Source organism: Plebeiibacterium sediminum (assembly GCF_026013605.1).
Taxonomy (GTDB): Bacteria; Bacteroidota; Bacteroidia; order Bacteroidales; family Marinilabiliaceae; genus Saccharicrinis; species Saccharicrinis sediminus.
Map to the genome: position 1 here is coordinate 57672 of NZ_JAPDPJ010000009.1, position 57671 is coordinate 115342.

The window sequence follows — 57671 nt, forward strand, 5'->3', positions numbered from 1 at the left end:
CATTATCAACTTTACTTTGGATAAACTGGAAGAAGAGCTAGATCCATCAATGTTTATAAGAGCAAACAGACAGGCCATTGTTAACATGAATGCAATTCACTCATTGGAAAACTATTTTGGAGGTAAACTAATCGTAAAATTACTTCCTCAATTTGATGAAAAATTTGTGGTGAGCAGAGCTAAAGCATCCATATTTAAAAACTGGCTTGATAGTTAAAAAATAAGCGTATATTGCACCTGATATTTATAACCTCAATGTAAAGTTATGGCAAATCGTAGAGAATTAAAGAAAGATATTAATTATCTGGCTGCAGAGATTCTTAATCAGGCATATATGAAGCTTGCGCTTATGGAAAATGTAAGCGAAAATGACATTCAGCCAATCATGGTGGAAGCAATTGAAATGAGAAATGAGTTTGTTGCAAGAACAAATCATCCGGATGGGAAAGACAATAAAAAAATTGTTAAAGCTTACTACCAAACACTTCGCAAAAATTTAATGGCTAAAACCGTTGAATTATTGGACAGAATTCAGGCTTTAGGTTAATCAAAATCAATGGTTAATTGATAAGGAATTGGATCATCATCTTCATTAATAAGATTGGAAATTGATAATCCCATTAACCGTAATGGTTTTTCAACAACTGCATTATGCAATAAAGTGCTTGCCAATGAGGCAAGCATTTCTTTTTGATCGATATTATAAAGTAAGGTTTTACTATAGGTATGTTGCTTAAAGTCGTTAGACTTTACTTTTAATGTTAAGGTTCTTCCAAACTTATCGGTTTTAACCATTCTTTTCCACAAACCTTCAACCAGCCTTTCCAGTTCAACAATCCTTTCTTCATTGGTTTTAATATCCTGCGAAAAAGTATTTTCAATTCCTACAGATTTTCTGGTACGATTAGGTACAACAGGCCTTTCATCAATACCTCTGCAAATTGAATAAAAGAATTGCCCTGCCTTTCCAAAATTCTTAACCAATCCATTCAAACTCCAGGCCTGCAATTCTTTTCCTGTATAAATACCCAGCTGGTTCATTCTTCCTGCCGTCTTCTTCCCCACTCCGTAAAAATCTTTAACCTGCAACTGCTCTATAAAAGGCAAAACATCATCTGGTTTTATAACGAAAATACCATCTGGTTTATCCTGATCAGATGCAATCTTGGCTAAAAATTTATTTATGCTGATTCCTGCAGATGCAGTTAATTGGGTTTCTTCCTTTATCCTCCTTTTAATATCCTGTGCAATAAGAGTGGCTGAATTCAGATTCTTTTTATTTCTGGTAACATCAACAAATGCCTCATCAATACTTAATGGCTCTATCAAATCGCTATAATCATATAAAATATTCATTATCTGCGACGAAACAGACTTATAAACTTCATATCTGGAATTTTGAAAAATAAGATGCGGGCATTTTTTTAAAGCTAACTGGGATGACATTGCAGAACGAACACCATATTTTCGGGCTTCATAACTGGCTGCAGCAATTACTCCACGCTGCGATGAAGACCCTACAACAACAGGTTTTCCTTTTAATTCAGGAAAGTCGCGCTGTTCTACAGATGCAAAAAACGCATCCATATCAATATGTATAATCTTCCTTACAACCGGATCTACGTCACCAACCATTACTGTTTATGTTTCAAAAATAAACCCCAAAAATAGTAAGTAATTACTTAAATCCAGAATGATCATTTTTGCAAACTCAATCCAACATTAAAAAATAATTTATTGGGAGTAGCTGTAATTTCTTCTTTATTTCCCTTTTTATTTAAAGATGTCAATTCATTAAATACAGTTATTCCTCCTGCCATATTAAAATATAAAGCTTGAAATAATTGTACTTGCATCCTTGGACCAAAATTCACCTTTGAAAAACCAAACTTATCCATATTAATATTTGCAGCTAATTTATCATCAGCATTGTAATAATTCTCAAATAAGCGACCTTCAAATCCAATCTTATATCTTTTAAAACAATAATAAGCACTAAGTTGTAAAGGAAGTAATGCTGATAATTCGTGATGATATTTTTTGAATTGTAAGGTCAACAAAGGCAAATACATTTCGTACTTAAATCTTGTATTAAATGAAAAACCAATTCCATATTCAAAATAGGCATTATAACGTTTTGTTGCTATTGCTGATATGCCAAGCATTAAATCGTCGTTACCAATTGGCTCTTTAAAATCACTTGCTATCGCTGGAGACACTATTGCCAGCAAGCTCCAATGATTTTTTAAACCAGTAATTACTCCCAAATTATAAGTAAGGGACTTATATACATTATTATAATAGCTTTCGGGAATATTATTATTAGTAATGGAGTTAATATAAATATAATCCAGTCCACTATAAAAGTACGATCCTTCATTTTTTAGAGGTAGTGCAATTTGTATCGAAGCTCTTAATGCTTCCATTTTAACATCACTATTTAAATAAGAACTCTTTAAATCACTATTTGAATAATAATACTTATTAAGAGAGGCTATGGTAAATTTTGATAAGCGCGCGTATGAAACTGTATCATTTTGCTGTTGAGCATACTGATCGATACTTAACAACAAAAAAGAAATCAACATTAATATTGGAGGAGAAAATCTATATTTCAACATTAGGTCAATAGCATTAATAACTGTTAAAGTACTAAGTTTGATTTATTCCTTTCATGATACAATAATGTAAATGTATCCAAAAGAATTTACTTTTATCTAAAAATAGATGATATCAGGTATTAAAAAACACCATAATTTAAATTTGCATTAAAGGATTTTACAATAAAGATCGAAACTTTGAATTTAATCATCCTGAACATAAAATATATAAACATCTATCATTCATTCTATTAAACTTTCAAATCATTCTAAATATTTAAATTAAAAAAACTAATCATTAAAAAATCATAAACAGAGTTGAGAAATCATTTTATTTAGTAATTTTGCCAAAATTTTCTAATTCAATAAACCATCAACATATGTCATTTTTAGAAGATAGAATTGTATCAGACGGCTTAACATTCGACGATGTATTATTAATACCGGCGTATTCCCAAGTATTACCACGCGAGGTAAATCTGGCTTCAAAATTTACCAGAAATATTACAATTAATACACCTATCGTTTCAGCAGCCATGGATACGGTTACAGAAGAACGATTAGCAATTGCTATTGCCAGAGAAGGAGGTATTGGAGTAATACACAAAAACATGACCATTGAAGAACAAGCTAAAAAAGTTCAAGTGGTTAAGCGTGCTGAAAACGGGATGATTTTTGATCCTATCACCATTAAAAAAGATAAAAATGTTGGTGACGCATTAGCTATAATGAAGGAATACAAAATTGGGGGTATTCCTGTTGTAGATGATTATGGTTACTTAGTTGGTATTGTTACTAACAGAGATTTAAGATTTCAGGCAGATTTAACTCGTCACATTGAAGAGGTAATGACATCTGAAAACCTGATTACTACTAATCAAAAAACAGATTTAGTTTTAGCTGCTGAAATTCTACAAAAACATAAAATTGAAAAACTACCAGTTGTTGATAAAGACAATAAATTGGTTGGTCTTTTAACATATAAAGATATTACTAAAGCTAAAAACAAACCATTGGCATGTAAAGATGAAATGGGTAGATTAAGAGTTGCTGCAGGTGTTGGAGTAACATTTAATACTTTTGAAAGAATTGAAGCTTTGGTTAAAGCAGGTGTTGATGCTATTGTAATTGATACTGCTCACGGTCACAGTCACGGTGTTATTGAAACACTTAAGCAAACAAAAAAGAAATATCCTAATTTAGAAGTTGTTGTAGGTAATATCGCTACTGCTGAAGCTGCTAAAGACTTAATTGACGCTGGAGCTGACGCATTAAAAGTAGGTATCGGACCAGGTTCTATCTGTACAACTCGCATTATTGCAGGTGTTGGTATGCCTCAACTTTCAGCAATTTATGAAGTTTCTCAAGAAGCTTCTAAACATGGTGTTCCAGTTATTGCTGATGGTGGTATCAGATACTCAGGAGATATTGTTAAAGCTATTGCTGCCGGAGGTAGCTGTATTATGGCTGGTTCTCTATTTGCAGGAGTTGATGAATCTCCAGGTGAAACTGTAATTTACAACGGACGTAAATTCAAAACTTATCGTGGTATGGGATCTGTTGAAGCAATGCAACAAGGTTCAAAAGATCGTTACTTCCAGGATGTTGAAGATGATGTTAGCAAATTAGTTCCAGAAGGTATTTCTGCACGAGTTCCATATAAAGGAACACTTCACGAAGTAATCTATCAGTTAATTGGTGGATTAAGAGCTGGTATGGGATACTGTGGTGCTGACACTATTGAAAAATTACATGGCGCTAAATTTACCAGAATCACAAATGCCGGAGTTCAGGAAAATCACCCTCATGATGTTACAATTACAAGGGAAGCTCCTAACTACACCAGATAATTATTAAAATTACATATTTATAAAGCCCGTAAACTTTTGTTTTTCGGGCTTTTTTATTTTATTTAGCCACCTTAAAACATATCCAAACACAATAATAAATTCTTTTGCGTGTTAGATTAGTGACACTGGAATTAATAGTTTTATAATTAATAAAAAAATGACACGAATTAAATTTCTATTTTCATTTATTGCACTAATAATTACAAGCATTACTTTTTCGCAAAACACACATACATTAGTAACTATTGGAGATCAAAACTACAGTATCGAAGAGTTTGATTTTATCTACAACAAAAACAATAGCTATACTGAAGATCCCAAATCAAAAAAAGAATACGTGGATTTGTTCGTAAACTACAAACTTAAAGTTCACGAAGCAATTGCTCAGGGTTTGGACACAATGCCATCTTTTAAAACGGAATATAATTATTATAAAGATGAATTAGCCAAACCTTATTTATCGGATAAATCCATTACCGAAAATCTTAAAAAAGAAGCTTACGAAAGGCTTAATCAGGAAGTAAATGCAAGTCATATTTTAATCAGATTACCCAAATCGGCCACACCTGAGGATACCCTAAAAGCATATAATAAAATTAAAAGCATTCAGGAAAGAATTAAAAACGGCGAAGATTTTAATAAGCTGGCTCAGGAATTATCAGAAGATCCTTCGGCAAAAAAGAACATGGGGAAACTTGGTTTCTTTAGTGGCTTTATGATGGTTTACCCATTTGAAAATGCAGCGTACAACACTCCCGTAAATCAAGTATCAGATATTGTTAAAACATCTTTTGGATATCACCTGATTAAAGTTCATGATAAAAGAAAAGCAAGAGGTGAACTAAGAACTGCTCACATCATGTTGATGTTTCCTCCCAATGCATCAGCTGATGTAATAGAAGAAAAAAAGGCAAAAATTGATTCTATTTATCAATTGGTATTAAAAGGAGAAGATTTTGGATCACTAGCTCAAAACTTTTCAGAAGATCGAAAAAGTGCCACAAATAACGGAGAATTACCATGGTTCGGCAGCGGAAGAATGATTCCTGAATTTAGTGAGCCTGCATTTAAATTAGATACTGTTGGCGCAATTTCTGAAGTTATTCGAACTCCTTATGGATTTCATATTATTAAACTATTGGAAAAAAGAGGTACTAAAAGCTACGATGAAATGGAAGAAGAAATCACTCAAAAGATTTCAAGAGATGAACGAGCTTTTAAAGGCAAACAAAGTGTAATTAACCGATTAAAGAAGGAATATAACTACACTCAAAATGATTCTATTATAAACGCTATTAAAGAAAACGCAAAATTACCAAACATTTCTGATGCAGATTTCTTTGCCAGCTTAAAAGATCCTCAACTAACGATAGTATCGTTTGACTCAAAAGATATCTCGATTAAAGATCTGACTGAATATTTACAATCTAACAGACAATTTACAAAAAACAGAAAGGCAGCTATAATTGATCAATTGTTAGATACCTATTTAGAAGAGCAAATTCTGGATTTTGAAAAATCTCAGCTTGAAAATAAATACCCAGAGTATAGATTTCTTTTGAATGAATATCATGATGGTTTATTGATTTTTGAAATCTCACAAAAAGAAATCTGGAACAAAGCGAGTGCTGACACCACCGGAATCAAAAATTATTACAACAGTCACAAAGAAGATTACTTTGAGCCAGAAAAATTAGTTGGTAAAGCCTATTTCACTAAAGATAAATCTACTTTAAAATCAATCCAGGCTCAATTACAGGTAACTCCAAATATTACAACAGATTCATTAAAGCAGATTATTCCTGCGACAAACTTTAAATGCATAAACGGAACATTTAGCAAAGGAGAATATGCTGCGATTGACAAAAATATCTGGAACATAAAAAAATCAGAAGGAAAAATTGATACTGACTTCCCATATGTATTTGCAAGTGGCGAAACAGTACCTAAAAAATATAAACAACTAGAAGAAACAAAAGGGCAGGTTATTAGTGATTACCAAAACGAAATTGAAAAACAATGGATTGCCAGATTAAAAGAAAAATACAATCCAATCATTAATATTAAAGCGCTTAAATTCTCAAAAAACAATAAATAAAGAATGAGAACCTTATATTCTATTGGAATTTTAGCAAGTCTTGTATTTAACTCTTGTTCCAATATGCCATCTACAGAATCATCTCCTGCAGTTGCATCTGTCGATGGCAAGGTATTAACCGTTGCGGAGTTACAAAAGGCAATTCCTAAAAATGTAAGTAAGAATGACAGTCTTGCATTTACACAGAACTATATTTCCAGATGGGTAAAATCTTCATTATTACTCCGAAAAGCAGAGCTAAATTTATCTCCGGAGGAAAAAGATGTAAAACAAATACTGGAAGACTACAGAGCATCACTATTAATCCATAAGTACCAACAAAAGTTATTATTAGAAAAACATTCTCCTCTGATAACCAATAAAGAAATTGAGGATTATTACAATAAAATGAGTGAGAACTTCATTTTAAATGAAGATATCATTAAAGGTATTTTTATTAAACTACCTCTTAATGCTCCTAACTTAACTCAATTACAACAATGGTATAAGTCAGATAATCCGGAAGATATGGTGACTTTGGAAGAGTATTGCTATCAAAATGCAACTAATTTTGATATATTTCTGGATAAGTGGGTTACTGTAGATGCTATTTCAGGATTACTCCCTAAACCCATTCCCAACACCCCTAACTTTTTAAAATACAATAAATTTTACGAGGTTACAGATTCAACGTCACATTATTTAGTTTCATTCAGAGATTATCACAAAATCGATGAAATTGCTCCTTTACAATATGTTACAGATAAAATTAAAGCTATCTTATTAAACAAAAAACGTATTGAATTCATTCAAAACTTAGAAGAAGAATTATACCAGGAAGGATTAAAGCAAAAAGTTATAAAATTCTATTAAATTTGCGCAAAACGATTATATATGCATAAAACAATTTATACTCTGATTATTACGCTAACTGCGACATTTCTTTATACCAATATATCTTTGGCTCAAAAAAATGTAATTGATGAAGTTATTGCCGTTGTTGGTGATAATGCCATACTTAAATCTGACATTGAATACCAGTACCAACAAGCAATCATGCAAGGTATGTCGGCAAAAGGTGATCTTAAATGTCAACTTTTTGAACAACAACTTATTCAAAAATTAATGCTAAACCAGGCTGTTCTGGATAGTGTTGAGGTTAACGAAAACTCGGTAATCAATGAAGTTGACCGTAAAATGAATATGTTTATTGATCGCGCAGGTGGTAAAGATAAACTTGAAGAGTGGTTTAAAAAATCAATTATACAGATTAAAAAAGAACAAATGCAGGTTGTTCGTGATCAAATGATGACACAATCCATGCAACAAAATATTACTGAAGGAATTGAACCTACTCCTTCTCAGGTAAGAGCCTATTACAGAAAAACAGATCAGGATAGCTTACCAATGGTTCCTGTTCAGTACGAAATTCAGAAAATTGCTGTTTATCCTAAAATTGAACAAAAAGAAATTGATCGAGTAAAATCTCAACTTCGTGATTTCCAACGTCAGGTTGCAGAAGGCAGAGACTTTGCGACTTTAGCTGTTTTATATTCTGAAGACCCGGGTAGTGCAAGTAGAGGCGGTGATATGGGTTGGGCAACCCGTTCCACTTATGTTCCTGAATTTGCCAACGTAGCTTTTAATATGCAGGAAAAAAATAAGGTTTCTAAAATTGTACAAACAGAATTTGGATATCATATTATTCAATTACTTGACAAAAAAGGCGAAAGAATTCATGTTCGTCATATCCTTATTAAACCCAAAGTTTCTGCCGAAGCAAACAAAGCTGCAATAAGCAGATTAGATTCAATGAAGACTTTAATTGAAAGTGATAGTATTTCTTTTGATGAAGCTGCTTTCCATTGGTCTATGGATAAAGACACCAGAACAAACGGTGGTTTAATGGTGAACCAAAGAACCCAGTCTTCTCAATTTGAACTTGCTGAGCTTTCATCAATGCGTTTACCTCTTTTAGCTAAAGAATTACAAAAATTGGAAGAAGGTGAAATTTCTAAACCATTTGCCATCAAAGATGAAAAAGGACATGATGTTTATGTGATTATTAAGCAAAAAAGAAAGATCGCTCCTCACAAAGCTAATATGAGTAACGATTATCAGCTTATTCAAAACATTATGACTGAAAAAAAGAAAGCTGATGCCATTAATGAATGGATTAAGGAAAAACAACTTGATACTTACATCACAATTCGTGAAGAATGGGAAGGTTGTAATTTTGAGTATAAAAATTGGATAAAGTAGTTTTTTTAACTATTTTGTAGAGGCGTTTTTTGAAGAATGGAGGATGGTTTCTACAGGGATGAAATACACTTGTATTATTTGCGTTTTATTTATCAACTTTTCTTGTATTAGAGAGGCTTACAATATTACTGGCAAAGCCATCATTGTTGACAATGAAACGTTAAATCCTGTATCAGAATCCTCTGTTCAATCAGAATGCTTTTTCCAATTGAATATAGATGAAAGTTCAAGCGATTTTTCAAATTGCAAAACTGATAGTTTAGGCACTTTTGAATTAAATTTTTCTAAAGGGTACAAAGTTAGCATGGTTATTGATGCTGAGGAGTATGTGCAAAATACAATTGTTTTTAACCCTAGAAAAGAAGCTATGCCGGATACAATATACTTAAAAAGGAAAATTCGTTTTGAAACGTCTGCTGCAAATCTAAAAACTGAAGAGTTACAGGAAAATAACTTAAAGTAAACACGCTGGTTTATTAATTCAGTTTTTACAACTATTTTTGATCTCGTAAAATTTTCTTAACAGCAACTTATACAATAATGCGAACTTACAAAAGCATTTTTACAATATTCATATGCTTATTCTTTGGAAGCTTTTATATTACTGCTCAAAAGAAGATCAATGTTAAACATGCTGATTTCCTAAAAGGAAATAAGGTTGTTTATGGTGAAGACATTAATGTCTTGGTTGGTAATGTAAAATTTACTCACGAAACAGCTACCATGTTTTGTGACACTGCATTTCTTAACAAAAAAGAAAACAAACTTAAAGCTGTAGGAAATATTCACATCATTCAAAACGATACACTGCACTTATACGGCCGTCGCTTAAACTACGATGGCAATACCGGATTAGCTGAAGTCAGAGAAGATGTTAAATTGGTGAATAAGGACATTGTTTTAACAACTGACTATCTGGATTTTGATAGAAAAAACAACTTTGCTTATTACTTTAACAATGGTAAAATTGTTAACAAAGACAATACTTTAACTAGTAAATCCGGTTACTATTATCCGGATTCTGATATGGCATTTTACAAAGACAGTGTCGTTGTAAATAACCCAAAGTATACCATGTTTTCTGATACTTTAAAGTATCATACTATAACTAAAGTGGCCACTATTGAAGGTCCTACTTTTATTGTTAGTGAAAAAAATACCATTTATGCCGAATCAGGCTTCTACGACACTCAAAATGACGTTGCCTTACTAAAAGATAATGCATACGTTGATGGAGAGCAACTTTTAAAAGGTGATTCAATCCATTACGACCGTAAAAAAGGCATTGGGGAGGTATTTAACAGCATGGAACTTCACGATACCACCAACAATGTAATTATTACCGGCGACTACGGTTTTTACAATGAAATATCTCAGGATGCATTAACAACAAAGAATGCGGTATTGATGCAAATATATAATGCCGACACACTTTTTCTACATGCTGATACATTGGTTGCTGTTCCATTAGAAAATCCAAACGAAAAATTAATTAAAGCCTATAGAAAGGTTCAATATTATAGAAGCGATTTACAAGGTAGATGCGATTCAATGGTATTTGATTCAAGAGATACAACGAATACATTTTATCACGATCCTATTATGTGGTCATTAGGCAATCAACTAACATCTGATGAAATAAAAATGTACACCAAAGATGAAGTGCTGGATAAAGTTGATTTAATTGACCGTGCATTTATTATTTCAGAGGAAGACACTGGTCGTTATAACCAAATCAAAGGTTCATCAATGACTGGTTTTATTAAGAATAACGAAATATATAAAATTGATGTAAATGGCAATGCTCAATCCATTTACTACCCAATGGATAAAAAGGATGCTATCGGTGTTAACAAGGCAGAATGTAGCAATATGATTATCTATTTAAAGCAACGCATGGTTAGTAAAATTAACATGCAGGTTTCTCCTACCGGAAAAATGTCACCTATTCTACTTGTACCAGATGAAGAACTCAGATTAGCTGGTTTTTATTGGCTGGATATGTTTAGACCTAAACAAAAAGAAGATATTTTTAATTGGAAGGAATTACCTAAAATAGACCGTGGAGAGGACAAATCTGAATACAATTTAGATAACACTTACGAAGATTATAAGAATCAATAAATTCTAACTTTAAGAAATAAAAAAAGCTGTATTGAAAAATACAGCTTTTTTCTCCTTAGCCCTGGCTAGTACTAATATTCATCTTCGTTAAAGAAAAAATCATCCTTACTAGGATAATCAGGCCATATATCTTCAATACTTTCGTAAATATCTCCTTCATCCTCTATCTCCTGAAGATTTTCAATAACTTCCAATGGTGCTCCTGAACGAATCGCAAAATCGATCAATTCATCCTTTGAAGCAGGCCAGGGAGCATCCTCTAATTTTGATGCTAATTCTAGTGTCCAATACATACCCTGAAATTTTAACTGTTATAATTTGTTAATTACTTGTTTGTTATTTTTTGCGAATATAAAAAAAAACTAAACACTTACAACTCGGGAACCCAAGGAATTTCATTTGTATTAAAATGTTTTGACAAATGGCGTGATAATACGAATAAATAATCTGATAAACGATTAATATATCGAACAACCCATGTATTAACATCCATTGTTTCACCCATTTCTAAAATTCTTCTCTCTGCCCTTCTGCAAATTGTTCTTGAAATATGACAATAACTGACACATGGATCTCCTCCTGGTAATACGAAATATTTCAATGGAGGCAAAGCTTCTTCCATTTTATCCATCGCCTCTTCCAAGGTTTCAATTACCGAATCATCATATTGCATTTTATCTCTAAGATCAGCTACATTTGTATCTGTTGCCAGATATGCACCAACCTCAAATAGTCTGTTTTGAATTTCAATTAACTGATTTTTACTTTGCTCATCAATATCATAAGAGCGAATCATCCCAATAAAACTATTCAACTCATCAACGGTACCATAAGCTTCCAGTCTAACATCATTTTTAGGTACGCGGGTACCTCCTATTAAACTTGTTCTACCTCTATCTCCTGTTCTTGTATATACTACGCTTTTCGCCATTTACTCTATATTTTCATATTTCTTTATTGGTCAAGAAACATCTTTAATTCAAAAAAGTTCGGATTTATTTATGCAGTCTGTGTGGTTAAAACATCCTCATTTACCATATCCGACTCTATTTGTCCATCTTTTAATCTAATAATACGATGTGCATGTTGTGCAATATCCTCTTCATGAGTTACCAAAATAATGGTATTCCCCATTGCATGGATATTTTCAAATAAATTCATGATATCTACTGAAGTTTTTGAATCAAGGTTACCAGTAGGTTCATCTGCCAAAATAATTGAAGGATTATTGATTAGAGCTCTTGCTACAGCTACACGCTGTCTTTGTCCTCCGGATAATTCATTGGGCTTGTGCATGGCTCTGTTTTCCAGACCAACTTTTCTAATGGCCTCTTCTCCCCTTTTCAATCGATCTTGTTTTGATACCCCGGCATAAATCAATGGTAACATAGTATTTTCAATAGCTGAATACCTGGGTAACAGGTTAAAGGTTTGAAAAACAAAACCAATTTCTTTATTTCTAATTTCAGCTAAACGATCATCTGTTAAGTGACTCACATCGGTACCATTTAAAATATAAGTTCCTCCGGTTGGTGAATCTAAAGCTCCTATCACATTCATTAATGTGGATTTACCAGAACCTGAAGGCCCCATTATGGCTACATACTCTCCCTTTTTAATTTCTACATCAACACCTCTTAATGCTTTAACCACTTGAGTTCCTACCTGATAAAACTTTGTAATTCCCTTTATTTCAATTACATTTTCAGACATAGTTTACAAATTTGATTTAAACAAAGATAATTTTTTTAGGATGTTTTCATCCATTATACGAAAGTAATATTAGGGCCATTTTACAATATAATGTTGCTTCAGCACATCTTTATTAATAATAGCAATACCAAAACGAAATAAATCGAAGGATACAGAAACTTTATTATTGTCAATAATTTCATTCCACGCTTGCTCCATTCCTTTTGACCAGTGAATATCATCAAAAATAAATAAAGCTGAATCTGAGGCCTTTGCCAAACACATATTAAAATAACTTATCGTAGCATCATAACTATGGTTGCCATCAAAATACACCATATCCACCTGATCCATTTCACTCAGCAGCTTAGGCAATGCATTTTCAAAACTATCATTTAATAAACGAATGTTGGTAGCCTGAGCCTTTTTAAAAGTATTTTCAGCAACAGCTGCAATATTGGAACATCCTTCAACTGTAAAAACCGAGGCTCTAGAATTGGGCATTGCCAGATACAGTGTTCCTAATCCCAATGATGTTCCTAACTCAATAATATTTTGTGGCTTAAAACGTGCAATGAGCCTTGATATTAACTCACCTTGCATTCGAGGAGTTGCATTATACTTAACCAAACTACTAATTCGTCGAAGTTTATTCGAGAACTTTTTTGATCCGGCACCTAAATCATTAACATCAACTTTCCTTCTATCTTCAAGTAGGTCTTTTCTTATCTTATTAATGAGATCAAAATGATAATATGAATCATTCTCATAAAAGTCATGACGGACGATATCAAATGCAAAAGGAGGATGAATTCGATGCCCTTTTTTATACTTAGCTTTTCTACGATAATTTATATAAGCTTTTGCCTGGAACCAGTTCACTTTTTCTTTTTTATGCAAATATAGAAATTACAATGAATCTCATTTGAAATCAAGCAAATTACCTTAGTTAACAAGAACAATAAACGATCCATTGGAAAATTACAATATCTATTAATCAAACAACAAATACCTGTAGAACACTACATATCAATACTTATCATTATTATTTATATTAAAATAGCCAATATCTATTTGATTTATAATACAACTAATAACATCTTTGTAATACAAAATTAAATCAGAAACAATTAAATATATAGACTCATGAAAAATTTAATAGGATTAGACCAGGATAAAGTACAAGTACTAGCACAAAAATTAAACTTATTATTAGCTAACTATCAATTATTTTATCAGAACCTAAGAGGTTTTCACTGGAATATTAAGGGTAAAGATTTTTTTGAATTACATACAAAGTTTGAAGAGTATTACGATGATGCTGTTCTTAAAATAGATGAGATAGCAGAAAGGATTTTAACACTGGAAGCAGAGCCTTTGCACACATTTAGTGACTACCTGAATGCTTCTTCTGTTAAGGAAGCAAAGAGCGTTAACAATGGAGTTGATGCAATTAGTATTATCGTAGAAAACTTTTCTACATTAATTAAAATTGAACGAGAAATTTTATCACTAGCAAGCGATGCTGATGATGAAGGTACTGTTAGCTTAATGAGTGATTATATTTCAGAAACAGAAAAAACGCTATGGATGTTAAATTCTTATCTTAAATAAAATAATATATCCAATTGTCTTTGTTTGCCCGAATCAATTAAAACGATTCGGGCTTTTTTGGTTACAATAATAAAGTTATTTTTGTGCCTTTAAATTATTCAATATTAGTTAGTTTATGTAAACGATTATAATATCACCTAATTATATCTTTACTTATCTAGCTATCAAACAATTCACCAATTTACAATGAACACTGTATCAAACACATCTATTGGCACACCTTTGTCACCAACAGCTACTAAGGTAATTATGCTAGGTTCGGGAGAGTTAGGAAAAGAAGTAGTTATTGAATTTCAGCGCTATGGCATTGAAGTGATTGCTATTGATAAATACGAAAATGCACCGGCAATGCAGGTTGCCCACAAAAGCTATATTGTTTCAATGCTTGATGGAGCATCGCTTGCAAAGATTATTCGTGAAGAAAAACCTGATTATATCATACCTGAAGTCGAAGCTATAGCTACAGACACGTTAATTGAGCTTGAAAAAGAAGGCTTTAATGTGATTCCTACAGCAAATGCCACAAAGCTTACCATGAACCGTGAAGGCATCAGAACTTTAGCTGCTGAAGAATTAGGTTTAAAAACTTCGCCTTATAAATTTGCAGGAACAAAAGAAGAGTTTGTGGCTGCTATTAAAGAAGTTGGTTGCCCTTGTGTTGTTAAGCCAATTATGAGCTCGTCTGGTAAAGGACAAAGTGTTGTAAAAAGTGATGCAGACATTGATTATGCATGGAATTATGCTTTAGAAGGTGCCAGAGGAAACAGCGACAGAGTTATTGTTGAAGGATTTGTTGATTTTGATTACGAAATTACTCTACTAACAATCAGTCATGTTGATGGCGTTTCATTTTGTGCTCCTATTGGTCACCGCCAAGAAGGTGGTGATTATCAGGAATCGTGGCAACCTCAGGCCATGAGCCCAAAAGCACTAAAAGATGCTGAATACATTGCTGAAAAAGTTGTAAAAGCACTTGGTGGAAGAGGTTTATTTGGTGTTGAGTTCTTTATTAAAGGTGATACCGTTTACTTTAGCGAACTATCTCCTCGCCCACACGATACAGGTATGGTAACTATGATTTCGCAAGATCTGAGTGAATTTGCTTTACACGTTAGAGCGATTCTTGGATTACCAATTCCAAACATTGTTCAGCACGGTGCTGCAGCAAGTAGTGTAATTATGGTAAAAGGAGATTCTAAACAGGTTTCTTTTAGTGGCTTAGAACAAGCCTTAGCAGATCCTGATACGCAATTACGTTTATTCGGAAAACCTGAAGTTCAGGGAGAAAGACGAATGGGAGTTTGCCTGGCCAGAGCAAACACAGTTGAAGAAGCCAGAGAAAAGGCTAACAAAGCAAGCGCAGCAATTACTGTTAAGTTATAGTACCCAATAGATCGTTAGAATTTAGTTAGAGGCAATTTGACGCAACTGTTTACTAAAAAAGTGCATCATAAAAAAATAACACTATAATAAAGGTAAATATGAAAACCCTAAATTTATTTTTTGGATTCACATTTCTTTGTACACTTTTTATGGGGTGTACAAAAGATGAAAATGATAAGGAAAAAATTGTTGAAATAACAATTTATCCAGAGACAGGATATGGTGCAAGCATGATGAGTGACATTTGGACTCAACCATTACTTTTTTCCGACAATGATGAAAATCAAGTAAAATTATTAGTTGATATAATAACAGATGGTTTTGATTTTGACTATGAAAGAGGCTATGAGTATAAATTCAGAGCAAAAAAAGTATGGATGCAAGAACCTCCACAAGATGTATTTTCAATTAAATATGAGTTTATAGAACTTCTTTCAAAGGAGAGAGTAATTATAAATGATAGTGAAGAAAATATAAATCTTTTTGTGTCATCAAAAACAGTCAAGTTTACCCCTGACTATCCGTCTGAATACGTGGATGAAGAAAATATAACTCCAAAAATTTATGACGCATTAAACGTCAAAAACACAGATTCCGATAATTGGATGGCTTTAACTAAAATTGAAGGATTTAATTATGAAACGGGCTATGAGTATGTATTAAAAGTGAAGAAAATAACCCAAGCTGAACCTTATTCTGTTAAATATGTGCTTCTTGAAACCATTTCGAAAGAAAATAAAAATTAAAAAAATAAAAGCGCATAACAGCAAATGATAATTAAGGGCTGGTCTGAAATTATTGGGAGTTTTATATCCCGCATCAATTTTTGTATATACAGGAAAGATTGAAATCTGCATTCCAGCTCCGTAACTATGTTTTTAACGATATGAGACATTCGACCAATTTATACGGAGTTTAAATCAATAAAATTTTAACGAAGTATTAAGTATCCAATACATTACAATATTTAAAAAGTTCCAATAGCAATTATGCTACTGGAACTTTTTTTATTCTACACTACAAGACCCCCATCATTTAAATCACAAACAAAGGAAAAGCGTTTTTAATTACAGAAAATCAACAACTAACGTAAGCGAAATACACATGTTTTAAAGCGAAATTATTAAATTAGTGAGCGAAATAGGCAAATTAATAAGCGAAATACTATTTTAGTTAGCGAAACACTCATCGTAGTGAGCGAAATGCTCAACTTAGTTAGCGAAATACTCAATTTAGTAGACGAAAAGGATGAATTAGTGAGCGAAATACACAATTTTTACTAATTGATACATTTCGTTGCAAAAAAATTGGTTTCGCCTTGTACAATGACCATTTCGCTGTAACAATGAACCTTTTCGCTCACTTTTGAAGTAGTTTGCTATAAAAATCAAACAGTTCGCTCTAAAATTTATGGTTTCAGGATAGTATCTGATCATATTTACTAATGTTATATCCATTTAAATGAACAAATCTAAATTAACCGTACCTGATTTTATACTTCAGAGTTCAATCAGAATCAACAATTCTCTTAACGATGATAGTATTTTTAGCAAAGTTTCCGAATTCGGTTATAATGCTGAAAAAATTGAAACCGGAAAAGCACTACTGAACGAAGTCATTACTCTTTCGGCAAGTTGCAATAAGAAACACAACGATGTTACAATTGCATATATAAACAAGAAGAACGCCCGGAACGATGCACATCAATTCATATCAAAATATCGAAGTCTGGCTAAAATAGCATTCAAAAACAACACTTCAGCCAAAACATCATTACAATTATCAGGTATTTATCCTCTAAATTATTCAGGATGGCTTAACCAAAGCAAAAGTTTTTTAAGAAACATACTCGCCAATAATGAATGGCTAAGTATTATGGCCGGGTATGGAATAGATGCTGTAAAGCTTAATGATTGTTTACAAAAAATTGACAATGTAGATGCCTTACATCAGGCTATACTAAAAGCAAAAGGTGAAGCTCAAAATGCAACACTTCAACGCAATAAAAAAATAGATGAACTAGCAGATTGGATTAATGATTACGAAGCAGTGGCTAAAATTGCCTTAATGGAAACACCCCAATTACTCGAAAAAATAGGAATAATAGTAAAAAATTAAGTCAGAATATTTTTATACACACTTACTTTATTGACTTACCAATAAAAGGAATAAGTATTGATGAATAAATTTATATTGCAACATTACTTTCATTCTACTATTTTTGAACCTCTATTTTAGTGATGTCAGAATTAGCAACAAGAGATATAACGTATTTACCGGGTGTTGGTCCTAAAAAGGCCGACTTACTGCGAAATGAATTAAAAATTCAGTCGTATGAGGATTTGTTATACCATTTTCCATACAAATACATCGACCGCAGCAGAACTTATAAAATCAGAGAAATTAACAACACAGCTTCTCACATTCAGTTAAAAGGTAAAATTGTTGGTTTAAATACAGTAGGTGCAGGAAGAACACAAAGACTTGTAGCTAAATTTGCTGATGACTCAGGAGTTATTGAATTGGTTTGGTTTAAGTTTATCAAACAAATAAAAACAGGCTTAGATCCCAATGTTGAGTATATTATATTTGGTAAACCTTCTGAATTCAATCATACCTATAATATTGTACATCCAGAAATGGAAAAGGTAGATCCTAACAAACCTAAAATTGTTTCGGGATTACAGGCCTTTTACCATACTACAGAAAAGATGAAAAATAATTATTTAAGTTCAAAAGCCATCCAAAAGATGCAACAGAACATTTTTCTATCTTTTCAGGGATCTATATCCGAAACATTGCCTTCCTATATCATTCAGCAATATAAGTTAATGATATTGGATCAGGCACTGCGTACGGTTCATTTCCCAAGAAACAGTCAGGAGTTACAACAAGCTCAATTCAGGTTAAAATTCGAAGAGCTATTTTATATACAACTAAATATCCTTCGTTTAAAAACACAACGAACAAGAAGTATAAAAGGACATATATTTTCTACCGTAGGAGATTATTTTAATCATTTCTTTTTTCATAACCTTCCATTTGAACTCACCAATGCTCAAAAAAGAGTTATTAAAGAAATTAGAAATGATGTTGGTTCTGGCAGACAATTAAATCGTCTTTTGCAAGGTGATGTTGGTAGTGGAAAAACCATGGTTGCCTTAATGGTGATGTTAATTGCTTTAGATAATAATTACCAGGCTTGCCTGATGGCTCCAACTGAAATATTGGCTACTCAACACTTTGAATCCATCATGGAATTATTAAATGGTATGGATTTAAATGTGAAACTATTAACCGGCTCCACAAAAAAGAAGGAACGCGAAGTTATTCACTCAGGACTGCAGTCTGGTGAAATTCAAATATTAATAGGTACACATGCCCTACTCGAAGATGTAGTTCAATTTAAAAACCTGGGAATGGTTATTATTGATGAACAACACCGTTTTGGAGTGGCTCAACGTGCTAAACTGTGGAAGAAAAATGACATTCCACCTCATGTACTGGTTATGACAGCCACACCAATTCCACGTACTCTGGCTATGACAGTATATGGCGATTTGGATGTATCAGTTATTGATGAACTCCCACCAGGTAGAAAACCCATTGAAACCAAACACTATTTTCATAACCGCAGGAACAACCTGAATAAATTCATTAAAGCAGAGATAGAAAAAGGTCGTCAGATTTATGTGGTTTATCCTTTGATTGAGGAATCAGAAAAAATGGATTTTAAAAATCTGGCCGAAGGGTATGAATATATGCAAAGTGCTTTTCCTGAATACAAAACCACTATGGTTCATGGAAAGATGAAACCATCAGAAAAGGATGCTGCCATGCAGGAGTTTGCTTCTGGCAAGGCGCAAATTTTGGTTGCTACTACTGTTATAGAGGTTGGTGTTAATGTTCCCAATGCTTCGGTAATGATTATTGAAAGTGCAGAACGCTTTGGACTTTCGCAGTTACACCAGCTAAGAGGACGGGTTGGCAGAGGTGCCGAGCAAAGCTATTGTATTTTAATGACCGGCCACAAACTTGGTGAAGACACTAAGAAGCGAATGAACATTATGGTGGATTCGAATGATGGTTTTGAAATTGCCGAGGCTGACATGAAATTAAGAGGACCTGGTGATTTAGAAGGTACACAACAAAGTGGATTGCCTTTTGAGCTTAAAATAGCCAATATAACCAGAGACTCTCAACTGCTGCAACATGCACGTAATGTGGCAAATGCCATACTCGAAAAAGATGCAAATCTTGAAAGCCCGGAAAATCAGGTACTAAACCGCCAACTCACAAAGTTAGCGCGTCAAAAGATGAACTGGAGTATGATTAGTTAGTCATACGAATTAATACAGATTCATTTTTCTACTACATTATTATCTTTCCTTAACAAATATCTTTTTCTGCATTTAAATAATTGCACTATCTTTTGCTGCATAAGAACACATATTTAATATGATATTTGCAGCCGTACATATAGACCCATTATTTTCGAAATTTGTAATACTATCGTGTATCGTTATAGTAATTGGATTTTTATTAAGATTACTCAAACAACCCTATATGATAGCCTATATTATTGTAGGTATAATAGTTGGGCCTTATGGAGTTGGTTTTGTTAGTGACGAAGAACTGATATCCAATCTGGGATCATTAGGTTTGGTACTACTGTTATTTTTTATTGGTATGGAGATCCGGCTCCCTCAGCTCCTCAACAACTGGAAAGTGTCTATTATTGGTACATTGATGCAGGTATTTGCAAGTTTGTTAATCATTTGGTTGCTTAGTTTTTACTTTAACTGGAGTACGAGTCAGGTAGTTATGTTTGGTTTTGTGATTAGCTTAAGCAGTACAGCTGTAATTGTTAAAATACTTCAGGAAAGAGATGAAATCAATAGCAAGGCTGGTCAGTATGCTTTAGGGATTCTTATTGCACAGGACATACTGATTGTACCTATGTTGATACTCTTAGGCTATTTAGGTGGTCACAGACCCGATAAAAGCGAACTGATTAAGCAAATAATTGGTGGTATACTCATTATTGGCATGATCATTTTTTTAGTTAGAAAGAAAGAAATTAAACTTCCATTTCAAAAATACATTCAAAAAGATCATGAGATGCAGGTTTTTATTGCTTTTTCATTATGCTTTGGGTTTTCAACAATATCTGCCTTCTTTCAGTTATCTGCCGCACTGGGAGCATTTATAGCTGGCATTTTAATATCTGCCACAAGATCAACAGAATGGGTGCACAACAGCCTTTCTGCATTTAAAATTTTGTTTGTAGCACTGTTTTTTATATCAATAGGAATGATTATCGACCTAAACTTTTTAAAAGATAATCTATACACAATAGTTACTTTACTTATTGTAGTTTTTATTTTAAATAGTATCATTAATATTTCTATGATCCGGTTCTTCTGTAAGGATTGGAAAATTACTCTGTATGTAAGTGCACTCTTATCACAAATAGGAGAATTTAGTTTTATTTTGGCAGCTACCGGATATCAATCTGGTATTATTAAGGAATATTCCTACCAAATAACCATAAGTACAATCGCTCTCACCTTACTTTTTAGTCCATTATGGATTAATTTAACTAAAAAGGTAACAAATCAATTTCATGTGTTCGCACACAAAAATAAAACAGCCTAAATTAGAGCACTTTTAATTAAAGAAATATTTCTTTATAACAACCAAACTATCAACACATAACATGATTTATTTCACTTTTTTTAAGTTTTAGAATTTTTTTTTTGACTAACTTTTTAAAATTGCAATCTCTACTTTACACTATCCATCAAGGTTTTGCAATGTCCAAGTAGCAATTCTATTTATTTATACCAATTCCAAATAGAGAAATACACTTTCACATACTACCTTATTAATTACATTTGTCCAGAATTTTCCCTGAAAAATCATGTCGGAAGTAAGATTAGTAGAGCATACAGGATACGTTGAGGAAATCAACTCAAACCAGGTTAAAGTTCGCATTATCAGCGAATCAGCCTGTGCTTCATGTCACGCAAAAGGTGCATGCACCGCTGCAGATATGAAAGAAAAACTTGTTGATGTATACACTAACCAAAGCTCCCTTTATAAACCAGGTCAAAAAGTAACTATTCAAGGTGAAAAATCTCTAGGCTTGAAAGCTTCACTACTGGCTTATATATTCCCGTTTATTTTAGTATTTGTTGTTTTGTTCGTTAGTTACGGACTAACAAAAAGTGAAGGAATTGCAGGTATTACCTCGCTGATTATTCTTATTCCTTATTTCATTGTAATTAAATACATATCCCCTCAATTACAAAAAACCTTTACGTTTAAAATAAAAGAGTAGAATTAAATCATATAACATGAATGTAGTTATTATAACAGTTTTAACACTTGCTATTTTGGGTACTGTAGCTGCCCTCGTGCTCTATTTTGTAGCACAAAAATTTAAGGTGTTTGAAGACCCAAGAATTGATCAGGTGGAGGAAGTTTTACCTGCAGCTAACTGTGGAGGCTGTGGTTTCCCCGGCTGTAGAGCTTTTGCTGAAGCATTGGTAAAAAGCGATGACATATCGGATTTAAATTGTCCGGTGGGGGGCGCTGAAACCATGAAAACTGCAGCAGGAATTTTAGGTAAAGAAGTTGCTGCATCAGATCCAATGATTGCCGTTGTTAAATGTAACGGAACATGTGAAAACCGCCCAAGAACAAATAAATACGACGGAGCTACCTCTTGTGCTGTTGCGGCTTCCCTATATGGAGGAGAAACGGGTTGTAGTTACGGTTGTTTAGGTTGTGGTGATTGTGTTGAGGCTTGTACTTTTGATGCTATTCACATGGATGAAAAAACTGGTTTACCGGTGGTTAATGATAAATGTGTGGCTTGCGGAGCCTGTGTGGACGCTTGTCCTAAAAACATCATTGAACTTAGAAAAGCCGGTCCTAAAGGACGACGAGTTTTTGTATCATGCATTAACCAGGACAAAGGTGGAGTTGCTAAAAAAGCTTGTTCAGTAGCTTGTATTGGCTGTAAAAAATGTCAAAAAGAATGTCCTTTTGATGCCATTACTGTTGAAAATAACATCGCATACATTGATTACAACAAATGTAAACTTTGTCGCAAGTGTGTTGCCGTTTGCCCAACAGGAGCCATTCACGAGGTGAATTTCCCTCCTAAAAAGGCTAAGCCAGCTACAGAAAAACCAGCTGCGCCAGCAAAAACAGAAGCTACATCAAATGAAAACAAAACATCTTCGGATATAAAAAATAAGGAGGAATAAATCGTGCTTAAAACATTTTCGCTTGGAGGAATCCATCCTCCTGAAAACAAATTTTCGGCAGGTAAAAAAATTGAAGCATTGCCGATTCCTACGCAAGTAGCTATTCCTATTGCTCAACATATTGGTGCTCCTGCAAAACCTATTGTAAAAAAAGGGGATCAGGTTAAAGTTGGTACATTAATAGCAGAATCTGCTGGTTTTGTTTCAGCAAACATACACTCATCTGTTTCTGGAACAGTTGCAAAGATTGACGATATCGTTGATGCAAGCGGATATAAAAAACCTGCTATTATCATTGATGTAGAAGGAGACGAATGGGAAGAAACCATTAATAAATCAGCTGATTTAATTAAAGAAATATCTGCTGCTCCAGAAGAGATTATTAAAAAAATTGCAGCAGCTGGAATTGTTGGATTGGGTGGTGCTACTTTCCCATCGCATGTAAAATTATCTGTTCCTCCGGGAAAAACATGTGATGTATTAATTTTGAATGCTGTTGAGTGTGAACCTTATCTTACTGCCGATCATCAGTTAATGATGGAAAAAGGTGAAGAGATTATGGTTGGAACTCAAATTTTAATGAAGGCTTTAAATGTTGACAAAGCAATCATTGGAATTGAAAACAATAAAAAAGATGCCATTGCTCATTTAACAAAACTTGCAACTTCTTATCCCGGAATTACTATTGAACCACTTAAAGTTCAGTATCCACAAGGAGGTGAAAAGCAGTTAATTGATGCTTGTATCAAACGTCAGATTCCTTCAGGAAAACTTCCTATAGAAGTGGGAGCTGTTGTACAAAACGTTGGTACTACAGTAGCTGTATATGAAGCGGTACAGAAAAACAAACCTCTATTTGAAAGAGTAGTTACTGTTACTGGTAAATCAGTTTCTAAACCATCGAACTTCTTAACCAGAATAGGAACTTCAATCAATACTTTAATTGAGGCTGCTGGTGGATTACCTGAGGATACTGGTAAAATTGTTGGCGGTGGCCCTATGATGGGTAAAGCTTTAACAACAACTGAAATTCCGGTTACTAAAGGTAGCTCTGGTGTATTGATCATTAAAAATGAAGAGGCTAAACGTAAAAAAATGCAAAACTGCATTAAATGTGGCAAATGTATTTCAGCATGTGCAATGGGACTTGAGCCTTACTTATTAATGACTGTTTCTCAGAAAGGTGTATGGGATAGAGCTGAACAAGAAAAAATCATGGATTGTATTGAATGTGGTTCATGTAGTTATACTTGTCCATCTCAACGACCATTACTTGATTACATCCGTTTAGGAAAAGGAAAAGTAGGTCAGATTATGCGTAGCCGTACAAAATAATTTAAGTAAAAGAACTTAGACAAATAATAAGATATGAGCACATTAACTATTTCACCTTCACCGCACGTTCACAGTGGCGATAGCGTGAAAAAAAATATGTATGGAGTAGTAATTGCCATGATTCCGGCTTTACTTTTCTCTGTATACAACTTTGGAATTGGATCTCTGTCTGTAGTCATCACATCTGTTTTAGCTTGTGTTATTTTTGAATATGTTATTCAGAAATATTTGTTAAAAGGAGATGTAACCATAACAGATGGATCAGCTGTTATTACAGGATTACTATTAGCATTTAACTTACCATCATTTATTCCTATCTGGATTGTAATTATTGGTGCTTTAGTTGCCATAGGAATTGGTAAAATGTCATTTGGAGGCTTGGGAAATAACCCATTTAACCCGGCTTTAGTGGGTAGGGTATTCTTATTAATTTCATTTCCTGTACAAATGACTGCATGGGTTAAACCAGGAGCTTTCCCAATGTCGATAGCTGATATTACTTCAGGTGCAACACCTCTTGGAATTATGAAAGAAGGTTTAGCTACCGGAGCTACAACAGAACAGTTAATGCAGAAACTACCTAGTTATGCTGATATGTTTTGGGGATTCACTGGTGGTAGTGCCGGTGAAATGGCTGGAGCAGCAATCATCTTAGGTTTAGTTTTTATGTTAGTTCGTAAAATTATTACCTGGCATATTCCAGTTGCTGTTTTAGGTAGTGTTTATATTTTCTCAGCAATATTACACCTTGCAGATGCAGCTGTTTATGCGCCACCAACATTCCACTTATTATCAGGAGGAGTATTATTGGGTGCTGTGTTTATGGCAACCGATTATTCCAGCTCTCCAATGAGTAACAAAGGAGGTATTATTTTCGGAATAGGAATTGGAGTTTTAACTGTCATCATTAGAGTTTTCGGAGCATATCCTGAAGGTATTTCATTTGCAATTTTAATTATGAACGCCTTTGTTCCTTTAATTGACAGATATGTTAAACCTAAACGTTTTGGTGAAAAACCTGCAGTTGCAAAATAAGTGTAAATCATGGCAAAAACAGAATCAACATTAGTAAACATGGTACTTGCATTGCTTATTATTACAGCAATTGCAGGAGGAACGCTTGGAATGGTTTACAAAGTAACTAAAGAACCAATTGCTGTAGCTAAATTAGCAAAGCAAAAGAAAGCAATAGAACAAGTAGTTCCGGGATTTGATAATAACCCTACGGAAGAAGTGTATGAACTTGAATCAAAAGAGGGATATAAACTAAAAGTATTTCCATGTAAAAAGGGAGAAGAGCTTTTAGGTGTTGCGATTTCTTCTAAAACAGATAAAGGTTTTGCAGGAGAAATTAAAATTATGGTTGGTTTAAAACCAGATGGAACCATCATTAACTATTCTGTACTTGAGCATCAGGAAACACCTGGTTTAGGTTCTAAAATGAACGACTGGTTCAGAATGGATAAAGGAAACCAATCTATACTTGATAAAAATCCTTCGAACACTAAAATGGTGGTTTCTAAAGATGGTGGTGATATCGATGCCATTACTGCTGCTACAATTAGTTCAAGAGCTTTTTTAGATGCGATTATGGTTGCATACAATACATATACAGAACAAAACGACAGCAGCGATGCAACAAGCGGAGCAACTGTTAAGAAAGGAGGTCAATCATGAATCAGTGGAAGAATTTTTCTAAAGGTTTTTTTAAAGAAAATGCTGTTTTCACATTATTGTTGGGGATGTGTCCAACTTTAGGTGTAACATCATCTGCAATTAATGGACTCGGAATGGGATTAGCAACTACGTTTGTTCTTATTATGAGTAACCTTGTGGTTTCACTGGTTAAGGACTTGATCCCTGATAAAGTTCGTATTCCTTCATTCATCGTAATTATTGCATCTTTCGTAACTGTTGTTCAATTATTAATGCAAGCATACTTACCTGCTCTTTTTGAGTCATTGGGACTATTTATTCCATTGATCGTAGTAAACTGTATTGTACTTGGACGTGCAGAATCATTTGCATCTAAAAATGGTTTTGTTTCATCAATGATTGATGGTGCAGGTATGGGATTAGGTTTTGCCATGGCATTAACAATCCTTGGTAGCGTAAGAGAGTTTCTTGGTAGTGGTAAAATATTCGGAACAATTATTTATCCTGAACAATATGGAATGTTAGTTTTCGTATTGGCTCCGGGAGCTTTTATCGCATTGGGATATTTAATTGCAATTATTAACAAATTAAAAAAAGCCTAAGAAATGGAATACGTATTAATATTTATATCGGCCATATTTGTTAATAACATTGTATTGGCCCAGTTCCTTGGAATTTGCCCATTCCTTGGTGTATCAAAGAAGATTTCCACAGGTATTGGTATGACAGGTGCGGTTACTTTTGTAATGGTAATTGCCACTATTGTTACTTACTTGTTACAAAAATATGTACTTGATGCTTTTCATGTAGGATACCTGCAAACCATATCTTTTATTTTGGTTATTGCAGCATTAGTACAATTGGTTGAGATCATCCTTAAAAAGGTGAGTCCTCCACTTTATCAGGCACTTGGTGTATTTTTACCATTAATTACAACAAACTGTGCGATCCTTGGGGTTGCTATTATGACTATTCAAAAAAATCTTAACTTATTACAAGCTGTTGCTTTCTCAACTGCTACTGCAATTGGTTTTGGTTTGGCATTAATCATTTTTGCCGGTATTCGCGAGCAACTTGAATTGGTTGACCTTCCAAAGGGTATGAAAGGAACTCCAATAGCATTACTTGTTGCCGGAATCTTAGCGCTTGCGTTTATGGGTTTTGCAGGATTAGTGTAACATACGGACTTATTGAATTGAGATATTGCCCCTGTTAAAACAGGATATTTAAAAGCTGCATTAAATTAATGCAGCTTTTTTTGTGATTTTTTAGGTATAAAACGTAACTCACTCCATAATGCCTGTTAATTACCTCTTATTTTTTATTAGTTTTGCACTTTAATGACTTAACATTGAAAAATGGCAGAAAATAAGAATCAAGACCTTAAGAACTTAGGCGAATTTGGATTGATTGATCATCTTACAAAAGATATTGAAATTAAAAACGACAGCACTATTACCGGCGTTGGTGATGATGCTGCTGTACTTGATTATAACAACAAACAAACTGTTGTAACAACTGACTTATTACTTCAAGGTATTCACTTTGATTTAGTATATACCCCACTAAAACATCTTGGTTATAAAGCCGTAGTAGTTAACATCAGCGACATTTATGCGATGAACGCCACCCCGAAGCAAATAATTGTTTCAATTGGTATCAGTTCAAGGATGAGTCTGGAGGCTGTTGATCAGCTTTATGATGGTATAAAACTGGCTTGCGAAAAATACAATATTGATTTAGTTGGCGGAGATACAACCACATCTTTAACAGGATTAACTATCAGCATCACAGCTATTGGAGAAGCGAATAAAGATGATATTGTATATCGAAACGGAGCTAAACCTAATGATTTAATCTGTATTACAGGAGATTTAGGTGCTGCTTATATGGGATTACAACTTTTAGAGCGCGAAAAAAGAGTTCATGATAAGAATAATGCAGTTCAACCAGATTTATCCGGTTATGATTACATTCTTGAACGTCAGTTAAAACCTGAAGCCCGAAAAGACATTATTGAATTCCTGAAAGAAATTGATGTTAAACCTACATCAATGATCGACCTATCTGATGGCTTATCATCTGACATCATGCAGATCTGTAAAAATTCGAAAACAGGATGTAGAATTTACGAAAATAAAATTCCAATTGATCACGCTACCTCATTAATGGCAGAAGAGTTGAATATGAATCCAACGGTTGCTGCTCTAAATGGAGGAGAAGATTTTGAATTACTGTTTACGATTTCTCTTCAGGATTATGAAAAATTCTCAAAAGAAACAGAACTAAAAATCTACACTATTGGCCATATTACAGAAGAAAGTAAGGGTAAATATCTTGTAACAAACGGCGATCAGGAAATTGAGTTACAAGCGCAAGGCTGGAACAATGAGTAACTATCAATGAGCAATGAACAAACAAAACCTAAATTGCGAGTAAAAATATAGCATATAAAAAAGCTTTTGCATTTTCTGTATTGATTTACAGAATTTGTAAAAAACTAAAAGAAGACAATAAAGAATTTGATATATCAAGACAATTACTAAGAAGCGGAACTTCCATAGGTGCTAATCTAGCCGAATCAAATGGAGCTATTTCTAAGGCAGACTTCTCAAATAAAGTAAGTATTGCCTATAAAGAAGGATTAGAAACAAAATATTGGCTTGAACTAACAAAAGAAGTAGAACTAATAAATGAAGATGATTTTATTATAGCATATAACTCAGTAGACGAAATATGTAAAATTTTATTTAGCATCATTAAATCCACTAGAATAAATAATAATAATTGATCATTGGTCATTTTTAATTGAAAGAAATGTTTGAATATATAAAAGGTCACATCATAGAATCCAGTCCAGCACATTGCATTGTAGAAAACAATGGTTTAGGTTATTTTATCAATATTTCAGTAAATACCTTTACCAAACTACAAAATCAAAAAGAGATACAGTTATATTTATACGAACAAATCAGAGAAGATGCTCATAACCTGTATGGTTTTTACGAAACCTCAGAGCGAAACATTTTTGTTCATCTGATATCTGTAAGCGGAATTGGTGCCAATACAGCCAGAATGATGTTATCTTCTATGTCTCCGGGAGAAATTCATGAAGCCATATCTTCCGGCAACGTGAATCTATTAAAAGGTATCAAAGGAATTGGTGCCAAAACAGCCCAAAGAGTCATTGTTGATTTGGCTGATAAATTAGGAAAAGAGCCTGTAGACCAAAAAATATTTGCAGAACCAAACAATACAATAAAAGAAGAGTCGTTATCTGCTTTAGTAATGTTAGGATTTGCTAAGAACAACGCTCAAAAAGTTGTTGACAAAATTATATCTGCCGAACCAACTATTAAAGTTGAAGAGTTGATTAAAAAAGCGCTGAAAATGTTATAGGTATATTTTTATTATTGCAAAATCCAACCACCTAATAGTAACCATTAATAAAATCAAACTTGAGAAAAGTTTATAGATATATATTTAATAACCAATTATATTTAATACTGATCTTGCTTTTAGGGTTCAATTCCGTAAATGCAGGTAATGTACATCCTCCGTTGATACAGGAGCCAGACTCCTTGACTCAGGAAACCAGGTATCCCTCTATTTCCGGAGAATCAAACAATCCATTTATTAAACCGGAACAAAAAAGTGCCATACAGCTCCAAAATTCCGAGAATTTTAAATACACAACAAGTTACAATCCTCAAACAGGAGAAGTTTCCTTTTACAGAAAAATTGGAAATGTAAATGTCCGCTTACCATACACAATGACACTTGAAGAATATCTTGATGAAGATGTTCGTAAATCTATGTTGGCTTATTGGGAAGGACGTGCACGCACTGTTGATTCAAACGACAAGTTTTCAATATTTAATCCTTCTTTTAGTTTAGGAAGTGAATTAGATAATCTTTTAGGAGGAAACTTAATCAATATAAAACCACAAGGCAGAGCTGAATTAAAGATTGGTGTAAACCAAACAACCATAGATAATCCAACTCTTCAGGAAGATCTTCGAAAAACAACCACCTTTGATTTTGAAGAGAAAATTCAAATGAATATCCAGGGTAGCATTGGTGATAAATTAAAACTTGGCATTAACTACAACACGGAAGCTACCTTTGAGTTTGAAAATGAAATGAAGTTGGAGTATGAAGGTAAAGAAGACGATATTATTCAGTCTATTGAGGCAGGTAACGTTTCTTTATCTCTTCCGGGAACTTTGATTACTGGAAGCCAAAGTTTATTTGGTATAAAAACAGATCTTCAGTTTGGTAAATTAAGTGTAAGTGCAATTGCCTCTCAGCAAAAAGGTGAAACAACAGTTTTGGATGTTCAGGGAGGTGCTCAAAAACAGGAATTTGAAGTTGCCATTAATGAATACGATAAAAACAGACACTTCTTCTTATCAAACTTTTTTAGAGATTTATACAACGAAGCGCAGAGTTCATATCCATTAAGATCAAGAATCAGTATTCAAAAAATTGAAGTTTGGGTAACCAATACCGCCGGTAATTACGATGATGCCAGAGATATTATTGGTTTTATGGATATTGGTGAAAACAACAACAATATCTATAATACAAATCTTTGGTCGCAAACATCAACAGACAGAAACCCCGCTAACGGTACAAACAACCTGTACAATGAAATGAATACCACGTATTCTGCTATCAGAGATATCAATCAGGCTACACAAACTTTAAAAACTTTAAGCAACAGCGGATTTGTAAGCGGACAGGATTATGAAAAAATAGAAAACGCACGCTTACTATCTCCATCAGAATACTCATTAAATAGTCAACTTGGTTTTATCTCCTTAAACAGTTCATTAAATAGTGACGAGGTATTAGCCGTTGCATTTGAATATGATTATAATGGTCAAACCTACACGGTTGGTGAATTTACAAATTCAGGAAATGAGGCAAGTACATCTTTATACTTAAAGCTGTTAAAAAGTACCAACCTCTCTCCTTCTGTTAAGCCAACCTGGGATTTGATGATGAAAAACATTTATTCCATTGGTGCCTACCAGGTCAACAGAGAAGATTTTGAGTTTGATATCGCCTATGTGGATGACTCAACGGGTGCTTACATCAATTACCTGCCGGAAACAGACATCTTTGCAAATCAGGAAGACAGTATTCCACTGATATTGAGAATCATGAATCTGGACAGATTAAATGATATCCTTGATCCTATTCCTGATGGTGTTTTTGACTATATAACTAATCAAACCATATTACCTGAAAACGGTAGAATTATATTTCCGGTACTGGAACCCTTTGGTTCTCATTTAGAAGAAGTGATTAACAGCAGTACCGCAATATCTTCAAACCGAAAAAGTGAACTGGTAGATAAATATGTATATCAGGCATTATACGACTCTACCCAAACATCAGCAACACAAATATCCGAAAAAAACAAATTTTGGCTAAGAGGTACCTACAAATCAAGTACAAGTAGCGAAATTGCTTTAAATGCTCAAAATATTCCACAAGGATCAGTAATTGTGACAGCTGGAGGAATTAAACTGACAGAAAATATTGACTATACAGTAGACTATTCTTTTGGTACTGTGAAGATTATAAACCAGGGCTTACTTGAAAGTGGTACACCTATCAAAATTTCACTCGAAAGTCAAAGTTTATTTAATCTTCAAACAAAAACCTTATTAGGTACCCACTTAAATTATCAGTTTAACGAAAATTTTAACGTAGGTGCTACTATTGAGTATTTAAGAGAACAACCTCTAACACAAAAGGTTAATATCGGAGATGAGCCAATTGCTAACACCATTTACGGATTCAACACATCTTATTTCACCGAATCGCAATGGCTAACTAATGTATTAAATAAACTTCCTGGTTTACAAACAACAGAACCATCCAGCATTTCGTTTGAAGGTGAATTTGCTCAAATTTTACCTGGCCACCCTAATATCATCGGAGCTCAGGGACAAGCATACATTGATGATTTTGAGGGAACTGAAACATCCATTGATATGCGAAACTGGACTGCATGGAGTTTGGCCAGTCCGCCTCAGGGACAGGAGGAATTAATTCCTAATGCAGGTAAAATTAATGATATTTCATCAGGATATGACCGTGCAAAAATAGCCTGGTACAGTATTGACCCTTTATTTTTCAGAAATAACCAATACACACCAAATCATATTGCAAATGATTTAGATGAGCAATCAAATCATTATGTAAGAATCATTTACGAAAAAGAAATTTGGCCAGAGAAACAATCTGAGTATGGTCAGCCTACAAATATTTCGGTACTTAACTTAGCCTACTATCCACAAGAAAGAGGGCCTTATAACTATGATACCGATATCAATCAGGATGGAGAATTAAATACTCCTGAAAAAAGATGGGGTGGTATTCAACGCTCTATTGAAACAAATGATTTTGAAGCGGCAAACGTAGAGTTTATCGAATTCTGGGTTATGGACCCATTTATTTATAACGATGATCCAAATCGTGCCGGTGATTTATATTTTAACTTAGGTAATGTTTCTGAAGATGTTTTAAATGACTCTCGTAAGTTTTTTGAACAAGGCCTTCCTGGACCTGATGAAACTTCTGAAGTAGATCAGACTGTTTGGGGTAATATTCCTACTAAAACAAGTTTGGTAAGTGCTTTTAGTAATGAACCACAGGCTCGTTTAATGCAGGATATTGGTTTTGATGGTTTAAATGATGAACAAGAGCTTGCTTTTTATCAGGATTATATCAACTCCATTAACAACCTCTTAAATATGGGGCAATTAACCGATGAAGCCTATCAAAATATCATGAATGACCCTTCATCAGATAATTACCATTACTTCAGAGGAAGTGATTTTGATGGTGACAGAACAAATATTCTGGATAGATATAAAAACTTTAACGGTCCTGAAGGAAACTCAGTGCCATCTGAATATTCACCAGAAGGATACTCAACTGCCGCAACATCTATACCTGATCAGGAAGATATAAACGGGGATAACACTTTAAGTGAAACCGAAAGCTACTACCAGTACAGAGTCCGTTTAGATCCTCAGAACATGCATGTTGGTGAAAATTTTATTACGGATATAAGAACAGCAGATGTAGATTTAAAAAACAACACAAAAGAAGAGGTGAAATGGTATCAATTCAGAATACCAGTAGCAGCTCCAGACAAAACAATCGGTAATATCTCAGATTTTACATCCATTCGTTTTATGAGGATGTTTTTAAATGGATTTGCAGATACAACCGTACTTCGTTTTGCTAGTTTAGATTTAGTAAGAAGTGAATGGAGAAAATACGGAAATGATCTTCTTGAAAGAAATGAAACTTTAATTGAAAACGAAAATACAACATTTACAACCGGAGCTGTTAACATTGAAGAAAATGCTCAACGTACTCCTGTAAATTATGTACTTCCTCCGGGAATTGACAGAGTAATTGACCCTGCTAATCCTCAAATCAGACAATTAAATGAACAATCCATTACATTAAAAGTAGCGAATTTACCTAAAAACGACCGTCGTGCTATTTATAAAACCGTTAATCTAGATATACGTCAATATGGTAAATTAAGAATGGAAGTTCACGCCGAAGAGATGGATGAAGGCTCAATCGGAGATAATAAAGTAAGAGCCTTTATTCGATTAGGTAGCGATAGTAAAGACAACTACTACGAATACGAAGTTCCTCTTGAAATGACAGCACATGGTGGTGCCATGAGTGATGAAGAAGTATGGCCTGAGAATAACCAGTTTAATTTTGATTTGAGCCTGTTACAAACGGTTAAATTACAAAGAAATCAAAGTTCTACTTCATCAAGTGAGGTATATATGATTCAGGATGGCGATAACTGGGTTAAAATTAAGGGTAATCCAAACCTGGGTAACATTAAAACAATTTTACTCGGTGTTAGAAGTACCGTAGCAGAGAAACCTGTATCATTTGAAACCTGGTTTAATGAACTTCGCTTAACTGATTTTGAAGAAGAAGGTGGCTGGGCTGCAAATGCCAGAATGAACATAAAACTTTCTGATTTAGGTAATGTTTCGTTAGCCGGTAACACTTCAACTGTTGGTTTTGGTAGCGTGGATCAAAGTGTTACAGAAAGAAGTCAGGAAGATTTTTATCAATATGATATTGCAACGAATCTGGAACTTGGTAAATTCTTAGGAGCCAATTCCCGCCTGTCGGTTCCTTTTTATTATTCACAATCAAAAGAAGTTACAACTCCTGAATATTATCCTCTTGATCCGGATATTAAAATGGATGTTGTGCTTGATAATGCGAATACAAAATCGGAAAGAGATAGTATTAAAAATCTATCTCAGGATGTGGTAACAAGACAGAGTATCAACTTTACAAACGTGCGTCTTAAACCTAAAAAGGACAGTAAAAAAGCGAAGATCTATGATATCTCTAACTTATCAACGACTTACGCATACAACGAAACCAAGTCGCACGATGTAAATACTGAAAAGGCTATTGATAAGGACTTTAAAGCTGTTATTGCTTATAACTTTACCAACAGACCCAAAAATTACCAGCCTTTTAGTAAGAGTAAAGCATTAAAAGGTAAAGCTTTTAAAATTATTAAAGACTTTAACTTTTATCTAATGCCAACTCAGATATCGTACAGAACGGAAATGCTGAGGGATTATAAGCAAACTCAACTGCGTAATGTAAATAATCCGGATTATAAGATTCCTATTACTATTAGTAAGAATTTCAATTGGAACAGGTATTTTGATTTAAATTACAACTTAACTAAATCTCTTAAATTTGATTTTAGTTCTGCAACCAATGCCCGTATTGATGAACCGGAAGGAATTGTAGACCGAGATGCATACAAAACAGAATATGAACTTTGGAAAGATTCTGTTCTTACCAATATTTTAAATGGAGGTAGAACAACCAATTACCAGCACAATTTTAATGCAAACTATAATATCCCAATTAATAAGCTTCCTTATTTAAACTGGGTTAACTCAAACATCAGATATTCAGGAAAGTATTCATGGGAAATAGAACCACAATCTACTGATGATGATATTGAATGGGGTAATACAATCAGTAATGGTAACAACATACAGGGAACTGTTAATCTTACCATGAATACACTGTATAATCAATCTAAATATTTAAAAGGATTGTCGCGCAAATATTCCAATAACAAGGGGAATAAAAATCAGAAAAGGACAGTTCGTTATAATAAAGATGGTATTACACTAAAAAAAGGAGAATCCTATATTATAAACCACAAACTCAAAACTACTGATGTCAGAGTCAGGATGTTTGATAAAAATGGCAGAACAGCCAGGGGTAAAATAGTACAGATCAACGACTCCAAAACAGAATTTGTTCCGGAAGCTGACTATGATAATGCCAGAGTTATGGTGAGCGGTACTGTTGAAGATAAAACTACAGTATTAAATATGATTGTAGACCACTCTGCAATGGTATTAACCGGAGTTAAAAATGTAAGTTTAAGCTATACTGAATCAAATACAACTATACTTCCCGGATATCTTCCCGATTCCAGGTTTTTAGGAACATCAACCTACAATGGTTTTAATGCTCCTGGTTATGGTTTTATTTCAGGACTTCAGGACAGACGATTTGCACAAAAAGCAGCAGATAAAGGATGGATAACCATTGATACCATCAATAATCCATACATCATGACTGAAATGAAGGATCTGACGCTTAAAGCATCCATTCAACCAATTAATGGTTTAAGAATTGATCTGAATGCAAACAGAAGATATGCAAATAATATGCAGGAATACTATTATCAGGATGGTGGTTCTTTTAATGCGTACAACACTCGTGAAAGTGGGAGCTTTTCAATGACTTACAATATTATCCGCACTGCCTTTAAAGATGTGGGTAAAAGTGGTACGTTTGAATCAGAAACCTATAATAAGTTCTTACAAAACAGATCTAAAATAGCTGGCAGACTAGTGAATAAAAGATTAGCTGCAAATGCCAATTATATTTCAGATGCTATTGCAATGAATCCGGAAAATCAAAATCCGAATGGATATAGTTTAAATTCACAAGATGTGCTAATTCCAGCCTTTTTATCGGCATATAGCGGAACAGATCCGGATAATATCTTTACAACATTATTCCCGTCTGCTTTCTTAATGCATCCGAACTGGAGAATAACATACAATGGGCTTTCTAAAATTGACTTTTTCAAAAAGTATATTCGCTCATTTGACATTAGCCATACTTACAAATCAAATTATACATTAAGCTCGTATGCATCAAACTCTGATTATTATGAAGACTACTCAGGAATCAGTTGGATAAGAGATGTTCAGGAGAATTTCATCTCCCAATATCAGGTAAATGCAGTAACTATTACGGAGTCATTTCAACCTTTGATTGGTTTTAACATCACCTGGAACAATAGTTTAATCACTAAATTTGAGGTGGCTAAATCAAGAGGCTTGAGTCTTAGCTTAACAAGTAACCAGCTTGTAGAAAACTATGATGATAAATTTACGGTTGGTTTAGGGTATCGTTTTGATAAGATGGATATGATTCTTGGTAGTGGCAGAGGTGCTAAAAAAATGTCAAGTGATTTAAATTTAAGCCTTGATTTATCGATCAAAGATAATATGTCGCTTATTCGACAAATAGAAGACAATACAAGCCAATTAACTGCTGGAGGTAAAATTACAGCCATTAACTTTACTGCAGATTATGTATTAAGTGATAAATTTAGCATGCAGGTGTATTATGACAGAACTGTAAATAATCCGTACATTTCAACATCATACCCAACAACAACAAGTAACTTTGGAGTGAGCTTTAGTTTCTCGTTATCACAGTAAAGGTTTGTTAACCTGAGTTAAATCTTATCAGAAAAACATTAAAACCTATACATTTGTGCCCTTAAAAATAAACTTATGAGGCGCATTATTTCACATACATACTTTTTGGCTATTATTGCATGTTTACTTTGGTCAACTGCTTTTGCCGGAATAAAAATAGGACTGGAATATACAACTCCGCTTCAATTTGCAGGTATACGTTTTTTTCTGGCCGGGGTGTTTATTCTACCTTTAACCAAAAAATTATCATTAGTTTGGGATGCCATAAAAAAGTACCCACTTAAAATACTTCGAATTTCTGTTTTTCAAACTATTATACTTTATAGTCTGTTCTATTGGGGAGTAAGTAAAGTCCCCGGTGCTATAGCGGCAATTATTATAGGCTCACAACCATTATTTGCAGCCTTGGTTGCTCATTTTATGCAAAAAAATGACAGTTTAAGTTTTAAAAAATTAATAACAATATCCATGGGGATATTAGGTATTGTATTAATTGCCTATCATAAAGCATGGGGTTCAACCGGAAACATTGATCAGTTCTGGGGTATCATCATTTTGATATTTGCCAATATATCCAGTGGAATAGGAAATGTATTTGTTTCCAGACTAAAAGGTGTTGTTTCACCTGTTGTATTAAGTTCTTGGCAAATGGGGTTCGGTGGTTTTGTGATTTTTATTTTTTCTCTATTTATTGAGCCATTCAATGGATTCATACACCCTCTACCCTATTTTCTATCATTAGGTTGGTTAAGTTTTTTATCTGCTACAGCTTTTACAATCTGGTTCTTTCTTCTTCAGCGTCCGGAAGTATTGGTTTCAGACCTGAATATCTGGAAGTTCATCATACCAATATTTGGAGCCATACTAAGCTGGCTGATCATCCCGGGAGAAAAACCGGAATTAATACCCATACTAGGAATGCTCATTATTGGTACCTCATTAATATTTTATGGTTTAATCAATAGAAAAAAACAGAAATCTTAATCAGGCTTTATTTTTGAATTTATTAATGTAAAAACTAAATACTGTGCCCTCATTGTACGCTGACTTTACAATAATATCCCCACCAAATAAATCAACCAGGTTTCGTACAATACTTAATCCTAAGCCCATTCCTTCATATAGTTTTTTCTTGTCTTGAGCTTTTTGAAATGGTTCAAAAATTAATTTCTGGTCCTTTTCTTTAATTCCAATTCCGGTATCCTCAATAACAAATAATATTGGATTAAAGTCTGACTCATCTATTCCATTTAATGAAAACCCTGCTTCAATTAAGCTTTTCTTATCTGCAGATTTTACAGTAATCTTAACATGTCCCTCTGGAGTAAACTTAAAGGCATTTCTTAACAGATTGGATATAATTTGTTTTAACCTGTATCTGTCAATATAAATATCCAAATCGGAGTCTGAAAGTTGATAGGCCTGCATAAACTCTACATCCTCACTCTTTTTTTCAAACTTTAACTCATCTGTTACTTCCTGAATTAAATTTGGGATATTAGTATCCTGCCTGATTAATTCTATATTTCCCGTCTCAATTCTGGATATATCTATAATATCATTAATTAATGCCAACAGGGACTCACTACTTTGATTGATTACATTTAAAAAGTGTTTTTGCTGCTCTTCTTCAAACTCACCTGTCATTAATAAGTTAGAGAAACCAATAATTGCGTTCATTGGAGTTCTGATTTCATGAGAAAGGTTAGCTAAAAACGAAGTTTTTAACTTATCCGACTCTTCAGCTTTAAGTTTAGCCTGCTCCAAATCAGCAGTTCTTAACTCCACAATTTCTTCCAGGTAATTACGATGAATCTCTAATTCGGTTTTTTGATTATATATTTTATTTCTCGACTCCTCTAATTCCTGGTTTAATGCAGTTAATGCTTCAGTTTTTTCATTTACACGTTCAATAAGTAATGCCTTCTGACTCTTTTGCCATAAAGCCCTAACCCTTATTAGCGTTAAAATGATAGCTACGATCAATAAAACTAAAAATATCTGAAACAAGGTGGTATCAATCAACCTTGACTTAACATTAATAATTAATGTAGCCTCGGATTTACTTTCGACACCATCATTATTTATTCCCTTTACACGCAATACAAAGCTGCCTTTTTTCAGGTTTGAATAATTGAGTGTTTGAAAAGCATATCCATCCCTCCAGTCATCATCATAACCTTCAAGTTTCCATTTTAGTCTGTTATCATTACACTGGGAATAATTAATAACTGAAGCATACATGGTTAATTCAGAATCTCCATGAACAGTAATTGCGGAATCAACATCGTACCTTACATCTTCCAGAATTTCTGATCCATAAATAGTATTGTTATTATTTTCGGAATAAGAACTAATATGAATTTCAGGAACATAGGTGTTTTTATAAATTTTATCCGGATCAAACTCTATAAATCCATTTATTCCACCAAATAAAATATTGCCATCTTTAGTTTTGTAATAAGATCCATCATTAAACTCTGAACAATAAGTACCATCTCTTTTTGTATATAATTTTCTTGATCTGTCTTTCTGGTTTACTCTTAAAATCCCCTGGTTTGTGCTAATCCAAAAGTATCCATTATCATCACTTACAATACCATATACATAACTTTCCAATACATCCTCAGCCATATCAAATGACACTTTATTTGAAGCTTCATCAAACAATAGCATTCCACTTCCAAAGGTAGCAATCCAGACATTATCCATTGAGTCTACAGCTAAATCCAATATAATACATGGTTTATAAGTATCGGCCTGCAAGGCATTTATATCAATGTTTTTATAAGTTTCCTTATCTATATTAAACTTAATAAGTTCGCCACCTCTGCTACCAATCCATATGTTTTTATTATCGTTTGAAAATTGAAGTGATGTATACCTGTAACTGTTCACCTTTTCTGGTTCAGCTATTGGAAATACTTTATACGCTTCGGTATTTAAATCAAATTTAATAAGCCCCACTCGTGAAATCAACCATAAAATATGATCACCTTCAATATTGGCATAATCTGTAATAAAATTGATATCCTTGCATAAGTATCCATTACATTTAAAATCAATAAAATCATATGTATCCTTTATGATATCATGTTTTATTAAACCCGTAGTAGAAAGTATCCATAAATTAGATGAAGTATCTTCAAAAATTTTTAATATGTACTTTTTCCCAACAGCATCTACTTTAGAAAACTTCTCATTTTCTTTAGCTTTATAAAAAAAGCCTTCAAGACTATTAAACCAATAATTATCATGAGAATCTTTTGCTAATGCAAAAACCGAATTCACCTCATTATCAGTCAGTTTCTCAATGTCAAACTGCAAAAATTTTGATTTGTGATAATCATATTTTGCTAATCCATCTCTTGTTGCAATCCATAAAACAGAATTATCCTGACAAATCTTTAAATCTTTAATTATATCATTGGGAATTGAATTTTCGCCCTGGTGCTTATCATAATACACAGTACTATTATTGCTTTTATTGTAATAAATCAACCCATGATTTATTGTTCCCAACCAATATCCCTTATCGTCCTTTTGAAAACAAGAAAACCTTATCTCATGACCTGATTGGAATAATCGTTCCAACTTATTTTCTTTCCAATTAAATGAAAACAAAGCATTTCCTGAGATAAACTCCACTGTATTATGATCTAATTCTATGATATCAATAACGACTTTATCATCCCCGGAGGATTTATCTAAAAAACTACTTCCTTGAAAATAAAATGTATGAAGTAATTCACCTTGTAGATCAAATTGTAATAGACCTACAGAAGTACACATCCATATATATTCATCCCCTTTATTAATATTATATATTCTTTGGGGGAAATTATTTTCGTCTTTATAAACGTCTCCTAATCTTATAAAGGTATTTTGATCAGGATAAAAGTAATATGCCCCCTGAGATTGAGTTCCGACTATAAATTTTGTTGAATCTATCTGATATATAGTATTTACTGATACATATCCTTTTACATTTGAGGTATCAGTTTTGATGTAAAAATTAATGCTATCTTTTTTTGTTATATCAAATCGATTGATCCCACCTATTGAAGTACCTACCCAAATAACATTTTTATTTATGTCTTCAGCTATACAATTTATAGTATTGTCAGTTAATGAACTCAAGAAGGTATTATTTTTGCTGAAACTATCAAAAAAGACACCCTCCGTACGCACTAATCCATCAGAAGCGCCAACCCAGATGAATCCTTTACTATCCTCCATGATAGTATTGATACCTGAATGATAAAGTCCTTCGTAACGTCCATACGTTTCGAACCCACCATATAAGGATTGACTTTTTGCAAAAAAGAAATTTAACCCTAATACAAGTATAAAGATCAAATATTTAAACACACTCTTGGATCCCTCCATTATTCCTCAAATCTAATCTATAAATCTAGTTTTCCTTCATACCAATACATCAACTATATTCCTAAAACCTGAATAGCAACTCCCGACATAAAAACCATTATTCCTGCTATAAAATGGGTATACAGACCTAATTTCTTAGTCGGAATAAATTGAATTCCATAGCTTGAAACCAACACAACGCCCAACATGGTAACTATAGTTGTGATTCCAAACACAAGAGTAACCTGAAGCACTCCACTTAAACTATATTGTGCAGCAGGATACATTAATAACGGTATTAATACTTCACATGGACCAAGTACAAAAATAATAAACAGCACCCAAGGTGTTATACGCTTTGAATCTGTAGATTCATGTACATGAGAATGTGAATTTATATGGTTATGTGTATGATGATGTAATGTACCATCTGAATGAAAATGAGTATGCGAGTGCGACTTATTTTTTAAGGCTTTGCGTAATCCCCAAATTGCATAAACTAAACCAAATGCAATTAAAGCCCATGCTGCTATGCTTCCCCGGACTGACTCAACAAATTCCAATTTATCAAGACCTATGCCCATGAAAACACCAACAACACCAAGAACCAGTGATCCAATGATATGACCTATTCCGCAGACTAACGTCAAAAGTAATACCTTAGACAGATTCCATTTACGCGCCTTACCTATTAAAATAAATGGCAAATAATGGTCAGGGCCCAAAACCGTATGTATAAAACCGGCTCCGGCTGCAGTCATCATAAGTACTTGAACTTCGCTTGTCATCTGTAACTCCTAACACATTAACATTTATCACTAATAACACCTTGTAATCAGCTCTTTAATCTGTGTAAAACCTTATGATCTTTAGATATCAATTTCTACTATGGTTATTCCACTACCTCCATGTTGTATATGTTCATCTCTAAAACTTTTAACATGAGGCATTGTATTTAGCATTTCTCTCAGCATTTGCCTTAAAATACCATTTCCTTTACCATGTAATATTTTTACAGTTTCAACCTCACACATAACTGCGTCATCAATATGAGTTGTTACATTATGAATGGCTTCATCTGTTCTTTGACCTCTTACATCAATATCCGGTTTGAACACAAGTTTCTTTGTACGCACTTTTTCAGCTAAAGTTGCACCTAAACTAAGTTGATTTAAACTTCTTAAAGCTTGCTTTACTTGTTTATTACTAACCTTCTCTAATCTAGATACTTTAACGTTTGTCATCAAATGCCCAAATGCCACTAAGGCATTCTTGCCATTTACTTCCATTACCTCTCCGGGTAATGCTTGTCCCTCTAATCTTACTTTATCACCTTTTCTTATAATACCATCGTCCTTAACAACTTTAGGCTGAGATACAGTTTTTGATTTTTCAACACCTGACTTTTGTTCACTTTCAACAAATTCCTCTTCCTGAATTAAAGACTTCTCGCCCTTCTTCTTCTGGCGATTTTTAATTCGTTCAATCTCTTTTTCTATTTTTTTCTTCTGCTTATCGTCCTGTTTTTCCAGACGATCTTTGAATTTATTTAAAGATTCCCTGGCTTGTTTTGTTCGTTCCTTTTCTGCCTGATTTTCTTTAATCTCCCGAATAGTACGCTCAATCTTCTTATTGGCAGAAGCCATCAGCTCTTCAGCTTCTTTTCTGGCCTCCTCAATTATCTTGTTTCGTTCCTTTTTACTATTCTCCAGTTGCTCCAGATATTTCTCATAAACATCTTCCAACTGTTTATCTTTCCTTCTGATATTATCTCTCTTCTTCTCCCAGTACCTTTTATCACGGGCAATTTCTCTAAGGTGCTTATCAAAATTGATATGTTCCTCTCCAATTTGCTTTTTAGCCTCATCCAGTAAATCTTCTGGTAAACCAATTTTGCGTGCTATTTCAAAAGCAAAAGAACTACCTGGCTGACCGATAATCAGTTTAAACAAGGGTTTAATTTGATGCGTATCAAACTGCATGGCACCATTTTCAATACCATCCACACCTGATGCATAGTGTTTTAAGTTGGTATAGTGCGTTGTAATTACACCATTTAAACCTTGTTTATTAAACTCTTTTAAAACAGATTCAGCAATTGCACCTCCGAGTGCAGGCTCTGTACCTGTACCAAATTCATCAATCAATATTAATGTTTCAGGAGTTCCATTTTTAAGGAAATACTTCATATTCAAAAGGTGAGAACTATAAGTACTCAAATCATTTTCAATGGATTGCTGATCACCAATATCGATAAAAATATGTCGGTAAACGCCCATTGTACTTCGCGAATCCATTGGAACTAACATACCGCACTGAAACATATATTGCAATAAACCAACAGTTTGTAAACAAACAGATTTACCCCCGGCATTTGGTCCTGAAATTAGAACGATACGTTGTTCTTTATTTAACTGAATATCCAAAGGAACCACCTCCTTTCCTTCTGCTGAATTTTGCAAATAAAGCAAAGGATGTGTTGCTTCTTCCCAATTCACCTCAGGATGGTTAACCATCTTAGGTAAACAGGCGTTAATTTTCAGTGCAAATTTTGCTTTTGCCCTGATAAAATCCATAATTCCCAAAAACTCATAGGAAAAAATCAAATCATCAATATATGGTCTGATACTATCTGAAAATGCCAATAAAATTCTATTTACCTCTCTTCTCTCAGCATATTGTAACTCTCTGATTTCATTGTTGATCTCAACAATTTCTGTAGGTTCAATAAAAGAGGTTTTTCCTGTTGATGACTCATCATGGATAATACCGTTTAACTTTCGTTTATTTCCTGCTGGTACAGGTATTACCGCCCGGCCATCTCTAATGGCCACATTAGCATCTGCATCAACCAATCCTTCTTTACGTGCATTACTCAATATTGAAGCCATTCTGCGCGATACGCTCGATTGCTTTTTTACAATCTCATTGCGGATTCTGGCAAGTTCAGGTGATGCATTATCTTTAATCTTACCAAATTTATTTAAGATGCCATCTATACGTTCAAAAATATATGGATAAACCATCACCTTTGAAGCAATATCTCTTAAATATGGATAAGTATTTGACTCTTCTTTATTTTTAAAAAACCGAACAATATCTTTTACAGAGGTCAACGAACGTCGTAAATCAAACATTTCTCGTTCTTCTAAAAATAAACCTTCAACCCTTATGCGTTGTAGCGGACCTCTGACATCAATATAATAACTGGTTGGGAATGATGTTTCCTCAACACATATCTTCTTAAATTCATTGGTTTGATTCACCCAGCGTGTTATCACATCATGTAAAGTAACAAAGCGCATCTCATCAACACGCTCCTTCCCTAATGAACTCAAACACTGCTCTTTCACCAACTCTCTGATCTTTGTAAATCGGATCTTATCTTCAAAAAACTCTGGATATATCAATGTATTATCTTTTTACAAATTCTATATTTAATCTAATAACTATATGTCAACTGTACCGTATTATTAGTATACTAACAACAAAAACGCCGACAAAATGTGCACAAAATTAGTAAAATAATATCGCTTGTAATAAAGATTAACATATATCCGAAAATATCTTTTACTCAAATTATCAAAGTTTTACTTTACTTGTAAAATATTAATTACGTAACTTAAGAGCATAATACTTATTAAATGTTTACTCCAGAACCCCAAAAAATATTGATAGTTGATGATTCCCCGACAAACGTCCTTATTCTGATGGATTGTTTATCTGAATACAATTGCATCTCTGCTAATTCAGGAGAGGAAGCGCTCAGGATTGCTCAAGGAGAAGACAAGCCGGATTTAGTTTTGCTTGATATTATTATGGAAGGGATGGATGGTTATGATGTTTGTTCCATGCTAAAAACAAATTCCGAAACCAGTAGTATTCCTGTTATCTTTATTACCGGAGAAACTGATCCGCAAAGTTTAGTAAAGGGTTTTGGCGTTGGTGGTGTTGACTTTATTACAAAACCATTTAACGTTGATGAATTAAAAGTAAGAGTATCAACGCAATTGAAATATAAAAAATCGCTGGAGGATAATGCCCGATATTTAAAGTCTATTGAAGATATATATGATACGATTACAGATAGTATGTATTATGCCCAGCGAATTCAAAATGCCACGCTTCCTCACAAAACTTACCTTGATAATTTAATGGAGGATTATTTTGTGATTTACAAACCCAGAGATATTGTTAGCGGCGATTTTTATCTGGTAAATGAAGTGAATGATCAATTGTTATTAGTTGCTGCTGATTGCACTGGCCATGGCGTTCCCGGAGCGCTTATGAGCATGATGAGCATGGCTTTTATTAAAGAAATTATTGCTGTTGAAAAAGTTAATTCACCTGCACAAATATTAAATAAACTAAGAAAGACAATTATCTCAACATTCTATAGTCCGGGAACTGATGAAATATCAGATGGGTTGGATGCATCTTTGGTACTTATTGATAAAAAAAGCAATACAATGAAATTTGCAGGAGCCAACTTGCCCATATATCTTATAAGAAAACAAGAGTTGATTGAAATTAAAGGCAACAGAATGCCTGTTGGCTCTTATCCCCGACAAACACCATTTACCTGCCATGTAATTAATCTGCAACACAATGATTGCATTTACCTTTTTTCTGATGGGTTTGCTGATCAGTTTGGAGGAGCTCAAAACAGAAAAATGATGAATAGTCAGTTTAAGGAGGCTTTATTAAAATATCATAAGCAAAAAATGACGGATCAAAAAACCAACCTGCAACAGTTCTTTGACCAATGGAAAGGATACAACGAGCAGGTTGATGACATTTTACTTATGGGTTACAGATACCTTAATTCAGATAAATAAAGCTTTAAATGAAGTTTTTATTAAAGCTTTATGGTGTTAAGGTTTAAACCTTCTGTCTGAATTCCTCTGGTATATTTAACTGCAGGAAATCCAAAAACCATTACGTCTCCTACTTCATGATCAACAGGAATACCTAATCGTTCACGTAGTTCCAGGTCAATATCATTAATTACCCACTTTAACATTCCGTTCCACAAGGTGCCAACCCCATGTGTATTTGCCAATAACTCAAAATAGCTTAAGGCAATAACACAATCCTCTACAGGTGTTACCGATTTTTTGGGCGAAGATGTAATTAAAACATGAGGCGCATCTCTTAAAATAACATCAATCTTTTTACTAACCCATAAACGTTTTAAATCATTTAACATAGGCAGAAACGGATGTTTATGATTGTTTTCAAAGGCAGTATGGATTGAATCATATACCGCATCCCTGAATTTCTTTAAATCTGCTTTATTATCTATTACAGAAAACAAAACCTGGTTATTATTATGTCCTGTTGGTGCATTAGCTGCTCCTTGTAACAAGTCACTTATCAACTCCTTGCTAAGTTCTTCATTTTTAAACTTTCGAATAGAACGTCGTGTCTTAAACAAATTCAACATGGACGATGAAGAAGGCATACCTTCTTTAACTGAGGCACTCTGGTCGGGATTTTTTCCTAGAATAGACAATGCCCCTGTTGGACAAATCGCCATACAATGCTGACACTTTAAGCAGTTACCTTCTTTTCCTGCTTTAATTTCAGGAATTCCATTTTTTCCGTCAATGATTAATACCGGACAGTCCTGAGCACATAATCCACATTGTGTACACTTACTTTCATCTATTCTAAAATCCAACATATCACAAAATTCTTTTTCGTAAAAACAGGCGCAATGATACTAATTTATTATTGATTGACTTTAAAACTGGTTTATATTACATAACATACTATCAAACGATCAACCTGAAGATATGACTAAACCTTTTAATTATTAGATATACATTACAGAGAAAAATATAGAAAACTTAAAAGAAAAATAACCTGTGATGATCAAAGCTTTCATTTAAGTTCTGATGACATCAGAACTACTTTTATCATTACAATTAATAGTACAATAAAAAGAACCTGGTGTAACTCGTAGTTGAATCATGGTGAAAACAGCTGAGCTTAAAGCTCACTATTCATTCACTATTGGTTCACTATTCATTCACTTCTGACTCACTTATATGTGAATGAAAACTGAATCAATAGTGTCGATTTTATATATGAGTAATGTTATATAACCTGTTACCTTATAAAGGTGATATCGTGCTTTTATGGATCAGACATACTGAAAACATACCACTAACACATCAACATCTGATTAAGTAAGCGTGATAAAAACCTCCAGATTAAAGAATTAATAAAAGCTCCAGGGGTTCAACAAATCCACTATTTAAACATTCCTTAACAATAATAGTTTCAAATATTTAAGGCTTCTTCAGTAATAATGTCTATTTTTGCGCTCCTTTTAAATGATAGAAAAAAACATTTAATTAAATGATTACAGTTTCGAATTTAAGAATTCAATTTGGGAAAAGAACCCTATTTCAAGACGTAAATTTAAAGTTTACACAAGGTAACTGCTATGGTATTATTGGTGCCAACGGAGCAGGAAAGTCAACTTTTTTAAGAATTTTAAGTGGAGATCTTGATTCTACAGGAGGTTCAGTTACTTTCGGACCAGCAGAACGACTTTCTGTGCTTAAGCAGGATCACCACGAGTTTGATGAATTTACAGTTTTGGATACTGTAATGATGGGACATACCCTGTTATGGGATGTGATGAACGAAAAGAATGAGTTGTATGCTAAACCTGATTTTTCTGATGAAGACGGTGTTCGCGTTTCTGAATTAGAAGAAAAATTTGCTGAAATGGATGGCTGGAATGCAGAAAGTGATGCAGCCAACTTATTAAGTGGATTGGGTATTAAAGAGGATTTACATTACGTTCAAATGGGAACGCTTAGTGGTAAGCAAAAAGTAAAAATCCTTTTGGCAAGAGCTTTATTTGGAAAGCCTGACAACTTGTTATTAGATGAGCCTACCAACGACCTGGATTTAGATTCAGTAAGCTGGTTAGAAAACTACTTATCTAATTTTGAAAACACAGTTTTGGTTGTATCTCACGACCGTCACTTCCTGGATTCTATTTGTACACATACTGTTGACATTGATTTTGGTAAGGTTCAGTTATTTTCAGGTAACTACAGTTTCTGGTATGAATCAAGTCAGTTAGCACTTCGTCAGCAGCAACAACAAAACAAAAAAGCAGAAGAGAAAAAGAAAGAACTTCAGGAGTTTATTGCTCGTTTTAGCGCTAACGTTGCTAAAAGTAAGCAAACTACCAGTCGTAAAAAAATGCTTGAAAAACTTAATGTGGAAGAAATTCAACCTTCAACACGTAAGTATCCTGCAATTATTTTTACTCCTGATAGAGATCCGGGTAACACCATTCTTGAGGTTAGGGATTTAAGCGCCAGTATTGAAGGTGAAACACTGTTTAAAGATGTTTCTTTCAATGTTGAAAAAGACGATAAAATCGTTTTCCTTTCAAAAGATCCTCGTGCCATGACTGCTTTCTTTGAAATCATCAATGGACTTAAACAGCCTGATACCGGAGAATACAGATGGGGACAAACCATTACAACAGCTTATCTTCCGGTAGAAAACTCAACTTTCTTTGATAAAGATATGAGTATCTTCGATTGGCTTTGTCAGTTCTCTGACGATACAACAGAAGTATTTATCAGAGGTTATTTAGGTAAGATGCTTTTCTCAGGAGAAGAAATATACAAAAACTGTAAAGTTCTTTCCGGAGGAGAAAAAATGCGTTGTATGATAGCTCGTATGATGCTTAGAAATGCAAATACCATGATTCTGGATACTCCTACAAACCACTTGGATTTGGAATCTATTCAGGCATTCAATGAAAGATTAACTCAGTTTAAAGGTAATGTTCTTTTCTCAAGTCATGACCACGAATTTATTCAAACAGTAAGTAATCGTATTATCGAATTAACTCCTAGCGGAATTATTGATAAGCAAACTGAATACGATGATTATATTACAGATGAAGAGTTAATGAAGAGAAGAGATAGCATGTATAAGTAATACTTGCTCTAAAAATAAAATCAAATGCCAATCTATTTATTTAGGTTGGCATTTTTTATTTCTGGTTGAAAACTGCATAAATTTATATTTCAAAAAATAAACGATCCTGATATCAACACTTGATTAATTACTTATTTTTGCACCACTAATAATTTAACCTACACATAAGTGAACATTCAATTGCAACTTATAAATAAGATTATTTATACAAGTAATTTCTGCCATAGAACAGAATGTTCTCTACTTTCACTTTTCTTTTTAGTGATTTTTTCAGAACTGTAGTTTTTTAAGGTTTACTCAACTCACATCATTAGGAAGATATCTGAATCAGGTATCTCTCAACAAATCTTAAAAATAACATTCACAGTGTAACATGGGATTATTGTATTCTTTAAATACATTCAATACCCGAATTATGCCTATATCATATTCTGAAAATGACACCATATATTTTATATTTAAACGACGTTGTAAATAAAAACCATAAGCTGATTGAAAATTTTAAAGCTCCAGTAAACTGGATTAACAATGGTACTGTTTATTCACTTGAAGCTGAACGAAAAGAACTATTTGATTACCTTGAAAATTCAATAAACCATTCATATAAAAACAGTAAACCCTGGCATAAAAGCCTATCAAAAGGCTGTCAGTTATGTGCTGAAGGTTCATGGTCGTGTTTGTTTATTAATAATATATGTAATGCCACTTGTGTATTTTGCCCAACACAGCAGGATAATGATGAAACCCCGGCAACACAAGGATGTAGTTTTAATACCCCTGAGGAATTTGCTGACTATATCAACTATTTTAATTTTAAAGGAGTGAGTATTAGTGGTGGAGAACCTTTAAAAACATTTGAAAAAACAGTAGCCTATATTAAGGCTGTACGCAAACAATGCAACAAAGATATTTATGTTTGGTTATATACTAACGGCATATTAGGTACTCCTGAAATTTTTAAAACACTAAATGAAATAGGAGTTGATGAAGTAAGATTTAATTTAGGTGCCAGCAATTACAATATAAACCTGATAAAAAATGCCAGACCATACATTAAAAATATTACAGTTGAAATACCTGCAATACCGGAGGACTATAAAAAACTAACTCAACTTCTACCTCAGTTAATTGAGGAAGGAGTGACTAATTTAAATCTTCACCAATTGCGATTAACTCCATATAACATAGCTAAATTAGCTTCAAAACCATATACCTATACCCATGGCACACCTCCTACTGTTGTAGAATCGGAATTAACTGCCTTAAAGATTTTAAAATATGTATCAGAAAATCAATTGGCTATTGGAGTAAATTATTGTAACTATCATTATAAAAACAACTACCAAAAAGCAGGTTTCAGAAAGCATATATCATCTAAGTTTATTAAAGATGAATCTGAATTAACTGAATTGGGCTTCTTAAGAAAGATAACTACAGGTGGAGAAAACAATTCAATTGACCTAAATACATTGAAACTTGATCCGGAAACACATGGTAAAATAAATGTTTCCTATTCTTATTATTCATTGAGTGATACCAATGATCTAAAAAGTGAGACGGAAACATTCAATATCAACTCAAAAGCATATTATCTGAAGTCTAAAAATACAGTGAGCAACTTAGAAACAACAAGCAGATCTTTTCTTGAAAATATGAACAATAAAACCTGCAGAGATATAGCAGACACAGCTCTTTTTAAGATTTTCCAGAAAGAGATTATTGAGGATGAATTTCCGGAGTATTATTAACCTATATATTTAAAGAGGCTGTCTTAAAATGAGATGGCCTCTTTTTTTATTTGCCAAAAGATTTATTTTCTAACTCAATAACCTCTAAATCTTTTATTTCACCTTTATCCAAAACAAATCTAATGGCAGTTCGAACGGCATGAAAACCAGATAGGCCTGCTGCTCCCGGGTTTATATGTAATAAATTTAACTGATCATCGTAAATCACTTTAAGAATATGCGAATGTCCATCAATAAACAACTTTGGTGGATTCCTGAACAATTCATTTTTTACTCTCCGATCATATTTACCCGGATAACCACCTATGTGTGTAATCCAAACATCAACACCTTCGCAAACAAATCGTTCATGCTCATTTAAACACCTTCTAATAACCGCATCATCTATATTACCATACACTGCACGAGTTGGTTTAAAATCCTTCAACGCGTCCAGTACCTTTATATCTCCAATATCACCTGCATGCCATATTTCATCACATGCAGCAAATAATTCTTTAAACTTTGGATCAAAAAAAGAGTGTGTGTCCGATAAAAGACCAATTCGTTTCATTTCGCTATTTTTTATTGCCCGAAAATAGCTTAAATGTGAATATAGTTCAAAGTAAAAAGTAAAAAGTTGAATTAACGTCTTCTAAAAAACATCTCTTGCAGTAATGTGCACTCACAATTGATATAAACACTAGCGAATTCTTCATACCTTTGTTATTAGTACTAAAAATAGCATATTACAATGAAAAAATTAATATTAGTCCGACATTCAAAAACAGAACAATTATACGATTACAGTAAAAGTGATTTTGAGCGAAAACTTTTACCCCGTGGACAAAAAGATGCTGAGCTTATTGCCAATCAACTAAAAGCCAAAAACATTATTCCTGATTTATTTATCACCAGCAAAGCCAAAAGAGCAAAACAAACTGCCAAAGTTTTTGCTGAGCAATTAGGATATGACTCGAATAATATAGTAAAAGAGCAGTTTTTATATGATGGCTATACAACCGGTGAAATGCTTTCGTACATTGAAAAAATCGGTTCTCAACACGATTGCATCATTATTTTTGGGCACAATCCGGATATTGCAAGCTTTACCACCAGATTAGTGAGCGATGATTTATGGCACTTCCCCACCAGCTGCACTACTGTAATCAATTTTAATATTGACAACTGGAAAGATATTGAAGTTGGAGCCGGTAAAATGGAATTATACTTATACCCAAAGATGTTTAAATAAGAAAGCCTTATTTAATACTAAAAAAAGGTAAATACGGATTCTCAACTTGATCAAACTAACAATACTAAAAATCAGCTCGTATTGTTAGTTTATTAATCTCCTTTATCCCTGTTTCTTTCTTCCTTATCCGTCTTAGTCTATCACACCTGACCCTATCAATTCATCCTCTACATACCAGGAAGCAAACTGACCAGAAGTAATTCCCCTTTGAGGTTCATCAAACACCACGTACATGCCGTCTTTTCTTCTATGAATAACCCCTTGTTGTAATGGCTGACGATAACGAATTCGTATTTGAAGTCGACGTGATTCCCCAACCTGCATTTCTAAATCAGGACGAACCCAATGCAATTCATCTGCATTTACTTTCAATACCTGACGGTATAATCCAGGATGTTGTTTTCCCATACCCACATAAATCTGATTAAATGGAATATTGGTTCCAATGATAAACAATGGCTCCGGAAAACCTCCTATATTTAATCCTTTTCGCTGACCAATAGTATAGAAATGTGCTCCACCATGCTCTCCTACCCTTTTGCCATATTTAGGGTGAAATACATATGGCTGACAAAGTTCTTCTAAAACTTCATCTGTTGGATTTTCCTTGGCCTGATTCCAATTCCTGCTAAACAACTCACAATCTTTATCAATGATAAAAACTTTACCTTTTTTTGATTCGAGCTTCTGCTGTAGAAAAACAGGCAAGTCAACTTTACCCACAAAACAAATTCCCTGTGAATCTTTTTTATGAGCCGTTACTAAATTTAACTCATTAGCTATTCTGCGAACCTCCGGCTTCACTATATCTCCAATTGGGAATAAAGCTTTAGCCAACTGCTCCTGCGATAACTGACACAAAAAATAACTTTGATCTTTGTTACCATCACTACCTGCTAATAAACGATGATACTCTTTACCATCTTTAACAATGGTATCTTTTCTGCAGTAATGGCCTGTTGCAACATAATCAGCTCCCAGTTCAAATGCTTTATCCATAAAAACATCAAACTTAATTTCTCTGTTGCAAAGAACATCGGGATTAGGGGTTCTGCCTTTCTCATATTCGCTGAACATATAATCCACCACTCTGGCTCTGTATTGCTCACTTAAATCAACATAATGAAAAGGTATATCCAGTTTTTTTGCCACTGCCATAGCATCAAATTTATCCTCTAACCATGGACAGTCAGCCTCTAAAACACCTGTTGTATCATGCCAGTTTTTCATAAACAAGCCAATCACTTCATAGCCTTGTTCTTTTAAAACATAGGCTGCCACACTTGAATCAACTCCTCCTGATAATCCGATAACAACTTTCTTCTTTTGCATTCTGTTTTCTAAATAATTATAAGCAATAAAAATAGCGCACAAAGATACATTATTTTATGCATATAACACACCCCTAGATAAATACCTAAAAAACATACTATTATAAAATATTTTCATTCATCATAAATAAAAATCTATTTCATTAATAACATTATATCATCTTTTATCGTATAGTCATCATTAAATCAATTCTCAAAAACACCATCTAATAAATTAAAAATGAAAATATTTATCATCGCATTGTTTGCAACACTTATTCCTCTGAAGGCTATTTCTCAAAAAACATGGACTTCTAAAGATTCCGCAGCTGTTGCCAAACTAAACAAAACCATTACTCTGGCTGAAGCAAAAGTTGAAAAAGCACAGATTAAAGTAGACTATGCTGACTCCTTAATTCAAATTGGCACTTCCCAGTTAGAAGAAGGTAAAACACTACAAAAACAACTTAAGGCAGAAACAAAAACCTTAAGCAAACAATATGCAACAGATCGTAAGCAGTTTTTAAAAATTTCAAAGTCAAAAGACAAAGATGAAGCTACTGAAGCCAAAGCCGAACTTAAAAAGATTGATACTCAATACAAGATTGACTCCAAAGAGCTTTTAAACAAAACAAAAGCTAATGATAAACTACTTAGTACCGCAGATAAAAACCTTACTAAGGGGAAAAGTTATATTAAGGATTACGAAAGAACTTTAAAAGAAGCTCAAGCCAGTTTGGAATATTCTAAAGAAGAATTAGAATGGACGCTTGAAGATTTAAATGCAGTGGATGAGCCTAAAGACTCTAAAAAGAAGAAAAAGTAATAGACAATAAATAACTCGATAAAAAAAGCCAGCTTGTGCATCAATTACAAGCTGGCTTTTTTATTTTTAAATCTTTGAAATCAGAATAGTGCTATATTTTTATTAAAACAGCTTTAGCATCATCATTTTTTACAACTGATTCAATAAATTCTACAAAATCGTTATACTTTTCTTTAGTATAATGACCTTTCTTTAGTATAAACTCTCTTTCGTATATAATACTCTGTCCATCAACAGTTGCAGTACCATGATATTCACCAAATTCGGATAAAATATTTACCGGATCAGGAAGTGCCTCCATTTTATATCCTTCAGGAATTAAATATTTTACAGAATCATTTTCACTATAAGGTCTGGATATCATCACTGGAGAAACCCGATTACGCGAATAAGGTGGCGCACTGGTCATTTTATTCATGGTATTTAATGGAATAAATACTCTGTCTCCCATTTTACTTCCAAAACTTGGTAAAGCAATAGCTACCTCCTTCTCTAGCCATGGCTCACGTTCTTTAAACGGAGTAATTTTATAACTCTCCAATTCAAAATGAGGCAGGTCAATAGACTTTATTACTCTTTTTCTACGATCCGTTTCATCCAAAACAGTTAAGCCTAACATTTCGGCAAAATGAACCCCTTTATAAACAGACTTTGATTGAACCTTTGTTACATCATTAAAACTTATATCTACAGTTGTTTTGGTAAATACATTATCATCTTTAACTGAATAAGTTGGTGTTTTTATTAATTCACCTCCATTTTCTTTAATCATCAAAGCATATCTATCATCTGTAGAGCTCCCCAGGTAACCACATGGATAATAAGAATTTGTACACTCAAGCCAAACTGTATCATTGGGTAAATGAACACATGATACAATATGGTTAAAATAATTACTAACAAAATCTTTATTCGTAAATCGTTGATCACCGGCATAAATTAGTGTATAATAAGCTTCATATCCTAACCTATTTAACAGCGAAACCACATAATTAGAAAGCGCTTTACAATCACCATAAGATAAACGATCTACTGTTTCAGCAGAAAATGGCTGATATCCACCAATACCTTCCTGAATACTAACATATCTGTTTTTATCCTGAGAGTATTTATAAACCGTAGCTATCTTTTCATAGTCGCTCATTCCCTCAGTAAATAGGCTACGCACTTTATTTACGGTTTCTTCCGGAACATCATCTTTACCTTTGTTTAACTGCTTAATATATAAGCCAAAATTCTCCCAAGAATCAAACTTTCCTTCAAACCCATCCATTACAAAGGTGTTTGGAGCCACAATAACTGAAGGAACATATTCCTCCAGAAATGAACTTAACACCTCATTTTGAATGGCTTTATAATTACTTATAGTCCACGACCTGTGTAATTTTCCATCAATAACCTCCTCCTTTGCTTTTTCTGTAAGATTATTTTCTTTATAGTGATAAGAAAAATCTTCCGGAGCAATAATCTTATAATTCAATTGCTGTACTGAAGTATTAAAATCCTGTAAAGCAAACCAACCTTGTAAATAATAAGCTGAATTACATTTTCTTTGAAAAGTGTATTCAACAGTATAAGGATAAACAGCATATTTAGGATCTATTACCTTAACACGATCATCCTCGTACAATGAAAAACCTGACACAGAAGCATAATCTTTAATCTCATCCTGAGGTATAGACTTAACTTTATTACCTTCTGCATCATATACTGTTGCTGAAATACCTGATATAGACATAAACTTACTATATCCTTCCTGAAACAAAGCTTTGTCCTTTCCACTTTCCTTCAATACTGTAATGACATATTTTTCGTCATAAATCATTTTTGAAGGAGCAAATACTTCTACTGTAGTACTTTTTTCTCTGACAACAGCATCTGCATCTGCAGTTAATTCCTTAGGAATTTCGGATACAGGATACTTTGGTTCTTTTTTTGCCCAAATATTTATAGCGCAAAAAAATAAAACGATATAAATTTTATAACGAAGCTGCATCTGCATTCTTTTTAATAACTACTGGTTCGGCTTGTTTTTCAATCATTAACGCAAAAAGTTGTTTTAACAAAGCGTACTCTTCCGGTAAGAAAACGGTTTTATCAATGGTAAATTTATAGGTAACTGAAAGTCGGTTACCCATAACAGAATAAGCCACGAGTACAGCTCCGGCCTTTTCTGGCAAAACTATTCTGGCTGGTTTTGGAATCGTTTCAAAAACATAACCATCAGGAATTGTTAAGTTAGACAAAACTGTTTTTTCAGTTTTATAAGCAAAATCTACAGGATACTTACGCTCTTCTAATTTAAACGGATTATTTTCCTCTCTCTCAAATAAAAATGGATTGATCATAATCATATCCCCCACTTTTTGAGCCACATTACTTACTTTAACCTGATACGTTTCACGAACTTCTTTGTAAATAGAATCTACATTAGTTAAAGCAAATGATTTAATTCTTAATCCAGGATGCTCTGTTTCCATTGCTTCCAAAAACTCATTTTCACTGGCGTAGTTTTTGTACTTTTTACGGAAATCGTAGGCTGAATAGTCAAACTTAGCACATTGCATTGATCCTTCTGCTTCTAAATTCTCATTTAATTCCAGATTAAAAATTAACGTGGACTTGTCTTTTTTATCTGTTCGTAAATCTATCCATTTACCACTTTCATTGTTAATTAAGCGACCATTTTTATTCAAACATCTCAATGGTACCATATCCACAGGCATCAATTCCTCAGTAGCATCCAATAGGTATTCTTTATCTCCGATTTTGGCACGAACCAACATATAATTCAATTTCTCCAAACTTGGATAGAACTGATGAAGCATACCATTTTCCCGAGTACTAATAGCTAACGGTAAAGCAGGAATTTCAAGCTTTTGTAATAATTGATAAAGCATCATATTTATATCTGCAGAATTTCCTTTTTTATCTTTAAATACTCCACCTAAATGATCTTCAGTAGAAAACAATGATTCCACTTCATTCCACTTAATTTGCTTTATAGCTTCATATGCAGCAACCATTTTATCATATGGATCAGAATATTTATCTTCTATTTCCTTTTTAAGCGTATTTAAAGCACCCACGCCATTAGTTAATGCGCCTCCAAAATGAGTACTTGATCTTAATCTTTTATTTACAGCTTCCCACGATGTTGTAAATCCTCTATAAAAACCAGGGAAACTAACACTCAAAATATCAAATTCGAATTTTGCTATATAATTCTCTCTTGAATCCATATAAGGTTCTTGCTTAAACGCAGGAACACTATCCATGAAAAAAGTATTTGGTCCATCACTTTGTATTCCAATAAAACCACGGGCTCTTTTCCTGTATTCAATTTCGTTGGTTGGATCTAAATCCAGTTGACAATACTTAACAGGAATTTCTCTTTGAAATGCAAATTCCGAAGGTAATAGCTGTTGTGAAGTTTCAATATCATAAATACTACCTACTTTAATATTAGGCAGGGCTACTTTCATCCT

Annotated in this window: 45 protein-coding genes (2 of these 45 cut by a window edge); 31 read left to right on the forward strand and 14 right to left on the reverse strand. The window is 33.6% G+C overall.

Going from position 1 to position 57671, the window contains the following annotated elements; all coding sequences use genetic code 11:
- Nucleotides 1-217, forward strand: partial view of a LytR/AlgR family response regulator transcription factor gene (locus tag OM075_RS06065; protein ID WP_301189594.1) — the final stretch only. The gene continues 560 nt to the left of window position 1, outside the view; only the last 217 of its 777 coding nucleotides appear in the window; the start codon falls outside the window, past its left edge; its stop codon occupies nucleotides 215-217.
- A 48-nt stretch (nucleotides 218-265) separates the two neighbouring features.
- Nucleotides 266-547, forward strand: a complete 282-nt coding sequence (locus OM075_RS06070) for a hypothetical protein (protein ID WP_301189595.1) — start codon at nucleotides 266-268, stop codon at nucleotides 545-547.
- Here the strand turns inward: OM075_RS06070 and dinB are convergent.
- Both dinB and OM075_RS06080 read right to left on the reverse strand, forming a co-directional pair.
- A complete protein-coding gene (dinB, locus tag OM075_RS06075) occupies nucleotides 544-1635 on the reverse strand; it encodes a DNA polymerase IV (RefSeq protein WP_301189596.1) in 1092 nt (363 codons plus the stop codon). The two genes, OM075_RS06070 and dinB, sit on opposite strands and share 4 nt — an antisense overlap.
- A gap of 62 nt (nucleotides 1636-1697) precedes the next feature.
- Nucleotides 1698-2621, reverse strand: a complete 924-nt coding sequence (locus tag OM075_RS06080) for a DUF6268 family outer membrane beta-barrel protein (RefSeq protein ID WP_301189597.1) — start codon at nucleotides 2619-2621, stop codon at nucleotides 1698-1700.
- Nucleotides 2622-2980: 359 nt separating this feature from the next.
- Between OM075_RS06080 and guaB the strand changes: the two genes are divergently transcribed.
- The 6 genes from guaB to OM075_RS06110 all read left to right on the forward strand — a co-directional run bounded on the left by guaB (nucleotide 2981) and on the right by OM075_RS06110 (nucleotide 10913).
- Nucleotides 2981-4450 carry an IMP dehydrogenase gene (gene guaB / locus OM075_RS06085; RefSeq protein ID WP_301189598.1) on the forward strand — a complete coding sequence of 490 codons (1470 nt, stop codon included), beginning with the start codon at nucleotides 2981-2983 and terminating at the stop codon, nucleotides 4448-4450.
- A 157-nt stretch (nucleotides 4451-4607) separates the two neighbouring features.
- Nucleotides 4608-6548 (forward strand): peptidylprolyl isomerase, encoded by a 1941-nt coding sequence (locus OM075_RS06090; RefSeq protein WP_301189599.1) that lies wholly within the window; start codon nucleotides 4608-4610, stop codon nucleotides 6546-6548.
- A 3-nt stretch (nucleotides 6549-6551) separates the two neighbouring features.
- On the forward strand, nucleotides 6552-7400 hold the full coding sequence (locus OM075_RS06095) for a hypothetical protein (RefSeq protein ID WP_301189600.1): 849 nt from the start codon (nucleotides 6552-6554) through the stop codon (nucleotides 7398-7400).
- A 21-nt stretch (nucleotides 7401-7421) separates the two neighbouring features.
- Complete coding sequence (locus OM075_RS06100) at nucleotides 7422-8789, forward strand: peptidylprolyl isomerase (protein WP_301189601.1); 1368 nt, start codon at nucleotides 7422-7424, stop codon at nucleotides 8787-8789.
- Between the two features lie 43 nt (nucleotides 8790-8832).
- Entirely contained in the window at nucleotides 8833-9252 is a 420-nt protein-coding gene (locus tag OM075_RS06105) for a hypothetical protein (protein WP_301189602.1), read from the forward strand.
- A gap of 77 nt (nucleotides 9253-9329) precedes the next feature.
- A complete protein-coding gene (locus OM075_RS06110) occupies nucleotides 9330-10913 on the forward strand; it encodes an OstA-like protein (protein WP_301189603.1) in 1584 nt (527 codons plus the stop codon).
- Nucleotides 10914-10984: 71 nt separating this feature from the next.
- Here OM075_RS06110 and OM075_RS06115 read toward each other — a convergent pair whose 3' ends face one another.
- From OM075_RS06115 to OM075_RS06130, 4 genes are all read right to left on the reverse strand, one after another.
- Nucleotides 10985-11206 (reverse strand): DUF2795 domain-containing protein, encoded by a 222-nt coding sequence (locus OM075_RS06115; protein ID WP_027472068.1) that lies wholly within the window; start codon nucleotides 11204-11206, stop codon nucleotides 10985-10987.
- Between the two features lie 77 nt (nucleotides 11207-11283).
- Nucleotides 11284-11844 (reverse strand): cob(I)yrinic acid a,c-diamide adenosyltransferase, encoded by a 561-nt coding sequence (locus OM075_RS06120; protein WP_301189604.1) that lies wholly within the window; start codon nucleotides 11842-11844, stop codon nucleotides 11284-11286.
- A gap of 68 nt (nucleotides 11845-11912) precedes the next feature.
- Complete coding sequence (locus OM075_RS06125; RefSeq protein WP_301189605.1) at nucleotides 11913-12626, reverse strand: ABC transporter ATP-binding protein; 714 nt, start codon at nucleotides 12624-12626, stop codon at nucleotides 11913-11915.
- 69 nt (nucleotides 12627-12695) lie between these two features.
- On the reverse strand, nucleotides 12696-13487 hold the full coding sequence (locus OM075_RS06130; protein WP_301189606.1) for an O-methyltransferase: 792 nt from the start codon (nucleotides 13485-13487) through the stop codon (nucleotides 12696-12698).
- 264 nt (nucleotides 13488-13751) lie between these two features.
- Between OM075_RS06130 and OM075_RS06135 the strand changes: the two genes are divergently transcribed.
- The 18 genes from OM075_RS06135 (at nucleotide 13752) to OM075_RS06220 (ending at nucleotide 37701) form a co-directional block, all read left to right on the forward strand.
- On the forward strand, nucleotides 13752-14219 hold the full coding sequence (locus OM075_RS06135) for a Dps family protein (RefSeq protein WP_301189607.1): 468 nt from the start codon (nucleotides 13752-13754) through the stop codon (nucleotides 14217-14219).
- 186 nt (nucleotides 14220-14405) lie between these two features.
- A complete protein-coding gene (gene purT, locus OM075_RS06140) occupies nucleotides 14406-15602 on the forward strand; it encodes a formate-dependent phosphoribosylglycinamide formyltransferase (protein WP_301189608.1) in 1197 nt (398 codons plus the stop codon).
- Nucleotides 15603-15700: 98 nt separating this feature from the next.
- Nucleotides 15701-16348 carry a DUF4377 domain-containing protein gene (locus tag OM075_RS06145; RefSeq protein ID WP_301189609.1) on the forward strand — a complete coding sequence of 216 codons (648 nt, stop codon included), beginning with the start codon at nucleotides 15701-15703 and terminating at the stop codon, nucleotides 16346-16348.
- A gap of 715 nt (nucleotides 16349-17063) precedes the next feature.
- On the forward strand, nucleotides 17064-17720 hold the full coding sequence (locus OM075_RS06150; protein ID WP_301189610.1) for a PQLLE family protein: 657 nt from the start codon (nucleotides 17064-17066) through the stop codon (nucleotides 17718-17720).
- A gap of 122 nt (nucleotides 17721-17842) precedes the next feature.
- Entirely contained in the window at nucleotides 17843-19942 is a 2100-nt protein-coding gene (gene recG, locus OM075_RS06155) for an ATP-dependent DNA helicase RecG (RefSeq protein WP_301189611.1), read from the forward strand.
- A gap of 118 nt (nucleotides 19943-20060) precedes the next feature.
- Nucleotides 20061-21260, forward strand: a complete 1200-nt coding sequence (locus OM075_RS06160) for a cation:proton antiporter (RefSeq protein WP_301189612.1) — start codon at nucleotides 20061-20063, stop codon at nucleotides 21258-21260.
- A 265-nt stretch (nucleotides 21261-21525) separates the two neighbouring features.
- On the forward strand, nucleotides 21526-21945 hold the full coding sequence (locus OM075_RS06165; protein WP_301189613.1) for a SoxR reducing system RseC family protein: 420 nt from the start codon (nucleotides 21526-21528) through the stop codon (nucleotides 21943-21945).
- Nucleotides 21946-21961: 16 nt separating this feature from the next.
- Entirely contained in the window at nucleotides 21962-22879 is a 918-nt protein-coding gene (locus OM075_RS06170) for a Fe-S cluster domain-containing protein (RefSeq protein WP_301189614.1), read from the forward strand.
- 3 nt (nucleotides 22880-22882) lie between these two features.
- A complete protein-coding gene (rsxC, locus tag OM075_RS06175; protein WP_301189615.1) occupies nucleotides 22883-24214 on the forward strand; it encodes an electron transport complex subunit RsxC in 1332 nt (443 codons plus the stop codon).
- Nucleotides 24215-24247: 33 nt separating this feature from the next.
- On the forward strand, nucleotides 24248-25249 hold the full coding sequence (locus OM075_RS06180; protein ID WP_301189616.1) for an RnfABCDGE type electron transport complex subunit D: 1002 nt from the start codon (nucleotides 24248-24250) through the stop codon (nucleotides 25247-25249).
- A gap of 9 nt (nucleotides 25250-25258) precedes the next feature.
- The gene (locus OM075_RS06185; protein WP_301189617.1) at nucleotides 25259-25891 is read left to right on the forward strand and encodes an RnfABCDGE type electron transport complex subunit G; all 633 of its coding nucleotides are present in this window, start codon (nucleotides 25259-25261) and stop codon (nucleotides 25889-25891) included.
- Entirely contained in the window at nucleotides 25888-26472 is a 585-nt protein-coding gene (locus OM075_RS06190; RefSeq protein WP_301189618.1) for an RnfABCDGE type electron transport complex subunit E, read from the forward strand. The genes OM075_RS06185 and OM075_RS06190 overlap by 4 nt, the downstream gene beginning before the upstream one ends.
- A gap of 3 nt (nucleotides 26473-26475) precedes the next feature.
- Nucleotides 26476-27048, forward strand: a complete 573-nt coding sequence (rsxA, locus tag OM075_RS06195) for an electron transport complex subunit RsxA (protein ID WP_301189619.1) — start codon at nucleotides 26476-26478, stop codon at nucleotides 27046-27048.
- Nucleotides 27049-27228: 180 nt separating this feature from the next.
- Nucleotides 27229-28266: a thiamine-phosphate kinase gene (thiL, locus tag OM075_RS06200; RefSeq protein WP_301189620.1), complete on the forward strand. Its 1038-nt coding sequence runs from the start codon at nucleotides 27229-27231 to the stop codon at nucleotides 28264-28266.
- 47 nt (nucleotides 28267-28313) lie between these two features.
- The gene (locus tag OM075_RS06205; protein WP_301189638.1) at nucleotides 28314-28661 is read left to right on the forward strand and encodes a four helix bundle protein; all 348 of its coding nucleotides are present in this window, start codon (nucleotides 28314-28316) and stop codon (nucleotides 28659-28661) included.
- Between the two features lie 26 nt (nucleotides 28662-28687).
- Nucleotides 28688-29269, forward strand: a complete 582-nt coding sequence (gene ruvA / locus OM075_RS06210; protein WP_301189621.1) for a Holliday junction branch migration protein RuvA — start codon at nucleotides 28688-28690, stop codon at nucleotides 29267-29269.
- A 59-nt stretch (nucleotides 29270-29328) separates the two neighbouring features.
- Nucleotides 29329-36717 (forward strand): T9SS outer membrane translocon Sov/SprA, encoded by a 7389-nt coding sequence (gene sov, locus OM075_RS06215; protein ID WP_301189622.1) that lies wholly within the window; start codon nucleotides 29329-29331, stop codon nucleotides 36715-36717.
- A gap of 75 nt (nucleotides 36718-36792) precedes the next feature.
- Entirely contained in the window at nucleotides 36793-37701 is a 909-nt protein-coding gene (locus tag OM075_RS06220) for a DMT family transporter (RefSeq protein ID WP_301189623.1), read from the forward strand.
- On the opposite strand, the gene OM075_RS06225 is transcribed toward OM075_RS06220, so the two are convergent.
- The 3 genes from OM075_RS06225 to OM075_RS06235 all read right to left on the reverse strand — a co-directional run bounded on the left by OM075_RS06225 (nucleotide 37702) and on the right by OM075_RS06235 (nucleotide 44495).
- Nucleotides 37702-41106 carry a sensor histidine kinase gene (locus tag OM075_RS06225; protein WP_301189624.1) on the reverse strand — a complete coding sequence of 1135 codons (3405 nt, stop codon included), beginning with the start codon at nucleotides 41104-41106 and terminating at the stop codon, nucleotides 37702-37704. It abuts the gene before it with no gap.
- A gap of 53 nt (nucleotides 41107-41159) precedes the next feature.
- The gene (locus OM075_RS06230; RefSeq protein ID WP_301189625.1) at nucleotides 41160-41873 is read right to left on the reverse strand and encodes an urease accessory protein UreH domain-containing protein; all 714 of its coding nucleotides are present in this window, start codon (nucleotides 41871-41873) and stop codon (nucleotides 41160-41162) included.
- A gap of 81 nt (nucleotides 41874-41954) precedes the next feature.
- Nucleotides 41955-44495, reverse strand: a complete 2541-nt coding sequence (locus tag OM075_RS06235) for an endonuclease MutS2 (RefSeq protein ID WP_301189626.1) — start codon at nucleotides 44493-44495, stop codon at nucleotides 41955-41957.
- A 234-nt stretch (nucleotides 44496-44729) separates the two neighbouring features.
- Between OM075_RS06235 and OM075_RS06240 the strand changes: the two genes are divergently transcribed.
- Nucleotides 44730-45923 carry a response regulator gene (locus OM075_RS06240; protein ID WP_301189627.1) on the forward strand — a complete coding sequence of 398 codons (1194 nt, stop codon included), beginning with the start codon at nucleotides 44730-44732 and terminating at the stop codon, nucleotides 45921-45923.
- 20 nt (nucleotides 45924-45943) lie between these two features.
- On the opposite strand, the gene OM075_RS06245 is transcribed toward OM075_RS06240, so the two are convergent.
- Entirely contained in the window at nucleotides 45944-46771 is an 828-nt protein-coding gene (locus OM075_RS06245) for a nitroreductase family protein (protein ID WP_301189628.1), read from the reverse strand.
- A gap of 680 nt (nucleotides 46772-47451) precedes the next feature.
- On the opposite strand from OM075_RS06245, the gene OM075_RS06250 reads away from it, so the two are divergent.
- Together OM075_RS06250 and OM075_RS06255 are read left to right on the forward strand one after the other, a co-directional pair.
- Nucleotides 47452-49065, forward strand: a complete 1614-nt coding sequence (locus tag OM075_RS06250; RefSeq protein WP_301189629.1) for an ABC-F family ATP-binding cassette domain-containing protein — start codon at nucleotides 47452-47454, stop codon at nucleotides 49063-49065.
- Nucleotides 49066-49502: 437 nt separating this feature from the next.
- Nucleotides 49503-50813, forward strand: coding sequence for a radical SAM protein (locus OM075_RS06255; RefSeq protein WP_301189630.1), 1311 nt, complete (start codon nucleotides 49503-49505; stop codon nucleotides 50811-50813).
- A 46-nt stretch (nucleotides 50814-50859) separates the two neighbouring features.
- Here OM075_RS06255 and OM075_RS06260 read toward each other — a convergent pair whose 3' ends face one another.
- The gene (locus OM075_RS06260) at nucleotides 50860-51366 is read right to left on the reverse strand and encodes a metallophosphoesterase family protein (protein ID WP_301189631.1); all 507 of its coding nucleotides are present in this window, start codon (nucleotides 51364-51366) and stop codon (nucleotides 50860-50862) included.
- A gap of 180 nt (nucleotides 51367-51546) precedes the next feature.
- Here OM075_RS06260 and OM075_RS06265 point away from each other — a divergent pair, with 180 nt between their 5' ends.
- Entirely contained in the window at nucleotides 51547-52047 is a 501-nt protein-coding gene (locus OM075_RS06265) for a SixA phosphatase family protein (RefSeq protein WP_301189632.1), read from the forward strand.
- 132 nt (nucleotides 52048-52179) lie between these two features.
- Here the strand turns inward: OM075_RS06265 and mnmA are convergent, their stop codons facing one another.
- On the reverse strand, nucleotides 52180-53379 hold the full coding sequence (gene mnmA, locus OM075_RS06270; RefSeq protein WP_363321540.1) for a tRNA 2-thiouridine(34) synthase MnmA: 1200 nt from the start codon (nucleotides 53377-53379) through the stop codon (nucleotides 52180-52182).
- Between the two features lie 219 nt (nucleotides 53380-53598).
- On the opposite strand from mnmA, the gene OM075_RS06275 reads away from it, so the two are divergent.
- A complete protein-coding gene (locus OM075_RS06275; RefSeq protein WP_301189634.1) occupies nucleotides 53599-54183 on the forward strand; it encodes an HlyD family secretion protein in 585 nt (194 codons plus the stop codon).
- Nucleotides 54184-54274: 91 nt separating this feature from the next.
- On the opposite strand, the gene OM075_RS06280 is transcribed toward OM075_RS06275, so the two are convergent.
- Complete coding sequence (locus OM075_RS06280) at nucleotides 54275-56179, reverse strand: DUF3857 domain-containing transglutaminase family protein (RefSeq protein WP_301189635.1); 1905 nt, start codon at nucleotides 56177-56179, stop codon at nucleotides 54275-54277.
- Nucleotides 56163-57671, reverse strand: the 3' portion of a protein-coding gene (locus tag OM075_RS06285; RefSeq protein ID WP_301189636.1) for a DUF3858 domain-containing protein. Its footprint extends 375 nt past the window's final position; the window shows 1509 of its 1884 coding nt (coding positions 376-1884); its start codon lies beyond the right edge, outside the window; the stop codon is at nucleotides 56163-56165. Before OM075_RS06285 ends, OM075_RS06280 begins: the two co-directional genes overlap by 17 nt.

Bases quoted from the DNA above. Each gene is read 5' to 3' on its own strand.
- OM075_RS06220 (WP_301189623.1), top strand. From the start codon at position 36,793: ATGAGGCGCATTATTTCACATACATACTTTTTGGCTATTATTGCATGT.
- OM075_RS06145 (WP_301189609.1), top strand. From the start codon at position 15,701: ATGAAAACCCTAAATTTATTTTTTGGATTCACATTTCTTTGTACACTT.
- OM075_RS06120 (WP_301189604.1), bottom strand. From the start codon at position 11,844: ATGGCGAAAAGCGTAGTATATACAAGAACAGGAGATAGAGGTAGAACA.
- OM075_RS06135 (WP_301189607.1), top strand. From the start codon at position 13,752: ATGAAAAATTTAATAGGATTAGACCAGGATAAAGTACAAGTACTAGCA.
- OM075_RS06160 (WP_301189612.1), top strand. From the start codon at position 20,061: ATGATATTTGCAGCCGTACATATAGACCCATTATTTTCGAAATTTGTA.
- OM075_RS06095 (WP_301189600.1), top strand. From the start codon at position 6,552: ATGAGAACCTTATATTCTATTGGAATTTTAGCAAGTCTTGTATTTAAC.
- thiL (WP_301189620.1), top strand. From the start codon at position 27,229: ATGGCAGAAAATAAGAATCAAGACCTTAAGAACTTAGGCGAATTTGGA.
- OM075_RS06090 (WP_301189599.1), top strand. From the start codon at position 4,608: ATGACACGAATTAAATTTCTATTTTCATTTATTGCACTAATAATTACA.
- OM075_RS06105 (WP_301189602.1), top strand. From the start codon at position 8,833: ATGGTTTCTACAGGGATGAAATACACTTGTATTATTTGCGTTTTATTT.
- OM075_RS06070 (WP_301189595.1), top strand. From the start codon at position 266: ATGGCAAATCGTAGAGAATTAAAGAAAGATATTAATTATCTGGCTGCA.
- OM075_RS06260 (WP_301189631.1), bottom strand. From the start codon at position 51,366: ATGAAACGAATTGGTCTTTTATCGGACACACACTCTTTTTTTGATCCA.
- OM075_RS06110 (WP_301189603.1), top strand. From the start codon at position 9,330: ATGCGAACTTACAAAAGCATTTTTACAATATTCATATGCTTATTCTTT.
- OM075_RS06280 (WP_301189635.1), bottom strand. From the start codon at position 56,179: ATGCAGCTTCGTTATAAAATTTATATCGTTTTATTTTTTTGCGCTATA.
- dinB (WP_301189596.1), bottom strand. From the start codon at position 1,635: ATGGTTGGTGACGTAGATCCGGTTGTAAGGAAGATTATACATATTGAT.
- mnmA (WP_363321540.1), bottom strand. From the start codon at position 53,379: ATGCAAAAGAAGAAAGTTGTTATCGGATTATCAGGAGGAGTTGATTCA.
- OM075_RS06240 (WP_301189627.1), top strand. From the start codon at position 44,730: ATGTTTACTCCAGAACCCCAAAAAATATTGATAGTTGATGATTCCCCG.
- OM075_RS06255 (WP_301189630.1), top strand. From the start codon at position 49,503: ATGACACCATATATTTTATATTTAAACGACGTTGTAAATAAAAACCAT.
- OM075_RS06170 (WP_301189614.1), top strand. From the start codon at position 21,962: ATGAATGTAGTTATTATAACAGTTTTAACACTTGCTATTTTGGGTACT.
- OM075_RS06080 (WP_301189597.1), bottom strand. From the start codon at position 2,621: ATGTTGAAATATAGATTTTCTCCTCCAATATTAATGTTGATTTCTTTT.
- recG (WP_301189611.1), top strand. From the start codon at position 17,843: ATGTCAGAATTAGCAACAAGAGATATAACGTATTTACCGGGTGTTGGT.
- OM075_RS06190 (WP_301189618.1), top strand. From the start codon at position 25,888: ATGAATCAGTGGAAGAATTTTTCTAAAGGTTTTTTTAAAGAAAATGCT.
- OM075_RS06230 (WP_301189625.1), bottom strand. From the start codon at position 41,873: ATGACAAGCGAAGTTCAAGTACTTATGATGACTGCAGCCGGAGCCGGT.
- purT (WP_301189608.1), top strand. From the start codon at position 14,406: ATGAACACTGTATCAAACACATCTATTGGCACACCTTTGTCACCAACA.
- guaB (WP_301189598.1), top strand. From the start codon at position 2,981: ATGTCATTTTTAGAAGATAGAATTGTATCAGACGGCTTAACATTCGAC.
- OM075_RS06125 (WP_301189605.1), bottom strand. From the start codon at position 12,626: ATGTCTGAAAATGTAATTGAAATAAAGGGAATTACAAAGTTTTATCAG.
- OM075_RS06100 (WP_301189601.1), top strand. From the start codon at position 7,422: ATGCATAAAACAATTTATACTCTGATTATTACGCTAACTGCGACATTT.
- OM075_RS06180 (WP_301189616.1), top strand. From the start codon at position 24,248: ATGAGCACATTAACTATTTCACCTTCACCGCACGTTCACAGTGGCGAT.
- OM075_RS06250 (WP_301189629.1), top strand. From the start codon at position 47,452: ATGATTACAGTTTCGAATTTAAGAATTCAATTTGGGAAAAGAACCCTA.
- OM075_RS06115 (WP_027472068.1), bottom strand. From the start codon at position 11,206: ATGTATTGGACACTAGAATTAGCATCAAAATTAGAGGATGCTCCCTGG.
- ruvA (WP_301189621.1), top strand. From the start codon at position 28,688: ATGTTTGAATATATAAAAGGTCACATCATAGAATCCAGTCCAGCACAT.
- OM075_RS06150 (WP_301189610.1), top strand. From the start codon at position 17,064: ATGAACAAATCTAAATTAACCGTACCTGATTTTATACTTCAGAGTTCA.
- OM075_RS06165 (WP_301189613.1), top strand. From the start codon at position 21,526: ATGTCGGAAGTAAGATTAGTAGAGCATACAGGATACGTTGAGGAAATC.
- OM075_RS06245 (WP_301189628.1), bottom strand. From the start codon at position 46,771: ATGTTGGATTTTAGAATAGATGAAAGTAAGTGTACACAATGTGGATTA.
- OM075_RS06185 (WP_301189617.1), top strand. From the start codon at position 25,259: ATGGCAAAAACAGAATCAACATTAGTAAACATGGTACTTGCATTGCTT.
- OM075_RS06275 (WP_301189634.1), top strand. From the start codon at position 53,599: ATGAAAATATTTATCATCGCATTGTTTGCAACACTTATTCCTCTGAAG.
- rsxA (WP_301189619.1), top strand. From the start codon at position 26,476: ATGGAATACGTATTAATATTTATATCGGCCATATTTGTTAATAACATT.
- OM075_RS06225 (WP_301189624.1), bottom strand. From the start codon at position 41,106: ATGGAGGGATCCAAGAGTGTGTTTAAATATTTGATCTTTATACTTGTA.
- OM075_RS06265 (WP_301189632.1), top strand. From the start codon at position 51,547: ATGAAAAAATTAATATTAGTCCGACATTCAAAAACAGAACAATTATAC.